The organism is Sphaerochaeta sp., from assembly GCA_022482495.1.
In the GTDB taxonomy this organism is placed as follows: domain Bacteria; phylum Spirochaetota; class Spirochaetia; order Sphaerochaetales; family Sphaerochaetaceae; genus RUG023.
Genome location: JAKVPA010000008.1, coordinates 57,672 through 113,768, shown reverse-complemented (window position 1 = coordinate 113,768; position 56,097 = coordinate 57,672). Strand labels below are relative to the sequence as shown.

Annotated in this window: 57 protein-coding genes, 1 tRNA gene and 1 pseudogene (2 of these 59 running past the window's edge); 28 read left to right on the top strand and 31 right to left on the bottom strand. The window is 58.2% G+C overall.

What is annotated here, in order from left to right; translation table 11 throughout:
* The 6 genes in view from LKE28_09585 to LKE28_09560 are tightly spaced (at most 49 nt apart) and all read left to right on the top strand, a layout consistent with a single transcriptional unit that may run on beyond the window.
* Positions 1-119 carry the 3' portion of a carbohydrate kinase family protein gene (locus LKE28_09585; GenBank protein MCH3908464.1) on the top strand. 904 nt of this gene lie to the left of the window's left edge, so the window shows 119 of its 1,023 coding nt (coding positions 905-1,023); the start codon falls outside the window, past its left edge; it ends in the stop codon at positions 117-119.
* Between the two features lie 49 nt (positions 120-168).
* A complete protein-coding gene (locus LKE28_09580; GenBank protein MCH3908463.1) occupies positions 169-1,332 on the top strand; it encodes a helix-hairpin-helix domain-containing protein in 1,164 nt (387 codons plus the stop codon).
* A 33-nt stretch (positions 1,333-1,365) separates the two neighbouring features.
* Positions 1,366-2,511, top strand: coding sequence for an MFS transporter (locus LKE28_09575; protein ID MCH3908462.1), 1,146 nt, complete (start codon positions 1,366-1,368; stop codon positions 2,509-2,511).
* Positions 2,512-2,545: 34 nt separating this feature from the next.
* Complete coding sequence (locus tag LKE28_09570) at positions 2,546-5,212, top strand: hypothetical protein (protein ID MCH3908461.1); 2,667 nt, start codon at positions 2,546-2,548, stop codon at positions 5,210-5,212.
* Positions 5,209-5,988 (top strand): inositol monophosphatase, encoded by a 780-nt coding sequence (locus LKE28_09565; protein MCH3908460.1) that lies wholly within the window; start codon positions 5,209-5,211, stop codon positions 5,986-5,988. Before LKE28_09570 ends, LKE28_09565 begins: the two co-directional genes overlap by 4 nt.
* Positions 5,970-6,626 carry an HAD hydrolase-like protein gene (locus LKE28_09560; protein ID MCH3908459.1) on the top strand — a complete coding sequence of 219 codons (657 nt, stop codon included), beginning with the start codon at positions 5,970-5,972 and terminating at the stop codon, positions 6,624-6,626. The genes LKE28_09565 and LKE28_09560 overlap by 19 nt, the downstream gene beginning before the upstream one ends.
* Here LKE28_09560 and LKE28_09555 read toward each other — a convergent pair.
* The 4 genes from LKE28_09555 to LKE28_09540 are packed head-to-tail and all read right to left on the bottom strand — an operon-like array spanning position 6,610 to position 8,906.
* A complete protein-coding gene (locus LKE28_09555) occupies positions 6,610-7,152 on the bottom strand; it encodes a flavodoxin family protein (GenBank protein ID MCH3908458.1) in 543 nt (180 codons plus the stop codon). The two genes, LKE28_09560 and LKE28_09555, sit on opposite strands and share 17 nt — an antisense overlap.
* 14 nt (positions 7,153-7,166) lie before the next feature.
* Entirely contained in the window at positions 7,167-7,616 is a 450-nt protein-coding gene (gene ispF, locus LKE28_09550) for a 2-C-methyl-D-erythritol 2,4-cyclodiphosphate synthase (protein ID MCH3908457.1), read from the bottom strand.
* Positions 7,613-8,404, bottom strand: a complete 792-nt coding sequence (locus LKE28_09545) for a 2-C-methyl-D-erythritol 4-phosphate cytidylyltransferase (GenBank protein ID MCH3908456.1) — start codon at positions 8,402-8,404, stop codon at positions 7,613-7,615. The genes ispF and LKE28_09545 overlap by 4 nt, the downstream gene beginning before the upstream one ends.
* Position 8,405: 1 nt before the next feature.
* Positions 8,406-8,906: a CarD family transcriptional regulator gene (locus LKE28_09540; protein ID MCH3908455.1), complete on the bottom strand. Its 501-nt coding sequence runs from the start codon at positions 8,904-8,906 to the stop codon at positions 8,406-8,408.
* 94 nt (positions 8,907-9,000) lie between these two features.
* On the opposite strand from LKE28_09540, the gene malQ reads away from it, so the two are divergent.
* From malQ to thyX, 3 genes are read left to right on the top strand one after another with little or no spacing between them, the layout of a single operon-like run.
* Positions 9,001-10,536 (top strand): 4-alpha-glucanotransferase, encoded by a 1,536-nt coding sequence (gene malQ / locus LKE28_09535; protein MCH3908454.1) that lies wholly within the window; start codon positions 9,001-9,003, stop codon positions 10,534-10,536.
* Between the two features lie 6 nt (positions 10,537-10,542).
* On the top strand, positions 10,543-11,259 hold the full coding sequence (locus LKE28_09530; GenBank protein ID MCH3908453.1) for an RsmE family RNA methyltransferase: 717 nt from the start codon (positions 10,543-10,545) through the stop codon (positions 11,257-11,259).
* Positions 11,260-11,281: 22 nt separating this feature from the next.
* A complete protein-coding gene (thyX, locus tag LKE28_09525) occupies positions 11,282-12,103 on the top strand; it encodes an FAD-dependent thymidylate synthase (protein ID MCH3908452.1) in 822 nt (273 codons plus the stop codon).
* Position 12,104: 1 nt separating this feature from the next.
* Here the strand turns inward: thyX and LKE28_09520 are convergent, their stop codons facing one another.
* Together LKE28_09520 and LKE28_09515 are read right to left on the bottom strand one after the other, a co-directional pair.
* A complete protein-coding gene (locus LKE28_09520; GenBank protein MCH3908451.1) occupies positions 12,105-13,016 on the bottom strand; it encodes a 2-oxo acid dehydrogenase subunit E2 in 912 nt (303 codons plus the stop codon).
* A 61-nt stretch (positions 13,017-13,077) separates the two neighbouring features.
* Complete coding sequence (locus LKE28_09515) at positions 13,078-14,271, bottom strand: DNA photolyase (protein MCH3908450.1); 1,194 nt, start codon at positions 14,269-14,271, stop codon at positions 13,078-13,080.
* Between the two features lie 60 nt (positions 14,272-14,331).
* On the opposite strand from LKE28_09515, the gene uvrC reads away from it, so the two are divergent.
* Entirely contained in the window at positions 14,332-16,155 is a 1,824-nt protein-coding gene (gene uvrC, locus LKE28_09510) for an excinuclease ABC subunit UvrC (GenBank protein ID MCH3908449.1), read from the top strand.
* Here the strand turns inward: uvrC and holA are convergent.
* From holA to LKE28_09480, 6 genes are read right to left on the bottom strand one after another with little or no spacing between them, the layout of a single operon-like run.
* Positions 16,145-17,176 (bottom strand): DNA polymerase III subunit delta, encoded by a 1,032-nt coding sequence (holA, locus tag LKE28_09505; protein MCH3908448.1) that lies wholly within the window; start codon positions 17,174-17,176, stop codon positions 16,145-16,147. The genes uvrC and holA overlap by 11 nt on opposite strands.
* A complete protein-coding gene (gene lexA / locus LKE28_09500; protein ID MCH3908447.1) occupies positions 17,176-17,799 on the bottom strand; it encodes a transcriptional repressor LexA in 624 nt (207 codons plus the stop codon). The genes holA and lexA overlap by 1 nt, the downstream gene beginning before the upstream one ends.
* A 3-nt stretch (positions 17,800-17,802) precedes the next feature.
* Positions 17,803-18,066 (bottom strand): HPr family phosphocarrier protein, encoded by a 264-nt coding sequence (locus tag LKE28_09495; GenBank protein ID MCH3908446.1) that lies wholly within the window; start codon positions 18,064-18,066, stop codon positions 17,803-17,805.
* Positions 18,066-19,046 (bottom strand): HPr(Ser) kinase/phosphatase, encoded by a 981-nt coding sequence (gene hprK / locus LKE28_09490; GenBank protein MCH3908445.1) that lies wholly within the window; start codon positions 19,044-19,046, stop codon positions 18,066-18,068. Before hprK ends, LKE28_09495 begins: the two co-directional genes overlap by 1 nt.
* Positions 19,047-19,103: 57 nt before the next feature.
* Positions 19,104-19,469 carry a hypothetical protein gene (locus LKE28_09485; GenBank protein ID MCH3908444.1) on the bottom strand — a complete coding sequence of 122 codons (366 nt, stop codon included), beginning with the start codon at positions 19,467-19,469 and terminating at the stop codon, positions 19,104-19,106.
* A 32-nt stretch (positions 19,470-19,501) separates the two neighbouring features.
* Positions 19,502-20,437 carry a hypothetical protein gene (locus LKE28_09480; GenBank protein MCH3908443.1) on the bottom strand — a complete coding sequence of 312 codons (936 nt, stop codon included), beginning with the start codon at positions 20,435-20,437 and terminating at the stop codon, positions 19,502-19,504.
* Positions 20,438-20,520: 83 nt separating this feature from the next.
* On the opposite strand from LKE28_09480, the gene LKE28_09475 reads away from it, so the two are divergent.
* Together LKE28_09475 and ygiD are read left to right on the top strand one after the other, a co-directional pair.
* Positions 20,521-20,817 carry an HPF/RaiA family ribosome-associated protein gene (locus tag LKE28_09475; GenBank protein ID MCH3908442.1) on the top strand — a complete coding sequence of 99 codons (297 nt, stop codon included), beginning with the start codon at positions 20,521-20,523 and terminating at the stop codon, positions 20,815-20,817.
* A 94-nt stretch (positions 20,818-20,911) separates the two neighbouring features.
* Entirely contained in the window at positions 20,912-21,691 is a 780-nt protein-coding gene (ygiD, locus tag LKE28_09470) for a 4,5-DOPA dioxygenase extradiol (protein MCH3908441.1), read from the top strand.
* Here ygiD and rpoN read toward each other — a convergent pair.
* The 6 genes from rpoN to LKE28_09440 are packed head-to-tail and all read right to left on the bottom strand — an operon-like array spanning position 21,678 to position 26,161.
* On the bottom strand, positions 21,678-23,024 hold the full coding sequence (gene rpoN / locus LKE28_09465) for an RNA polymerase factor sigma-54 (protein MCH3908440.1): 1,347 nt from the start codon (positions 23,022-23,024) through the stop codon (positions 21,678-21,680). The two genes, ygiD and rpoN, sit on opposite strands and share 14 nt — an antisense overlap.
* Before the next feature lies 1 nt (position 23,025).
* A complete protein-coding gene (lptB, locus tag LKE28_09460; GenBank protein MCH3908439.1) occupies positions 23,026-23,757 on the bottom strand; it encodes an LPS export ABC transporter ATP-binding protein in 732 nt (243 codons plus the stop codon).
* Positions 23,750-24,370 (bottom strand): hypothetical protein, encoded by a 621-nt coding sequence (locus tag LKE28_09455; protein MCH3908438.1) that lies wholly within the window; start codon positions 24,368-24,370, stop codon positions 23,750-23,752. The genes lptB and LKE28_09455 overlap by 8 nt, the downstream gene beginning before the upstream one ends.
* A complete protein-coding gene (gene lptC / locus LKE28_09450) occupies positions 24,367-24,906 on the bottom strand; it encodes an LPS export ABC transporter periplasmic protein LptC (protein MCH3908437.1) in 540 nt (179 codons plus the stop codon). The genes LKE28_09455 and lptC overlap by 4 nt, the downstream gene beginning before the upstream one ends.
* Before the next feature lie 44 nt (positions 24,907-24,950).
* The gene (locus tag LKE28_09445; GenBank protein ID MCH3908436.1) at positions 24,951-25,352 is read right to left on the bottom strand and encodes a SoxR reducing system RseC family protein; all 402 of its coding nucleotides are present in this window, start codon (positions 25,350-25,352) and stop codon (positions 24,951-24,953) included.
* Positions 25,349-26,161 carry a YmdB family metallophosphoesterase gene (locus LKE28_09440; GenBank protein MCH3908435.1) on the bottom strand — a complete coding sequence of 271 codons (813 nt, stop codon included), beginning with the start codon at positions 26,159-26,161 and terminating at the stop codon, positions 25,349-25,351. The genes LKE28_09445 and LKE28_09440 overlap by 4 nt, the downstream gene beginning before the upstream one ends.
* Before the next feature lie 68 nt (positions 26,162-26,229).
* Here LKE28_09440 and LKE28_09435 point away from each other — a divergent pair, with 68 nt between their 5' ends.
* The 4 genes from LKE28_09435 (at position 26,230) to LKE28_09420 (ending at position 29,027) form a co-directional block, all read left to right on the top strand.
* Complete coding sequence (locus LKE28_09435; protein ID MCH3908434.1) at positions 26,230-26,637, top strand: transcriptional repressor; 408 nt, start codon at positions 26,230-26,232, stop codon at positions 26,635-26,637.
* Between the two features lie 62 nt (positions 26,638-26,699).
* A complete protein-coding gene (locus tag LKE28_09430; protein ID MCH3908433.1) occupies positions 26,700-27,554 on the top strand; it encodes a zinc ABC transporter substrate-binding protein in 855 nt (284 codons plus the stop codon).
* The gene (locus tag LKE28_09425; protein ID MCH3908432.1) at positions 27,551-28,198 is read left to right on the top strand and encodes an ABC transporter ATP-binding protein; all 648 of its coding nucleotides are present in this window, start codon (positions 27,551-27,553) and stop codon (positions 28,196-28,198) included. The genes LKE28_09430 and LKE28_09425 overlap by 4 nt, the downstream gene beginning before the upstream one ends.
* Positions 28,191-29,027 carry a metal ABC transporter permease gene (locus LKE28_09420; protein MCH3908431.1) on the top strand — a complete coding sequence of 279 codons (837 nt, stop codon included), beginning with the start codon at positions 28,191-28,193 and terminating at the stop codon, positions 29,025-29,027. Before LKE28_09425 ends, LKE28_09420 begins: the two co-directional genes overlap by 8 nt.
* Here the strand turns inward: LKE28_09420 and LKE28_09415 are convergent.
* Positions 28,978-29,772: a phosphatase PAP2 family protein gene (locus LKE28_09415; GenBank protein ID MCH3908430.1), complete on the bottom strand. Its 795-nt coding sequence runs from the start codon at positions 29,770-29,772 to the stop codon at positions 28,978-28,980. The two genes, LKE28_09420 and LKE28_09415, sit on opposite strands and share 50 nt — an antisense overlap.
* Positions 29,773-29,820: 48 nt before the next feature.
* Between LKE28_09415 and LKE28_09410 the strand changes: the two genes are divergently transcribed.
* The gene (locus tag LKE28_09410) at positions 29,821-30,732 is read left to right on the top strand and encodes a pectinesterase family protein (protein MCH3908429.1); all 912 of its coding nucleotides are present in this window, start codon (positions 29,821-29,823) and stop codon (positions 30,730-30,732) included.
* Between the two features lie 34 nt (positions 30,733-30,766).
* On the opposite strand, the gene LKE28_09405 is transcribed toward LKE28_09410, so the two are convergent.
* Positions 30,767-30,841 (bottom strand) — tRNA-Arg (locus LKE28_09405).
* A gap of 158 nt (positions 30,842-30,999) precedes the next feature.
* Here LKE28_09405 and LKE28_09400 point away from each other — a divergent pair.
* The 7 genes and pseudogenes from LKE28_09400 to LKE28_09370 all read left to right on the top strand — a co-directional run bounded on the left by LKE28_09400 (position 31,000) and on the right by LKE28_09370 (position 40,486).
* Positions 31,000-33,075, top strand: a complete 2,076-nt coding sequence (locus LKE28_09400) for a substrate-binding domain-containing protein (protein MCH3908428.1) — start codon at positions 31,000-31,002, stop codon at positions 33,073-33,075.
* Positions 33,076-33,084: 9 nt separating this feature from the next.
* On the top strand, positions 33,085-33,720 hold the full coding sequence (locus LKE28_09395) for a response regulator transcription factor (protein ID MCH3908427.1): 636 nt from the start codon (positions 33,085-33,087) through the stop codon (positions 33,718-33,720).
* A 132-nt stretch (positions 33,721-33,852) separates the two neighbouring features.
* A pseudogene (locus LKE28_09390) lies at positions 33,853-35,921 on the top strand (glycoside hydrolase family 52 protein).
* 32 nt (positions 35,922-35,953) lie between these two features.
* Entirely contained in the window at positions 35,954-37,228 is a 1,275-nt protein-coding gene (locus tag LKE28_09385) for an extracellular solute-binding protein (GenBank protein MCH3908426.1), read from the top strand.
* 95 nt (positions 37,229-37,323) lie between these two features.
* Complete coding sequence (locus LKE28_09380) at positions 37,324-38,229, top strand: sugar ABC transporter permease (GenBank protein MCH3908425.1); 906 nt, start codon at positions 37,324-37,326, stop codon at positions 38,227-38,229.
* Positions 38,229-39,068 (top strand): carbohydrate ABC transporter permease, encoded by an 840-nt coding sequence (locus tag LKE28_09375; protein ID MCH3908424.1) that lies wholly within the window; start codon positions 38,229-38,231, stop codon positions 39,066-39,068. The genes LKE28_09380 and LKE28_09375 overlap by 1 nt, the downstream gene beginning before the upstream one ends.
* Before the next feature lie 2 nt (positions 39,069-39,070).
* Positions 39,071-40,486 carry a glycoside hydrolase family 43 protein gene (locus LKE28_09370; GenBank protein ID MCH3908423.1) on the top strand — a complete coding sequence of 472 codons (1,416 nt, stop codon included), beginning with the start codon at positions 39,071-39,073 and terminating at the stop codon, positions 40,484-40,486.
* On the opposite strand, the gene LKE28_09365 is transcribed toward LKE28_09370, so the two are convergent.
* Complete coding sequence (locus LKE28_09365; GenBank protein MCH3908422.1) at positions 40,477-40,749, bottom strand: hypothetical protein; 273 nt, start codon at positions 40,747-40,749, stop codon at positions 40,477-40,479. The two genes, LKE28_09370 and LKE28_09365, sit on opposite strands and share 10 nt — an antisense overlap.
* Positions 40,750-40,825: 76 nt before the next feature.
* Here LKE28_09365 and LKE28_09360 point away from each other — a divergent pair, with 76 nt between their 5' ends.
* A complete protein-coding gene (locus tag LKE28_09360) occupies positions 40,826-41,734 on the top strand; it encodes a hypothetical protein (protein ID MCH3908421.1) in 909 nt (302 codons plus the stop codon).
* Here LKE28_09360 and LKE28_09355 read toward each other — a convergent pair.
* Together LKE28_09355 and LKE28_09350 are read right to left on the bottom strand one after the other, a co-directional pair.
* Complete coding sequence (locus LKE28_09355) at positions 41,682-42,644, bottom strand: YitT family protein (GenBank protein MCH3908420.1); 963 nt, start codon at positions 42,642-42,644, stop codon at positions 41,682-41,684. The two genes, LKE28_09360 and LKE28_09355, sit on opposite strands and share 53 nt — an antisense overlap.
* Complete coding sequence (locus tag LKE28_09350; GenBank protein MCH3908419.1) at positions 42,641-43,222, bottom strand: TIGR00730 family Rossman fold protein; 582 nt, start codon at positions 43,220-43,222, stop codon at positions 42,641-42,643. Before LKE28_09350 ends, LKE28_09355 begins: the two co-directional genes overlap by 4 nt.
* 131 nt (positions 43,223-43,353) lie before the next feature.
* On the opposite strand from LKE28_09350, the gene LKE28_09345 reads away from it, so the two are divergent.
* Positions 43,354-44,457 (top strand): hypothetical protein, encoded by a 1,104-nt coding sequence (locus LKE28_09345; GenBank protein MCH3908418.1) that lies wholly within the window; start codon positions 43,354-43,356, stop codon positions 44,455-44,457.
* Between the two features lie 106 nt (positions 44,458-44,563).
* Positions 44,564-45,313: a Fic family protein gene (locus LKE28_09340; GenBank protein ID MCH3908417.1), complete on the top strand. Its 750-nt coding sequence runs from the start codon at positions 44,564-44,566 to the stop codon at positions 45,311-45,313.
* Here LKE28_09340 and LKE28_09335 read toward each other — a convergent pair whose 3' ends face one another.
* From LKE28_09335 to ftsH, 4 genes are all read right to left on the bottom strand, one after another.
* Positions 45,314-45,919, bottom strand: a complete 606-nt coding sequence (locus LKE28_09335; GenBank protein MCH3908416.1) for a CpXC domain-containing protein — start codon at positions 45,917-45,919, stop codon at positions 45,314-45,316. It lies immediately after the preceding gene.
* Positions 45,903-48,155, bottom strand: coding sequence for a bifunctional 23S rRNA (guanine(2069)-N(7))-methyltransferase RlmK/23S rRNA (guanine(2445)-N(2))-methyltransferase RlmL (rlmKL, locus tag LKE28_09330; protein ID MCH3908415.1), 2,253 nt, complete (start codon positions 48,153-48,155; stop codon positions 45,903-45,905). The genes LKE28_09335 and rlmKL overlap by 17 nt, the downstream gene beginning before the upstream one ends.
* Positions 48,155-49,102, bottom strand: coding sequence for an Hsp33 family molecular chaperone HslO (locus tag LKE28_09325; protein ID MCH3908414.1), 948 nt, complete (start codon positions 49,100-49,102; stop codon positions 48,155-48,157). Before LKE28_09325 ends, rlmKL begins: the two co-directional genes overlap by 1 nt.
* Before the next feature lie 69 nt (positions 49,103-49,171).
* Positions 49,172-51,136, bottom strand: a complete 1,965-nt coding sequence (ftsH, locus tag LKE28_09320; GenBank protein MCH3908413.1) for an ATP-dependent zinc metalloprotease FtsH — start codon at positions 51,134-51,136, stop codon at positions 49,172-49,174.
* A gap of 84 nt (positions 51,137-51,220) precedes the next feature.
* On the opposite strand from ftsH, the gene LKE28_09315 reads away from it, so the two are divergent.
* Positions 51,221-51,937, top strand: coding sequence for an SDR family oxidoreductase (locus tag LKE28_09315; protein MCH3908412.1), 717 nt, complete (start codon positions 51,221-51,223; stop codon positions 51,935-51,937).
* Here LKE28_09315 and LKE28_09310 read toward each other — a convergent pair whose 3' ends face one another.
* The 4 genes in view from LKE28_09310 to LKE28_09295 are tightly spaced (at most 20 nt apart) and all read right to left on the bottom strand, a layout consistent with a single transcriptional unit that may run on beyond the window.
* The gene (locus LKE28_09310) at positions 51,938-53,122 is read right to left on the bottom strand and encodes an ABC transporter permease (GenBank protein ID MCH3908411.1); all 1,185 of its coding nucleotides are present in this window, start codon (positions 53,120-53,122) and stop codon (positions 51,938-51,940) included. It abuts the gene before it with no gap.
* A complete protein-coding gene (locus tag LKE28_09305) occupies positions 53,112-53,810 on the bottom strand; it encodes an ABC transporter ATP-binding protein (GenBank protein MCH3908410.1) in 699 nt (232 codons plus the stop codon). The genes LKE28_09310 and LKE28_09305 overlap by 11 nt, the downstream gene beginning before the upstream one ends.
* Positions 53,807-54,940: an efflux RND transporter periplasmic adaptor subunit gene (locus LKE28_09300; protein MCH3908409.1), complete on the bottom strand. Its 1,134-nt coding sequence runs from the start codon at positions 54,938-54,940 to the stop codon at positions 53,807-53,809. Before LKE28_09300 ends, LKE28_09305 begins: the two co-directional genes overlap by 4 nt.
* Before the next feature lie 20 nt (positions 54,941-54,960).
* Positions 54,961-56,097, bottom strand: the 3' portion of a protein-coding gene (locus LKE28_09295; GenBank protein ID MCH3908408.1) for a hypothetical protein. Its footprint extends 339 nt past the window's final position; the window shows 1,137 of its 1,476 coding nt (coding positions 340-1,476); its start codon lies off the right edge, out of view; it ends in the stop codon at positions 54,961-54,963.

Genomic DNA, 56,097 nt, shown 5'->3' with positions numbered 1-56,097 from the left:
TCGCCGCGTCTTCCAGTTCGTTGGCCGGGGTGAACGGAACGGATACCGTGTTGCCGTATACGAAGTTACCGGGCCTGCTTTCCCGATTCGGGGGACAACCCAAAGCGACTTCATTTTGACGGCAAAAAATCTTGCAGAACACCTATACAAATGATAGTATCCATTTGTATGGATACCCAAGCGAAGCTGGACATCCTTTCCCGGGATGCCCAATATGATCTTTCCTGTGCATGCGGGACGAAGGACCCGCGGGAACACCGTGTCCGGAACCAGACGGGGGAAGGGTGGCTGTACCCGATGACCACCGCCAGTGGCGGGGCGGGCATCATCCTGAAGACCCTCTTGGGAAACCGGTGCGTCAATGACTGCAAATACTGCCCGCTTCGCCGGCAGAATGATTTCCGGCCGGTTGCCGTCTCTCCGGTTGAGATGGCTTCTTTTTTCTATCAGTTCCAATTGCACCGCCCGTTGTTGGGGCTGTTTCTTTCCTCGGCGGTGATGGGGGATGGGGAAAAGACGATGCAGATGCTGGTCGATACGGCGCGGATTCTCCGGGCCAAATACCAGTACAAAGGGTACATCCATCTGAAGGTGATCCCCGGGGCGTCTCCCGCAAGCATTGATGCCGCGCTCCGGTACGCTTCTGCCGTCTCGCTGAACATTGAGACGCCCGGTGCATCCCATTTTCGTCTGCTCACCGAGCGAAAGGATTACCACAAGGACATCATTGAACCGCTGAAATACATCGCTTCCCACACCGGCAGGGGAACCGCCCATCCCCGGGTGAAGACGACCAGCCAGTTCATCGTCGGGGCAGGGGACGAATCGGATCGGGAGATCGTCTCGTACTGTGGCGCAATGTACCAGGACCTTCACATGGAGCGGTTGTACTTTTCCGCCTACCAGCGGGGGTTGGGGGATGCGGATCTTCCCGGAGAGCGCCAGGCTCCGGTAGTGGTGCGCAAGGATGGAGAGCTGTTCGGGACGGATGTCTCCGCACAGGCGTCCCTTCTTCGGGAACATCGGTTGTACCAGACGGATTTCCTGCTTCGCAAGTACCATTTCTCCAGTGACGAGATCCTGTTCGGACCGGATGGCAACCTGTCATTGGACAAGGATCCTAAACTGGTCTGGGCCGAGGCGCATCCTGAGTTTTATCCCGTTTCCGTACGCACGGCGAGTTTGGACCAATTGCTCCGTGTCCCGGGCATCGGTCCGCAGTACGCCAAGCGGATCGTGAACCTGCGGAAATCCTGCTCGTTCGGTTCGTTGGACGCCCTTCCGCTTCCCCAATTCGCAAAAGCGCGCAGCAAAGGCTTCCTGATCCTGTAGCATCAAATGCCGCTTCCCGATACCATAGGGGGCATGGTCTCCCAGAGTGTTTCGTTTTTCCTCCTGCAGGCGGTCTTCACCATCACCAACATGTACCTGCAGGTGGTATTGAAGAACCAAGGGTTCTCCTATGCGATGATCGGGGTGATGTTCGCCGTCTTCGAGCTCTCCGGGATGGGCGGGCAGGTTGCCACCGGTTGGTTTGTCGACCGGACGGGAAAAATGCGGCTGACCCAACTGGTGTGCATGGCCGTCACCGTCGGCGCCATGGCGCTTCTCATCCGGACGGGAGCATTCCTTCCGGGATTGTTGCTGCTTGTCCTGCTGGGGTTTTTCCTCAATTCGTCCCTCACGTTGCAGGACGCGTCGGCGAACCAGTTCGGCAAGGGACAGCCGGATGTCTACAGCATCATCCGTTCCGCCGGAACCATCGGCTGTACCTTTTTCAGCTTGGTGTACGCACTGATGGCTCGTCCGGTGGCGTCGGACAACCAGGATATCTTCCGTTTTCTTGCCTTCGGTTCCCTGCTGTACATCCCCACGTTGCTGGTCATGGGCCGGGACACGCCTCGGGTGAAACCGAAGGACGCACCCCGCTCTCGGGACAGGTGGTTTGACACGTCGTTCGTCCTTGCCATCGGATGCATTTTCCTCTCCCGTTTTTCCCTGGCCACCGTCCGGTTCCTTCCCCTGTACGCCATCGAGGAGTTGGGCTATGACCGGGTGACGATGCTGCAGGTCGCTTCCACCGCCTCGGAATTCGTCGCCATGCTTGCCGCAGGGTATCTGATGCAGAAGAAATCCGTACAGCCGGTTACGTTGCTGTTCCTTGCTTCGGTGGGATGCATCGTCCGGCAGATCTGCTACGCCCTGATCCCTTCCGTCGCCGGCGTGATGATCGGGCAATGCTTCCACAGCCTCTGCTTCGGGTTCTTCCAGCCTGCCATGGTTCGGTTCGTCACGCTTCACGTCCACAAGGATCATACCGCCCAGGGGCTCTCCCTGTGCCAGTCGTTGGGGAGCGGACTGGGAGGAATGGTCGGGGAGTTCGCCTGCGGTCTGTTGATCCAGGCGGTCGGATACCGCGCAATGTTCCTGTGGTACGCTCTTCCCGCGGCGCTTTCCGCCGTTTTGTTCGTTGTGCTGAAAGCACGACTGCAAACGGTTGAGGAAACGTGAAAGGTGATGATACTATACAAGTAGGTGGCAGGCGGTGAAAAGCAGTCAGAATTGGGATTTCAGCAATGTCGGGGATATTCCCACCGACAAGATCCAACGGAACATCCGAGAAGTGACGGTGTATCTGGACAACGACATCCGTCAGATGGTGGCGATCCTCAGCCGATACGCCCCGTTGGAAATGCTCAAACTTGCCTGTTGGGAGGAGCATCGGGTACTCTCCTCGGGGAGTGATGAAGAGATCCGCCTGGCAAGCGCCTTGGTGCGGTTCCTGCAGAACGCCTACTGTCTTGCCGGGATGGGGCCAGCTACGGACCGCAATATCCCTCCCAAAGAGTATCGGCGGTTGACTGAACTTTTTGAGGATCTGTTCCGCAGATGTTGCCGGTACATCGACAACACCTGTTTGGCGGCGCGGAACGCCGCGGGTGGCGTCAAAGGAAGCGTGTTGTCCGCCTACCAGGATTCCGTCATGGAGTTCTGTTTCCCCACCCCGATGGAATTGGATGAGATCCCCCGGCATGTGCGCTCGTTGCGGCTCTCCCTGCAGCCGTTCAACGATGCCATTTCCCAGACGTTCACCGGAGGTCTGGATGGGTTGCTCACCGCGTTCTCCGCGTTGGTCACCCAGGGCAGGACGGGACTGGACACCTTGGAAGCGGACAGTCGTGTCTACAAGAAGGACATGGAGCAGAAGCTGAAGGAACTCCGTGCGCTCACGGACACCTATGCCGAGGAGAAGGAGCTGGTCGACCAAGTGGTGCGTCGTGAGCATTGGGAGGAGCGGGTGCGGTCCCTGTTGGGTCGCCGTGACGGATACGACCTGTACGAAGTGACACGGTACGCATCCTTGGCCCCGGAAGACCTTGCGTTGCTCTCCGTGCCGTTGTGTTCCGATGAGAGCGACGCCAGCCTGTATCCGATGGATGACCGGGTCTCGGCAAGTCGGCCGTTCCTTGAAGCAGCCGGCCACTTCTTCTGTTTTGACACCAACCATCTGCTGGATGACCTTCCCCGGATCGTCAAGGAACAGGTGCTCGCCAAAGGGGTGCTCTCCGCAGAAGAATGGGAGAAGATTGAACGGGAACAGCAGGTGATGCAGCCGGTGACGATGATCCACGCGTTGTTCGGCTCCACCGGATTCGTGCGGAATACGTCAGGGTTTGACGCCCTGTTTGATTTCTCCGATACCCAGGTAGGACTGAACGTCCTGCCTCCGCTTCCTGTCGATCCTCTGCTGGATGGCCGCGCATCGCTCCTTGCCTTCTCCCAGGGAAGACAGACCATCGCGCGGGCGAAGACACAGCGCACCCCGGTGATCATCGTGGATGAGAACCATGTGGATGACTATCCCACCGACTTGGTGGACAACGTGCTGTTCCTTTCGTTCCCCCAACTCGCAGGGCTTTCCCAGGATCCCGATACGCTGCGTGCCTGCAAAGAGGCGTTGGGGCTGGTTCCGCCCCGGCAGGAAGATGACGACGAACTGGATACGGCGGAATCGATTCTCCGGGATGAATCGGAACCCGACGAGGATGTGCCGGTGGAGGACGAAGGGGAGCCTGATGAACCAGACGAACCGGATGATCCTGATTTCTCCATCCTGAACGGAGAGACGGTGGATGAAGACCAGGTGGAGGAAAAGCATACGGATGACGAGTTGGACGAGGACGACACCAAAGAGATGATCGATCCCCATGACGACGACGAGTTGCCGCCTCAGGAGAAACACGAGGAGACCAACAAGCCGTATTCGTTCTTCACGTTGCTCTCCGAGATTGCCGGAGGAAGGGAGGAGAAGCCGGAGAAGCCGGAGAATCCGCCCCAGGAGGGAAATCATCCCGATTGGCCGGCGAAACCTGCGACCGAAGACATCCAACCTGATCTCTTCCAAGGCAGGGAGGATATTCTGGAAGCGGCCGCGGAAACCGTGGAGGACAAGACGGAAGCGGACGTCACACCTCCAACGGAACCAGAAGAGGAACAACCCGTTCCAGCCGCCCAGGCCGAAGCAACGGGAGAACCTACGCAAGAGGTTTCTGTGGAGAAAATACCGGGTACGGAAGCTGTACCGGAAGCAAAAGAGGAATCTCCTGTGGCGCCTCCGGTCGGTCATGATGTGATTCCATCCGAGGTGCCCGTACAGGAAACTCCTGCCACTTCTTCAGAAGAAACAATTCCATCCGACCATCCTGCACCCGCACCGGAAACCCTGGTGGAAGAGACACCCAAGGAACCGGAAGTGGTGGATGCACTGTTGGATGGCAAGCAGATTCCCTCCCGTCTTCGGGACGCGCTGGTGATGCTGAAGACCCATGAGGGGCGCTTTTTCACGTGGTGCAAGGAAGGAGACCCTTCGCTGCTTTCCGCGTCCGCTTCGTTGATCGACAAGGCGCTGGATGCCCAGCGGATGGATGGGAAGGACAAGATGTTCACCATCAGTCCGTTCGGACTCACCGTGATCCTTTCCGCCGGCAGGGATGACCAGGTCAGTACGTTTGACCGCAGGGCCAACATCGGAGCCATCATGTACGCCGACAAGAAGGATGACTGGGGATGCGTCACGTTGGAGTATGACCGGGAAGGGCATCTGATCAAAGCGTCTGAGGAAGAAATCAAGCGGCAGAGCTATTCCGCAGGGGATTGGAAGTACGTCTCCACCATCGGGGAGCGGCTTCTGGCCAAAAGGAAGAAAGCATGAGCGAGGTGCTTCAGGCACACCTTGCCGTGGCGGTGGATGCCGCCCGCAAGGCCGGCGCTTTGGCCGTATCCCTGGCGGAGAAGGGGAATCTTCTGATCTCGGAGAAGCACGTCAATGATTTTGTCACCAACGCCGACAAGGCGTGTGAGGATCTGATCATCCGGGCGATCAAAGAAACGTTTCCCGATGAGGAGATTTTCGGGGAGGAGAGCGGAACCCACCATGGAACTTTGGCAGGCCGGTGGGTGATCGATCCGATCGACGGGACGACCAACTACATGCATGGGATTCCCGACTGGACGATCAGCATCGCATGGGAAACCGAACCGTTCGACCCGCTCATTGGTGTGGTGTATGTTGTCCGTCAGGATGAGCTGTTCACCGCGGTACGGGGGGAGGGGGCACATCTGAATGGCAAACCGATCTCCGTCTCCCGGACGGTTGATCCTTCCAAGTCCGTCATCGTCTGCGTGCCGCCACACCGCTATCATGAAGCGGCGGATGCGTACTTCCATGCGGAGCAGCGGATCTTCTCCGCCTGCAGTGATATCCGTTCGTTCGGCTCCTGCGCGCTGGAGCTGGCCTACATCGCCGCCGGACGTCTGGATGGCTATTTTGAACGGTTCCTCTGCTACTATGACCTTGCCGCCGGTTGGGCGATCCTCCGTGAAGCGGGGGGAGTGCTCCAGTTTCTTGGAGAGCGGGAAGCGTTGCGGTGTGACCTGGTGGCGTCCAACGGGAAGATCCAGGAGTGGCTTTGGGAGACGGCACAGTGAAGCCCCGCTTGGTAATTTTCGATCTGGACGGGACGTTGCTGGACACTTCCCCGGGGATCTTCGCCACGGCGAAGTACACGATGCGTCGTCTGGGGCTTTCCCCGGATGTTCCCGAGGAACAGATGCGCAAGTTCATCGGGCCTCCCATCGCCCAGTGCTTCAAGGTGGTCTATGATCTTCCCGACCAGTATTTGGATGACGCGTTGGCCATCTACAAGAAGCGGTATGTTTCCGATGGCCAGTACCAGGCGTTGGTCTATCCCGGGATGCAGATGGTGCTGAAGACGTTGAAGGAGCGGGGATATCTTCTTGCCGTCGGGACGCTGAAGAACGAATCCACTGCGGTGAACATGATGCGCCATTACGCGCTGGCGCCGTATTTCGTTTCGATCCACGGGGACTTCTCCACCCTCGCTGGGGGGAGGACCAAGGCGGATGTACTCCGTCTGGTACTCTCAGACACCCATGTGAAGCCGGAGGAAGCAGTGTTGGTCGGGGATACCACCCACGACCAGAACGGCGCGAACGTCGCCGGGGTGGGGTTCGTCCCGGTCACCTACGGATTCGGGTTTTCCCGAATCTCCGCGCCCCAGGGAAGCGTCGCTTCCCCCCAGGAGTTGCTTACTCGATTCCCTTGAACAGGCGCTTTGCCTGTTCCATCGCTTCCATGTTGTCCGCCGCAAGGTGGTCGTCATCGGCGCTGACGGGAAGGAAGCCGTCGTACGACATGCCGGTGTAGGTTGCGATCTCCTTGAACTGCCGGTCGATCAACGAATACTGGATGCCGTTCACCGCGTCCTCTCCGACGGCGATGACGTACAGGTGCTTGCCGGTGAACGCTGCTTTCGGTAACAGATACAGACGATCAATGAACAGCTTGGTCTGTGCGGTGATGCCCCACCAGTAGACGCTGGTGGCGAAGCAGACGGCATCCGCCGCGGCGAAATCCTTGGCAAGGGGAATCATGTCGTCATCCCAGATGCAGGAACCCTCTTCCTCCTTGCAGTGGTCGCATCCCTGGCAGGGATGGATGACCGCAGCGTTCAGCTTGACTTTCTTCACGTGACAGCTGTGGGACGCCGCCACGGCGAACGCGTCAGCAAGGGTGGCGGAATTGCCAAATGTACGGGGAGAACCGTAGTAGATGATCATGGTGGGTTGCATAAGACACCTCGATGTCAGTCGAGCAACAGGACCGCTTGGGCGGTGATGACCGCCGGTGCGGTGCGCTCGCTTGTTTTTGCTTTGATGGAGAGTTGGTCGGGATCGATCTGCAGAGCTTCTGCCAGATGGGTCCGGATCGTATCGATGTATGGCCGGAGTTTGGGTTCGTCCAGCACGATGGTGCAGTCAATGTTGCTGATGGTGTGTTCCCCCAGATGGGTCAGGGCGTCCTTCAGCAACGTGATGCTGGAGATGTCCTGGTAGCGGGGGTCGGAATCGGGGTAGTGGCTGCCGATGTCCCCGTCGCAGATGGCGCCGAACAGCGCGTCAATGATGGCGTGGACCAGTACGTCCCCGTCACTGTGCGCTTCTTCACCGAATGGAGAGGGGATCGTCACGCCTCCCAGGACGAGGGCTCGTCCCGGGCTCAGGCGATGCAGGTCCCAACCGGAGCCGATCCTCATGACTGCTTGGCCTCCTGGATGGCGGTGCGGAGCGCTTTGTCCGCTTTCTCCAGACGTTCTCCTTCCTTGCGGGCGGCAAGGTAGGCGTCGATCTGCTGCTGGGCGTCAGGAATCTCTTCCATGTAGGTGATCTTCCGGTTCTTCCGGTCCCCCGGACAGACTCCTGCTTCTTTTCCTGCCGCTACCCAGATTTCCGTGTCGTCCGTGTAGGTTTTCCCGTCATCCGCCACTGCCTGGTGGGCAAGGTAGATGTCCGGCCAGCGGAAGATCTGCGGGGTCTGCACCGCCACCGTTCCGTGGCGGGGGATGCTTGCGGTGATCACGCCGTCATCGGTGATCGTCTTCAGCGAATCGGTGACGGGAAGGGCGGGCGCGGCACCACCATACATCGTGGCGGTGGCAAGCGTCTGGATGATCAGATCGGTGGTGATGAAGCATCGTGCCCCATCGTGGATGGCGACGTACTGGACGGGTACTCCGAGGTGCTTCAGGAGCGTCAGGGCGTTCCGGACGCTTTCCTTCCTGCTCTCGCCTCCGTCGCAGAGAATGACCGGTACGCTCTGGTGTTCATACAGGTCGCCCAGCGCGACGCCACATTCGTTCTCTTCCCCTTTGGGGCAGGTGACGATGACCAGCTGGCAATTGGGTACGGACAGGAACGGGGCGGTGGCCCGTTGCAGGACGGTCTGCCCGTCGATGGACAGATACTCTTTTTTCACCCCCTGGGACGAGAAGCGTTCGCTTTTGCCCGCAGCGGTGATGATGGTGGCAAAGGTAGGAATCTGCATGCTACTCCAGTTTTGAGAAGATCAACTTTTTGATCTCCGACGGATCCTTTTTCAATGCGTAGGAGGATTCATCGATCAGCAGGTTCAACGCGTTGTCGTACAGTTTGCGTTCCTGGACGGGGAGTTCCTTCACCTTGCTGCGGTGGTACAGTGACTGGACCACTTTGGCGAAGGACGCGATGGATCCCTGCTTGAGCAACTCGACATTCATCCGGTACCGGTCTTTCCAATCCACAGGCATCTGCTCGAATTTCTCCGAGATGGAGTTGATCGCCGCCAACGCTTCCTCAGGCGGGACGATGGGACGCACCCCGATCTCCTTGGATTTGTCTACCGGAACCATGACCGTCATGTCGGATGAATTCAGATAAATGACATAGTATGTGGTGGGGGTACCATTGAAGGTTCGCTCCTCGATACGTTTGACGACACCGACGCCTTGCAATGGGTAGACGATGTGTTCGCCAACCTGGAACTCAATGGACTTTTTCTCTGAACTCATACCGTCATTATACACGATAAAACGGAGAAAAACAATGAATTGCGGAAATGGGGAAACTATGCAAATATCTCCTTCTGCGATATGATGAGACATCATGAAAAAGACACAGAGAAGGTGCGGTATTTTGCTGCATCCCACATCCTTGCCCTCGTCGTTGGGTATCGGTACGCTGGGGGATGAGGCGAAGCGGTTCGTCGACCTGCTTGCCTCGGCCCATATCTCGTTATGGCAGATGCTGCCCCTCGGCCCGACCGGCTATGGGGACAGCCCGTACGCCGCTCGTTCCACGTTTGCCGGCAACGAATTGCTGGTTGACCTGAAAACGCTTGCCTATGATGGGTACCTGGAGATCACCGATGTCCTCAATCCGCCTTCGTTTGATTCCTATCGGATCGATTACGGCGTGGTGCGCGCGTTCAAGATGCCGTTGTTGTACAAGGCGGCCGATACGTTCCTCGCCACGGCAAGTGCTGCGGACAAGGCAAAGTACCAGCAGTTCTGCTCCGCGGAAGGATACTGGCTGGATGATTACGCCCTGTACGTCGCCTTGTGCGACGCCTACGGCGATTCCCGCTGGTTCAGCCAGTGGCCGGAAGAACTGAAGATGCGTCATCCTCAGGCGGTGGAGAAGGCGACGAAGCAGTATAGGAAGGAGATCGAACGGACCAAGGTGATTCAGTTCTTTTTCGCCAGCCAGCTGGCTTCCTTGATCTCCTACGCCCATGCCAACGGCGTCTCCCTGGTGGGGGACATTCCGATCTTCGTCGCAGGGGATTCGGTGGATGTATGGACCAACCGTTCGTTGTTCAAGCTGGATGCGGAGGGAAACCAGACGGCGTCCAGCGGTGTTCCGCCGGATGCGTTCTCCGCTGATGGACAGCTGTGGGGCAACCCGCTGTACGATTGGCCGGAGCATGAGAAGACCCATTTCGCTTGGTGGACGGCCCGGTTGAAGCATGTGCTTTCCACCTGTGATATCGTCCGGATCGATCATTTCCGCGGGTTCTCCGCCTATTGGGAGGTCCCTGCCGGAGAGAAGACGGCGATCCACGGGAGTTGGGTTGCCGCTCCAGGACAAAAGCTGTTCGACCACCTCCACAAGGTGTTCGGCGCCCAGATGCCGGTCATCGCCGAGGACCTGGGGGTCATCACTCCGGATGTGGAGGAACTGAGGGACGGCAATGGCTTCCCTGGCATGAAAGTGCTGCAGTTTGCATTTGGCCTTGATGGCCAGGGCCGACTGGACTCCACCAATGCGTATCTTCCCCACAATTGTACGGAAAGAAGCGTCATCTACACCGGCACCCACGACAACAACACCACCCAAGGGTGGTACGATACGTTGGATGGCGCGGTGAAGGACAAAGTGCGACGGTATCTGGAATGCCCGGACGACCAGGTGGTCTGGCAGATGGTCCGAGCCGCCCTGATGTCCGTTTGTCAGGACGCAATCTTCCCCATGCAGGATTGGCTCGGGCTGGGGGCGGACGCCCGGATGAACGTGCCTGCCACCTGTGGGACGAGCAACTGGTCCTGGCGTCTGGACAGCTTGGATGTTCCTTCCTGGAGGGTCGATCGTTTGCGCGACATGGTGGACCTGTACGGTCGCCAGCCGGCAACCCGCTCGTGAGGACGTATGAACATCATCCTGTTTGAGCGGATGCCCGAGGGGAATCTGATCCCCAAGGACGATTACCGCTACCAGCACATCACCGAGATCCTCCACCTGGGGGTGGGGGACGCGTTCCAGATGGGAGTGGTGGGCGGCGCCAAAGGGAAGGCGGTCATCACGGATGTGGATCCGTCAGGCATCCGGTTCACGTTCACCGTGACGGATCCCACCTCGGGAACGTTGTATCCGGTGACCTTGCTGGTCGGCCAGGTGCGGCCCATCTGCATGCGGAGGATCCTCCGTGAAGCGGTTGACCTGGGGGTGGAAACCATAGTACTGTCCGGGTGCGAACTGACGGAAAAGTCGTACCTGGAAGCCAAGTTGTACACCAGCGGCGAGTACCGTTCCATTCTGTTGGATGGGGCGATGCAGAGCGGTGAGACCGGAGTCAGTGAAGTGCGGTTCGCCCCCAGCGTGGCGGATGCGCTTCGCATGGTGCCTTCCGGCGCCCAGAAGCTGCTTCTGGACAATGTGATCGGCAAGGAGCGTCTGGCTTCGGTGTCCATCACGGGAAAGCGGGTCGTCATGGCCATCGGACCGGAACGGGGGTTCACCGATCATGAACGCCAATTGTTTCTGGATGATGGTTATCAGCCGTTGCTTTTGGGCCGCCGGATACTCCGGACGGAGACGGCATGCAGCGCGGCTACGGCCATGCTGTTGGGAAGAATGGGTTTGTAATTGATTGAAGGAGAGGTTTGCCATGGCACATTGTGTGGTTCCGGAAGCGGAAGCGGTATTGGATAAGGAATTTCCCGTGCTTGATCACGGATTCGTACGATTGGTCGATTATCTGGGCAGTGACCAGCGGATCGTCCAGAGCGCCCGTGTCTCCTATGGAGAAGGCACCAAGACGTATCGTGAGGACAAAGGGTTGATCAACTACCTGATGAGGAACGATCATACCTCGCCGTTCGAGCAGGTGAACTTCACGTTCCACGTCAAGATGCCGATCTTCGTGGCGCGGCAGTGGATCCGTCACCGGACCGGACGGGTCAATGAGATCAGCGGCAGGTATTCCATCATGAAGGATGAGATGTATCAGCCCGATCCCGCCCACATCAACATGCAGAGCGAGGTCAACCGGCAGGGACGGGCCGATGAACCGGTTTCCGATGAGGTGGCAAAACAGGTGCTTGCCATCATGGATGAGGACCAGAAGCGGGCCTATGAGAACTACCGCAAGCTGGTGGACATGGGTATCGCACGTGAGGTCTCACGGATCGACCTGCCTCTTTCCCTGTACACGGAATGGTACTGGAACATGGATCTCCATAACCTGTTCCACTTCCTGCAGCTTCGTCTGGATCCCCACGCCCAGTGGGAGATCCGGGTGTACGCCCAGCAGATTCTTGAACTGGTCAGGCTGGTCTGCCCCATCGCCACCGAGGCGTTTGAGAACCATCGGAAAAACGGGGTGACCTTCAGCGGCAGTGAAATGGTCGCCCTGAAGGCCATGCTGGCCGGTATGGAGAATCCGCTGAAAGGACGGAGCAAAGAGCTGTTTGAGGCGAAGCTGAAGTAGGTCAGCTTCGCTTGGCCGCTTTGGCCTGTTTGCGCTCCGCCCGGAGTTTCGCCTGATACTGTTTCTTGGACAGGAGCGGCGGGGGAAGCTTCGCCGGCTGGAGCAGCAGTTCCGGCTCCTGCAGGTATTTTTCGAACACTCTGAGGCTCTGGGTGAAGTACCAACCGTCGGTGATGCGCTCATCGACGGTAAAGCCGAATTCCATGGATGCTCTCCATGTGCCGTCAGGAAGCTTGGTGCGCTTCATCATTCCCATCGTCATGAAAATGCTGGTCGTGCCCCACTCGTACAGGTGATGGTGGGGGCTGGTTCCGTCCAGTCCGATGGAACCCATGTTGCTGACGAACGCGGAGGTGTGCAGACCGTCGGCGTCACGGAGCGCCTTCGGGGCGATCCCATGGCGGTCCATCCATCCGGCGATCCCCACCACCATGCTGATGAACCAGGTGGGGAAGTGGAGGAAGAACCCGATGGCCCGGTCGGTGTAGCCTTCGCTGTGGGGCGTCTGGCCGGCGATGATGGTATCCTCGATCTTGCACGCCACTTCGTCAAAACTCATCTCCGGGGTGAAGTACAGCGGGGTGCTGTGTTCCGGAGCGTCGTCCGCCAGGTTTTCCTTGACGACGAAGTTGACGGAAATCTCATTCCGCTGCCAATACCGTTTTCCGGCGATGAAACGGTTCAGTTCGGGACGTTCGGCCATCAGGCGCACCATCGCCCCGAGCACCACCTCGAACATCCGGTACTTCTTGCCTTGTGATGAGGTGTGATCCTTGATGAACGTCAGGATGTTGGTGACATCGATGGTGACCGTCTGGAACACCATGCTGTCACAGCGGCGTTTCATCATGAATGGATAAATCTGGATCAGGGTCGGGATGTCCCATACCCGTTTTGCGTCGTTTCTTCCCATAGGTTGTCCTCTTCGCTGGGGACAAGTATATCCCAGCGCATGGATTTGTTCCAATACCTTCTCATCGGCGGTGGATGGCCGAAAGATAGCTCTTTTTCATTGCTGCTTCGAACTCCTCGTTGGAAGCATAGCTGTGGCCGAAGACCGGCTGCCACAGGGTGGGATCTTCGAAGCACAGGTAGAAGAACGGGGAGCCGGTCTTCCAGCTGGCGGGAAACGCGTTCCAGACGTTGCAAAACAGATCTCGTTTGGTCTCCCAGGGATAGGAGAATTTACCGGCGAACGGTACCAGATCCATGTCCAGGATCCGGGATGGCCGGCCTGCCTCACGGAGCGTCTTCAGCACCGATTTGGTGAACGTCAGCGTGCCGAAAGAGACAAGGGCGACTTCTTCCGGACGGAAACTGGAAGTGACCATCTCCACCACTTGGCGGTATCCTTCCTGCCAACCGTCGAACCACACCATCGGATGGAAGTGGAAGCCCACCAGAATGTGATGGTCGGCGGCGATCCGTGCCGCTTTGATGCGCTCAGCGATGGATGCGGTGAAATGTTCTTCCGCCTGCTGGATGACCGGGGCGTTCAGCGACCAGGTGGCGATGATGTTTCGGGGCCAGTCGTCGGTGATCCAGTCGGTGCGGGCGGATTTTGTCTTCAGTTCGATCACCTTCTCCGGATAGCGGCGGGCCAGAATCCTCAACGCGGCAAGCGTGCCGTGGTCATCCCCCCAGGCCAGCGAGTCGCTGGATTGCCCGGTGCCGATGTGCCACACTTCTTCGGGAAGCCGGATGTCGGAAAGCCGCTGGGCCAGGTTGTCCACGAACCGCACTTCGCCTTGCTGGTAGAATGACTGGACGGCGCAGTAGGCGCAGTCAAACATGCACCCTTGGACGGCGTCCAGCGTCCGGAGGTTGCAGCACCGTGTCTGTTTGCCATCGGTGGGGCAGGGACAGCGTCCCCACAGGACATCTTCGCTGACAAACGAATCTTTTGTCTTTGCCGGAGGGTTCCAGAGGGGGCGGAAACCGGTGTAGTCGGTGGGTTTCCTCCGTTCCGCCTCCATACCCTGGCGTACCTGTTCCAGGATTCGTTTGCCCTGCTGTCCACTGCTCAGCCGGGAGACGTCATTCAAGTCGATGAACCGGGTGACGTGCCCCATCCCCCACATGGAGAGGTCCGCTTCCGCCTGTTCCAACAACAGCCGTTCTTGCCGGGTGAAATGATAGGTCCGTTCCAATTCCTCAAGACTGTCCATACCCGCTATCCTAGGTCGTCGGCGTTGCCTTTGCAACCGTCTGTTCGTATGATGGTAGGTATGGAATACCAAGGGGATGTGGAGGATCTGGGGCTGGAGGTACATGACGACCTGACGCCGGCCCAGCAGGCCAAGGCGCTGCCGCACAACAGCGGCGTCTACCTGATGCGTGACCAGTCGGGCACGATCATCTACGTAGGGAAGGCGAAAGACCTGCGTCGCAGGGTTACCAGCTATTTCCTCTCCGGACGGAACGCCAAGACGGCTGCTCTTGTCCGGAAGATCCATCACATCGACCACATCATCACCGGCAACGAGTACGAAGCGTTGGTGCTTGAGAACAATCTGATCAAGAAGTACAACCCCCACTACAACATCTCGCTGAAGGATGGCAAGAGCTATCCGGTGATCCGCATCACAGCCGAGCCGTTCCCCAAGGTGTTCAAGACCCGGAGGTTGATCAACGACGGGTCGTTGTACTTCGGCCCGTATCCGGATGCCGGAAAGCTGGATCTGTTCCTCGATCTGATCCAGAAGCTGTTCCCCTTGCGACGGTGTGGCATTCCATTGAAAAAGCTGCAGAAGCCCTGCCTGTACTACCACATCGGCTTGTGCTCTGGTCCTTGCGCCGGCTTGGTCTCCGAAGAGACCTACCAGGGGTACATCGAAGAGGTGAAGAAGTTTCTCAACGGTTCCAGCCAGGGGCTGGAGGAACGGCTCCGCAAAGAGATGCTCCAGGCATCCAAGGACCTGAAGTTCGAGGAAGCGGCGAAAAAGCGTGATCTGCTGCAGGCCGTCCAGTCGGTGGAGAAGGAACAGGAGGTGCAGGACTTCGTCCAGGAGGCGAGGGATTACGCCGCCATTGAGATGCGCGCCTCACTGTGCACCATCAGTCTGATGCAGATGCGGGACGGCCGGCTGATCGGTCGGGCGCTGTACCGCGCCGAGACATTCGGTGATGAGACGGAAACGCTGTTGGGGTTCCTGGTGCAGTACTATGCCGACGGTAAGAAACTTCCTCACTACCTGTACCTTTCCCATGAGATTGATGTCAGCCTGATCCAGCGGTTCTTCTCCGAGCAGCTGCATGGCCAGCTGGAGGTCACCGTACCGACGGACGGCAAGCATTACCGGATCCTCCGCATGGCGATGGAGAACGCCCGCAGTGATGTGGAGAAACGGTTGAAGAACCGGGACAATACGGCGGCGTTGGCCACCCTGCAGAAGGAATTGGGGCTCACCGCTCCTCCGTCGTTGATCGAAGGGTATGATATCGCCCAGCTGTCCGGCAAATACACTGTCGCGTCGTTGATCTCCTTCCGGGACGGGAACCCTGACCGTTCCCATTACCGACGGTTCAACATCCGGAGCCTGGATGGGAAGATCGATGATTTCGAGAGCATGCGGGAAGTGGCCGCCCGGCGGTACACCCGGGTGCTCAATGAAAATCTGGAGCGCCCCGGACTGGTGATGGTGGATGGCGGCAAGGGACAGGTCAATGCCGTACGGGAAATCTTGGACAGTCTTTCATTAAACGATATTCCGGTGGTCGGCTTGGCAAAGGATGTGGAAGAGATCGTCTTCGATGATGACCGTCCGCCGCTCCTTTTGGATCCGTCCGACGAGGGGCTTCGGATCCTGATCGCCATCCGGGACGAATGCCACCGGTTCGCCACCAGCGCCAACCAGGCGATGCGTTCCCAGGACGCGACGTTCAAAGTACTCCAGTCCATCGATGGCGTGGGCGAGAAACGGGCCCAGCGGCTGTTGGAACACTATGGCAGTCTGGAAGAGGTGATGCACCACGATGCCGCCCAGATCGCCAAGGATGTCCACATCCCCGAAATCGTGGCGGAGCGGATCCTCCGTACCCTTACACTGTAAGAAACGTTGGTTGCTCAGGTTGCTTTCCGCTTTGCGTGATGAGGGAGAACAACAGGCGTTCCCATTCCAGCCGGGTCATGTCCCCGGCGGATTTGATCGGGATGTCGGCGTCTTCCAAGGCCATCAGGGCGGAAGTCACCTCCGCTTCCGTGTAGGCTCGGATGCCTGCGCGGTAGGAGTTTTTTTCCCGGAGGCTCCGGATGGGGTATGGGGTGCCCAAAATCGAGGCTTGGGCGAACGCCGTCGCTTCGTTGTGGGTTTCCTGCCAGACCCGGATGACGGAGCGGAGCCGTCGGAACTGCCAGAGAAGCTGGCTGTGCAGGCTGAAGCTGGTGCCGCTGTCCCCGGCGTCCAGAATGGCGCCGAGGATCCGCAGGGCCTGTTTCAGATCCCGGCTTGCGATGGCGGGAAACAGCGTGTATCCGTTCTCGTTCTTGGTGTGGGCCACATAGGTTTCCACTGCGTCGGAGTCAATGGCGCCTTTCTTTTTGCCCGTCTGCCAGAACAGGGCGAGCTGGCTGCAGACTGTCCGCATTTCCGCCGTGTCGTTGTCGATCAACTCAAGGAGGGTGGAGATGGCGTCGCTCGTGATGGTGACGCCTTGGTTACGGAAGAAATTCCGTACCCAATCCTCCTTTTGGTTGTCGAACAGTTCCCAGAAGATGATGGTCGCGTCCTTGGGGATGTGCTTGGTGATCTGAGGCAGTTTGACGAACGTATTGTCGCTTTCCATCACCAGGGTGGTTTGGTCGGAAGGATGCTCCAGGTATTTCCCGATGACCGCCGCCATGGAGGAGGAGATGACATCGATGTCGCTGATGATCACCAGACGATGGTCGCTGAAGAACGAATTGTTGTCCAGCGTGGTGTACAACGTGTCTCCGTCCAGATCGGAGGCATGGAACCGGTATGTTTCCGGTTGGCTGCCTACCGTTCGTTTGAGGTTATCGGTGATCTGCTGGAGTCGTTCCTGCTTGGCTCCGTTTTCCGGACCGAGCAGAAGGTATGCCGGGGTAGCCATCACAGGTACGAGCGGATGATCAACTGGAGGATGCCGTGGATGTGGCATGCCCGGGTGATGATCGGTCCCATGGTGGAGTTGGCCGGCCTGAGTTCCACGTGATCCGAGGAGGGGTAGAACTTCTTCAGCGTGATGCCGCCCATATCGTCATCTTCCACCGATGCGGCGACAATCTCGCCCCGTTCCGCCGTCTTGCATGATTTCAGCACGGCGATGTCCCCATCGTTGATCCCCGCCTCGATCATCGACTCTCCGCGGACCCGAAGGGCGAAGTAGGTGTTCCGCGCTCCGGCAAGCATCGTCACGGGAATGGTCAGGTTGGTCTCGATGTTCTCTTCGGAGAGGATCGGCTTGCCGGCGGCGATGGTGCCAAGGAGCGGCACCTGGATGGTCTCCGACTTCTGGCTGTAGGATTCATCCAGCAGTTCGATGGAACGGGAAATACCCCGTGCCGTGCGGATGATCTCCTTCTTCTCCAATGCCCGAAGGTGATCATGCGCCGCTTTCACCGAGAAGCCGAAATGATCAGCGATGTCCCGTACCGAAGGGGCGTATCCGTTCTCGGTGATGAACAGCGAAATGTATTCGGCGACTTCTTTTTGTCTGTCCGTAATTCCTTTCATACCTCACTCCTCAAATCTGTTCTCGAACAGATGCTGGATCGCATCAGCCAATTCCACTTCATCCGGGCCTTCGGTCCGCATCAGGACTTTGGTCTGATACGGCGCCCCCAGCGTGATGATCCCCATGATCGACTTGCCGTTGACCTCCATCGTATCCTTGATGAACGTCAGTTCACTTTTGTATCCATTGGCCACCTTGACGATGGACGCCGCCGGTCGGGCATGAATCCCCGCCCGGTTCAGGATGGTCAGTTCCCGTTCCACCATCACACGTTCTCCTCATCGATGTAGTACGTCCGGCGTGCCGTCTCGCTCTCCAGCCACTTCAGCACGTTCTGGTCAAATTCCTTGGCGCTGTAGAAGCCCAGCTTTTTCAGCCGCTCGTTGCGCGCCGCCGTCTCGATGATCACCGGGACGTTCCGGCCTGGTTTGACGGGAATGACCACCTTGGGGATGGATATCCCCAGGTAGGTGTCCGTCATGTCACCGCCGATACGATCATAGTTTTTTGTCGAATCCCATTCTTCCAGATGGACGGAAAGCTGTACCTGCTTGCGGTCACGGATGGCTCCGACGCCGAACAGGTTGGCCAGGTTGATGATCCCCAACCCCCGGATCTCCATGTGGTGGGCAAGCATCGGGTTCTCCCCCATGCCGACCAAAAACGAATCGTTGATGTTCTTCAGCCGCACCGTGTCGTCGCTGATCAACCGGTGTCCCCGTTCGATCAGTTCCAGCGCCGTCTCGCTCTTGCCCACGCCGCTTTCTCCGGTGATCAACACGCCGATGCCGTATACCTCGACGAATACGCCGTGGATGGTCTGGGTGGGTGCGAACACCTCGTCCAGCGTCTGGTACAGGCGCCGGGAAAAGTCCGAGCTGATCAACGGCGTGGTCAGAATGGCGGTGCTGTTCGCCTCGGCGAGTTCAATGAAGCTGGCGGTGGGTTTCCCCCCGTCGCAGAAGACGCAGCAGGGGACGTGGTAGGAGAGGAGTTTCTGTACGTTTGCGTAGTTCTTGTCTTTCTCCAGCAACAACAGGTATTCCTGTTCGCCGCGGCCAAAGACCTGGATGCTGGTGGCGCTGAATTCGACGAAGAAGCCGGACAATGGCAGCCCTGGCCGGGATATCTTGCTGGTTTTGATCTTCTGGGACAATCCACTCCTGCCCGCAATGCAGCTCAAACCCAGAATATTGTGCTCTTTCAGGTCAAGATCCAGCAAATCAAGCACTGAGATATCCGCCATACGTCGCTCCTCGACGTGAGTATAGCAGATAATCTTTACCTACACAAATGTAAATTCCTACCTGTGATGCATTTTTCGGGACGAACGACGTTTGTGATGGGTGGTGTCGATGACGCCAAGCGCATCCATCTTCACCCTGCACCAGGAAACCGTGGCGCTGAAGGAGACGGGACAAGCGTCCTTCACCGGGCATTCCTCACAGGCTCCGCCGTCGTGTGCCGAACGGCCGTTCTCCCAACGTTGTTTCTTGTCCCGCTTGTACTGCTGGTAATGGATGAAGCGCTGGCAATCCACCGCGTCAGGACAAATCGAACTGCCATCCGCTTTGCGGCAAAGCAGGCACGGATTGGAAGGGAGGTCGACGTTGCTGGCCAACATAAAGATGAATTCTTCACTGAGCAGGTCAAATGTCTGGTCACTCATTTCCTTTGTCCTACCATGTTTTGGAGGTTTGCTCAACGGTTCGGGGGGAGAAACGAGATCGGTTTTCCCGTTTTTGCCGCTTCCTGGATGGCCTGTCCGACAAGCGCGTCAATGATGCCGTTCCTCAGGGAGTAACCGTGGCCGAAGCGGCGAAGGCATTCCGCGATGCCTTCCTCGTCGTCCTTGTTTTCCTCCAGCGACCGGATGATGGTTTGGTTGGCGTCATCCAGATAGCGTGCCGTCCGGTCAAAGATTTCCCCACGCTCCCCCCTCAGGGCGAAGTGGCCGGAAAGGATCGTGCTGTGGTATTCCTCCCCAGTGAACGCGTACCACCCCGTCTTCCCATCGGGAAAGCGCAGGACAGCAACGGTTCGGGTGATCTCTTTCGTCGTTCCGTCGGCATGGTAGCCGTACCGGCTTCCCGTCTGTGCAATGCGACGGATGGCTGTCTGGGCGGAGATGGTGCAAGCGGCCTCTTCTTCTTCCAGGAAGTGCCTGGTCAAGGCTGCGGCATGGTGGAAATGACAGGATGCCACGGTGCATTCCCAGATCTTCCCCAACCGGGGCTGCAGGTCGGAAACCTGCTGGTAGTAGGGGAGCAACGGGTACTGTTCGGCGACCTCCACCGTTTTCCCTTGGCAACGGACAAGGATATCCTTCAATGATGCCTCGTTTTGCCGGAGAAACGAAGTCTCGGTGAGCACCGGTTCCCCGCGTTCGGCCAGGGTGACGAGCAGGTCATGCTGCAACGTGTCCGGCACGCAGAGAACGACCAGATCATGGGGACGTTCCAGCACCTCGTCCAAGGCATGCGAGGTGAAAGTATGGTATTCCTGGGCGTAGGCGATCCGTTTCGCGGGATCGTGGACCATCCAGCCGGTCAGACGGAATTCATGGGGGAACCGTACGGAAAGACGGGCGTAGAACAACGACCGCCAACCGCTTCCCAACAGAACGAAATCAATCATAGCTTAAGGTTAGCATGTTTTTTGGGGAAGACAACAGGGAAAAGGTGCGTTACCATAGAAGTATCAAAGACTGAGGAGGATCTATGAATCTCACTGTCAGAGGTGTGCATTACAATCCAAGTGATGAGACAAGGGCGTTTCTCGACAAGAAACTGGCGAAACTGTCATTTGCGGAGGACTACCTGCATGATCTGGAAATTGTCATTACCAGACAGACGCTGGGCCAAGGGTACCACATCGACGCAAAATTACATTTTTCCTGGGGAACGGTCAAAGTGGTCAGCTATGACTGCATCGAGCTGTTCGAAGGGATTGAGTTGATCGCCGACAAGATCGAATCAGCCGCTCGCAAGGAAAAGGAAAAGGTGAAGGAGCACTGAACAACGGGAATCTTCGGGAGGGCGGCTTCGGCCGCCCTTTTTTGCTTTGTGGGGGTGAGATGACGTTTTGTTCGTTTGCATGTATCTTTGGAACATGACAAACCAAACGATGCCCGTGCTGTTCGTCGGCCACGGTTCTCCGATGAACGCCATGGAAGACAACCAGTTCTCCGCCGGATGGACGGAGATTTCGAAGAAGATCCCCACTCCAAAGGCGATCCTCTGTATCTCGGCCCACTGGTTCACCCATGGGCTACGGGTGAACAACAGCCCCAAACCCAAACAGATCTATGACATGTACGGCTTTCCGGAAGAGCTGTACCAGATCACCTGGCCTGCTCCGGGAGATCCCGAGCTGGCTGGCCGCGTCGCCAAGATGACCGGCGCCAAGGTGGATGACAGCTGGGGATGCGACCACGGCGCATGGAGCGTGCTCCGCCGGATGTATCCGAAGGCGGATATCCCGTTCTTCCAATTGTCCGTCAACCGGGACGCGCCGCCCGAGAAGCATTTCGCCTTGGGCAGGACGCTGGCCTCCCTTCGGGATGAAGGCGTGTTGATCGTCGGTAGCGGGGACGTGGTGCACAATCTTTCCCTGGTGGACTGGGATAATCCCGGCGGGTTCCCTTGGGCGGAGGAGTTTGACGGATACGTCCATGACGCCATCCTTCGGGGAGACTACCAGGCGGTGGTCGATTACCGCAAGGCGGGGGAGTGCGCCGAATACGCGTTCTTCACCCCGGATCATTTCCTGCCGATCCTGCCGGTGCTGGGCGCCGCCCAGCCGGGAGAGAAGGTGACGGTGTTCAATCGCCAGTGCGTGATGGGCGCGCTCTCCATGACCAGCTATCTGATCGGAATCACGAACCCCTGACGAACGACGAGTCGATGTTCAGTTCCTTGCGGTATTTCGCCACGGTGCGGCGGGCCACATTGATTCCTTTTCCCACAAGGAGATCGGTGATTTTTTGATCAGACAACGCTTTTTCGCCCTGATGTTCCTGGATGATCTCCCGGATGATCTCCTTGACGGAGTTCTTTGACTGGTTCCCGTCCCCGACGGCGTTGGAGAACAGGTTCTTGATCGGGATGATCCCCCAGTCGGTGTCCACGTATTTGGCGTTGGCGATCCTGCTGACCGTCGTCTCATGCACCCCGATTTTCTCCGCCACTTCTTTCTGGGTCAGTGGCTTGAGGAATTTCGGTCCTTTGAGGAAGAACTCGCTCTGCTCGGCAAGCACCACTTGGGCGACTTTCCTCAGGGTGTCGTTGCGCATGTCGATCTGGGTGATCAACTGGTTTGCCTGGGATATTTGTTCCTTGATGTACTGCTTGGTCTTCTTGTCGTCGATCTGCTCGGCCATCTGCTGGTATTCCGGACTGATGGTCAGTGTCGGGATGGCGTCGCTGTTCATCTGCATCACCAGCTTTCCGTCCTTCTGGTGGATGGAGAGATCCGGGATGACGAACTGGTCCGGACCGGAGGCGAACCCTTGGCCGGGGTACGGCGTCAACGTCTTGAGGAACGCGTACAACGCCTCGACTTCTTCCGAGTCAACTCCGAGGTTCTTTGCCACTTGATCGGTTTTTCCCGCGCGTATCGACTCCAGTTCATGATCCACCATCGCGGTGAACACCGTGAACTCTTCCGGTTTGAGCCCTTTCTGTTTGGCCTGGAGGATCACCGATTCCTTCCAGTCCCGCACGCCGACGCCGGAAGGATCGAACCCTTGGATGATGGCCACCAGCTTGTCCTTGAACGGAAGCTGGTTCGGCTTGAGGAAGACGGCGGGATCATCCCGGAAGAATCCGTTGTCGTCCATGTTGGAGATCAAGGCTTCGCCGGTCTGGTATTCCTCGTCGGTCAGGGAAACGCATCCCAACTGACCCAAGAGGTGTTCCTGCAGCGTCTCCTTTTCCGTCAAGGTGTTCTCCATGAACTGCTGGGCCCGGTCGCTCGCCTCGCTGTCGTATCCTTGGCCTCCCTCGTCGTAGTCGCTCTGGTCCTTCTTTCCGTCGTAATCCGGAACGGAGTCCAGCGAATACTCCTTGGCGTCGGGAATCTCCAGCGTCGGGTTGGTTTCAATGGCCGCCTGGATTTTCGCCTGGAGTTCCGTCAGGGGGAGGGCCATCAGTTCAAAGCTCTGGATCAATTGAGGGCTGAGTTTGAGTTGTTGTTTCTGTTCAAGGATTAGGGAAAGACCCATCTCAATCCTCCCCGAACTCGTCACCGAAGTAGATGTCCCGTGCCGCCTTGTTGGCGATGAGTTCTTCCTTGGTGCCGGAGACCAGAATGGTGCCTTCGTTGATCAGATAGGAACGGTCGGTGATGGCAAGTGTGTCGCGGACGTTGTGGTCGGTGAGGAGCACGCCGATTCCTTTGGCGGCAAGCTGTTTGATCAACTGTTTGATCTCATACACCGCCTTGGGGTCGATGCCGGCGAACGGTTCGTCCAGGAGCAGAAACTTCGGTGCGGTGCCCAACGCCCGGGCGATCTCCGTCCGCCGGCGCTCGCCGCCGGAGAGCGTGTATCCCCGCTGGTTCCGAAGCGCCGTCAGCCCGAATTCATCCATCAGTTTCTCCGTCTCCTGCTGTTGGGCGTTTTTGTCCAGGTCGCGCCGTGTCTGGACGACCAGGCGGATGTTGTCCTGTACGGAGAGTTTGCGGAAAACGGATGGCTCCTGGGGAAGATAGGAGAGGCCAAGGCGGGAGCGCTGGTACATCGGCAGCCGGGTGACATCCCTGCCGTCCAGAATGATTCTTCCCCCGTTTCCGTGGATGAAGCCGACGATCATGTAAAACGTGGTGGTTTTTCCCGCCCCGTTGGGACCGAGGAGTCCGACGATCTCCCCTGCATCCATGGCGAAGGAGATGTCCTTGACCACCTGTTTCTTGCCGTACGTTTTGGCAAGATGAAGCATTTCCAATCTGCTAGCCATGGACCGTCCCCTTGATGGATCCTTCCAGCTGGATCTCCTCACTGTCCAGGTCCACCGTGATGACGTGCGCCTGGTAGACGTCCCCGTTCCAGGTGATGACGGCGTCACCCGCCAACTGGAGCCGTTTGTGGTCCCGGTCGTATGTCAACGTGTCGCTGGTGCAACGCATGATGCCTTTGCTTGCCGCCCTGAGGAGCCGTACCTGTCCTTCCAATTGCATCAGCCCGGTCTGCCGGTTGAACGAAAGGCTTCCCGCCGAAGCGGAAATCTCGTTGGTGGTGTCGTCGATCTCCACCCAGCTTTGGACGGACAGGACTCCGGTGGAACGGACGTATCCGACGGCCGGGCTCTGCATCGTCAGGCCTTGCTCGGTGTCGACGACCGTCACATCACCGGAAAGGGAAATGCGGTCATAATCATCCCCGCTCAGCGTGATCGTCTTTGCGGAGAGGGACAACGAGCCGGTCTGTACCTGTGCGCCGCCGCTGAGCACGATTTCCTTTTTCCCGTCCTGCATCCGGACCTTGGTGTATCCCCCTTTGAACGAGATGGCTTCGGCAGAAAGGGGAAGGGTGAGAAGGAGGATGGACAGAAAAAGAGAAACACGTTTCATTGCTGCACCACCCCTTGTACCAGTTGGACGAATTCGAAGGTGTTGGTCTTCAGGTCTCCGGAGAATCCCCGGCCGGTGATGGCGTCCCCTTCATGAAAACAAATATCCGCCAGATCCTGCTCCCCAGTGGACAGAAGTTGCTCTGCGTCATTCCAGCGGAGATTCGGCGCATGGATTGCAAACTGGTCTGTTTCCTTGTGGACCACCACGTCTCCGCTGAGGGTCGCATCATGGGTCTGGGTATTGACGGTGGCCGTTTTTGCGCTGCCCCACAGGTCGGTTTTCCCCTCTCCGTCGGTGCGGGAGAACGAGAAATCCTGGATGACCGCTTCGTTGGTCTTGTCGTCCAGCGTGATGGTGGATGCCGTGATGGTCAAGGGTTCTCCTGCATCCCACGAGGTGACGTAGGTGACATCCCGGAGGATCATGGAAGGCTGTTCCACCGCGTCCTTCGTCTCCTGGGCTTCAGGCGTAGTGCCTGAGGAACAGGAGAGGAGAAGCAACAGGGGAAGGAATGCCAGGATGCACCGTTTCATGGCTACCAGTATAGTGGCGAACGGAAAGGTGCGTCCAGCAAAATTCAGTCCTCTGCCGGGGTGACGGACGGCAGGTACTTGTCATGGGCTGAGCGGAAGTACGCCCAGACGATCAGAAAGCCGAGTCCGATGCCTCCCAGACCCCCAAACAGGGAGACCATCTCCGAAGCCCCCACCTTGCTGAGGATGAAGAACACCACAGGGAAGAACAAGAGCGGGATGATCAGGGTGATGAAGGAGCTGGCGATGGTCCTGCCGGTCTTCAGATGCACATCCACCGGATCACCCGGCTTGAGGTTCATGAAAAGAGGTTTTGACGCCTCAAAACTCCGTCCTTTGTTGGTGCAGAACATCTCACCTTTGCATCCCACACAGGCCGTGGTGGAGCACACCACCGTCACACGGGTGGGGGAAAGCACTTTTTCCACAATGACATGTTCGTTCATACGCTTTGTTTTTCCTCCTCGGTCTCCGTTACCGGATACCGGATCGTTTCCACACTTGTCGCCTTGCCGTCATCGCCGATGGAAACCAGTGCTCCTTGGATCTCCAGACCGTCCCAATTTTCATGGGATCGCTCGGGAATGCCGGTCATGTATTTGCGCAGTTCCACGTCGTTTGCGAATCCGCCGATGGAAAGGGTGGAACCGCAACGGCCGTTGTCCGTAAGGTACGCCGTACCAGCGGGAAGCAGATGGGGGTCGGCGGACAGCACCTTGGAATGGGTGCCGATCACCGCGGCCACCTTGCCGTCAAGCAGGTAACCCATCGTCTGTTTCTCGGCGCTCGTCGCCGCGTGGAACTGGACGAGGATGATCGGATCCTTCGTTTCGGCACGCGCTTTGTCCACCAGCACGTTGGCAAGACCAAACGGGTTGTTCAGGTGCACCTTGGAAAAGCCGCTGGTCCCCAACAGGTTGATGATGACCACCGTCTTCCCTCCGATCTCCATCGTGCGGATTCCCCTTCCCGGGTCTCCCAACGGATAGTTTGCCGGGCGGAGGATCCAGGACGCCTTGGCCAGGAAGTCCACCATATCCAGCTTGTAGTAGATCTTTTCTCCCCCGGTCAGGATGTCCACGCCCAGTTTGGAAAGCTGCATGGCGTGGGCCTTGCCCAGACCGAAGCCATTGGTCGTTCCTTCGGCGTTGGCGATGACCAGATCGATGGCCTTCTCCTGCCTGAGTTGCTTCAAGTGCTTGATGGTGAAGATTCCCGGTTTGCCGACGATCTCACCCAAAAACAACACGTTCATACTCTTAGAGTAAAGAAAAAGCGGCGTGACGGCAAGACAGCTGAAACGGAACGTGGTACAGTAGGGCTATGGCAAAGGGTGAATACCAGACCAAAACACGGATGCGGATGATGGATTTCCTCAAGGAGAGCTCCCGGGCAGTGACGGTGGATGAAATCCACGCGGCGCTTTCCGACATCGATCTTTCCACCATCTACCGCAACGTCGAGCGGATGGTTGAGGAGGGAACGCTGTTGCAGTTCGCCGGTACCGGTGGCGGCAAACCGAGCTACCAGCTTCCCTTGGAAGAAGGGTGCCACCACCATCTCCATCTGAAGTGCACCGTCTGCGGCAAGGTGATCCACCTTGATTGCGCCCAGATGCAGGAATTCACCGACCATATCAAGACCAAGCATGGTTTCACGCTTTCCTATGACGATACCGTGCTGTACGGAATCTGCAAGGATTGCATGAAGAAACAGCACACAAGCCATTGACTTTCCCACAGGCGTGATGCTATATTCCAATTTGCAAATAATTTGCAAATTAAAGGAATGATATGAAACGATTCCCGCAAGGATTGGTCCTGATCGCGTGTCTGTTGTGCACGCTTCCTGTCATGGCGGCAGGAACAAACGAAACGAAAACGGATGGGAAACCGGTCATCTCCGTATCCATCGTTCCCGAAGAGACCTTCGTCAAGGCGGTCTGTGGAGACGCGTTTGACGTGCTTCTGATGATCCCTCCCGGCGCGAGCCCGGAAACCTATGAGCCTACGGTGAAGCAGAAAGCTGCCTTGGAAAAGGCTGACCTCTACCTGGCCATCGGGGTTCCTGCGGAGAACGCCGTGTTACCGTCGGTGACCATTCCGGTGGTCAAGCTGCAGGACAAGGTGCGGGAGCAGTATCCGGACCTCAAGCTGGGGGGGGAGCGGGATCCCCACATCTGGTTGTCCGTCCGTCGGGTGAAGGTGATGGTCGATGCCATCCAGGCGGAGGCGTCCCGCCTGATGCCACAGAAGGCAGCGGAGTTCCAGAAAAACGCTGAAGCCTTCACGCAACAGCTCTCTGATGCCGACGCGGAAATCCGTGCAAGTCTCTCCGGCATGCAGGGAAAAAGCTTCATCGTGTTCCATCCCGCCTTCGGGTACTTCGCCGATGAATACGGCTTGACCCAGTACGCCTTGGAGGAAGAGGGAAAGGAAGCGACCCCGAAACACATGCGGGAAATGGTTGATCTCGCCCGGAAGGATGGGGCCAAGGTGATCTTCTACCAGGCGGAAGTGGACAATCGCCAGAGCGTCGCGTTCGCCGAGGAGATCGGAGGGGTGACGGTCAAACTGGAACCGCTTGCCGCGGATTATCTGGATAACTTGCACAGGATGGCTGAGGCCTTCCGGGACGCGGCCACATGAACGCGCTGGAAGTGAAGGACCTCTGTGTCCGCTACGAGGAAGTGGAGGCGCTCCGAGGCGTCTCCCTTTCCGTTGCTCAGGGGGAGCTGGTGGGAATCGTCGGGCCGAACGGGGGTGGGAAATCCACCCTTCTGAAGGCGGTGCTCGGGCTGTGCCCGGCTTCCAGCGGTACGGTTTCCGTCTTCGGAAAGCCGTATGATCCCCGCACCCGGTTGGTGGGATACGTCCCCCAGTACGGGACGATGGAGCGGTCTTTCCCCATCACCGTGACGGAAGTTGCGGAAAGCGGTGCCGATGGTGGGGGCCTGCATCCGTTTCACCGTCACCGGAGGACGGACATCGCACGGCGCATGATGGAACTGGTCGGAATCTCCGACCTGGGGGCTCGCCTGGTGGGGGAGTTGTCCGGCGGGCAGTTCCAGCGGCTTCTCATCGCCCGGTGCCTGGCCGTCCAGCCGAAGATGCTGCTGTTGGATGAGCCGACGGCAAGCATTGATCCGGAGAGCCGGGAGCACGTCTATCGCGTGTTGGAAGGACTTCATCGGGAAGGGATGACCATCGTGCTGGTTACCCATGATGTGGAGGGGATCCAGGGAAAGGTCGATCACATCGTTCGTCTGGACGGGAGGGTGCTGGATGTTTGAGGCGTTGGTTTCCTATCAGTTTCTCCGGCACGCCGTGCTTGCCAGCCTGATGGCTTCCGTCGTCTGTGGCGTCATCGGCGTGATCATCGTGGAGAAGAAATTAGTGATGATGAGCGGTGGTATCGCCCATACGGCCTACGGCGGCGTGGGGCTGGGATACCTCTGTGGTTTCTCCCCGATGCTGGGCGCAGCGCTGTTCTCCGTAACGGCGGCGGTGGGCATCGGATACGTCCGCAGAAGCGGAAAGATGAAGAGCGACGTGGCCATCGCGCTGTTCTGGTCGCTGGGCATGGCGTTGGGCGTGCTGTTCGTCTCCTTGATGCCTGGCTATCCCCCCGACCTGAGTTCGTATCTGTTCGGGAACATCCTCTCTGTCGTCACCGCTGACTTGTATCTGATGCTGGTACTTTCCATCGTTGTGCTGGCGACCGTTTTCCTGTTGTTCCAGGATTGGAAAACATATCTGTTCGATGAAGAGTTCGCCTACGTCTCCGGGCTGAATACCCGGTTCCTGGAATACGCGCTGCAGATTCTCATCGCCCTGTCCGTCGTCGTGTTGATCAGGCTGGTTGGCATCATCATGGTCATCGCCCTGCTCTCCGCGCCCGCCGCAACCGCCGCGTTGTTCACCCGGAGACTTGCCAGCCGCATGCTGGCCGCCATGGGCTTCTGTCTTGCCTACTGCTTCGCGGGGCTTGCGTTGAGTTACACGCTGGATCTTTCCAGCGGCGCGACGATTGTCATCGTGGCTGTAGTCTGCTACTTCGTGCTTTCCCTGTTCAGAAATCGCATCGTACCCAGAATCCGTCAGGCACAAGGGACGCGGTAAGGTAGAACTGTTTGGGAATCGGTTTCTCCGATTCCTTCGGCTGGGGAAACGTCCGGTGAAGGAACGGCACAAGGAATCCGGAGAGCGAGCCGACGGCCGCTCCGACCAGGACATCAGAGAGGAAGTGTGAGCCGCTGGCGATCCTGCTGGCGGCCGTCGCCGTGGCAAGGGCGTAGCTTGCCGCGATGACGGGAATCTTCCATGGGGAATCGGGGAAATAGGCGCTGAACACGTAGCTGGTGAAGGTCGCTCCGGTGAACGCCAGCGTGGTGTGGCCGGAGAAGAAACTGCTGTCTTGGTCATCCGCCTCTGGTGCGGAATCAAAGTACCGGTATGGCCGCGCCCGGGTGATCGTCGCCTTGGCGATGTTCTTCAGTCCGTTGGAGAGTAGCACACTCTCAGCGTACATCACGGCGATGGTGCCCCACTGTCCGCTGTCCGTGGCCGAGAGCGCGGCGACCGTCCCCAGGCTTGCCACTTCCAGCGCCGTTCCCACATGGTCCAGCGTTTCGTTGTACGAATAGACCAGCATCCGGTCAAACGGATTGACTGAATCCAGCGAGAGTGTACCTGCTACAGGTTTTGTGTAGGTGGTTTCCAACAGCCATGCCGTGCCGTTTGCCGTAAGAGCGGAGCCGGTAAAGATGCCGTCTGTCAGCGGAGAGAGCCGAAACGGCTGGGCGGTGAGGGAGGAGGTGCCGAGCACCAGGCAAAGCAACAACAACGGAATATGATGTGCGCGCATACTGGAAGCATAGCGGAGAAACGGGGTATGCTCAAGGCGGAGGGAGACATGGTGGAACTGACCGTGGGAAAAGGAGGGGACTACTCCTCCATCCAGGAGGCGCTTGACGCCATTCCGTACCGGATTCCGGCGAGGGTGGTGGTGAAGAAGGGTGAATACCACGAAAAGCTGTTCTGTGACAAACATGACCTGACGCTGGTCGGGGAGGATGGCGCCGTGGTCAGCTGGGACGATGGGGCGTGGGAAACGGTCTCTGATGGATACAAACGGGGGACGTTCCGCTCCTCCACAGCGTTCTTTTCCGGTGAGCGCCTGCGCTTGGTGAACCTGACCATCCGCAACACGGCGGGGAAAGGAAGCGAGGTGGGGCAGGCGGTGGCATTGTATCTGGACGTCCGGCATGCCAGATTGGAAAAGATGGCACTGGAAGGGTGGCAGGATACGTTGTTCCTTGCTCCCCTTCCCCAGAAGGAGAGGGAACCGCGTGGGTTCTTTGGCCCTCGGGTGTTCGCCCCCCGGTTGAAAAGCGAGGTGGTGGTCGTCGATTCGGTGATCACCGGGGACATTGACTTCATTTTTGGCGGGGCGGACGCATTGTTCTCCCATTGTGACATCATCTCCCGGGGGCCGGGGTATGTCGCCGCCCCTTCGGGAAATCGGAGAGACAGGGGCTTTGTCTTTGCTGATTGCCGTTTTCTGTCTGACGGCGCGCCGGATGGTTCGGTCTATCTGATGCGCCCATGGCGTCCCGAAGGAAAGGTGACCTGCATCCGTTGCACGTATGGCGCCCAGATCCATCCGGATGGGTTCCATGGCTGGCAGGGGCGGGAGGCGGAGAAGCGGTTCGGCTTCGCAGAGTATCATTGCAGCGGTGTACAGCCGATGCGGCGTCTTCCTCCTGCGAGGGAGCTGACGGAAGCGGAAGCCGCAACGTTGGTCACGTCGTTTGGGATGCCGTAAAACAAACAGGCCGCAGTTTTCTGCGGCCTGTGGTTGACTCTAGTGCGATTCGAACGCACGACCTTCTCCTCCGGAGGGAGACGCTCTAATCCAATTGAGCTATAGAGCCATCAATTTGGGACAACAGACACTCTAACGGTTTGCTCCCAGTTTTTCAAGGGTTCTTGCAGAATTCTTCCTGTGTTGCGTATTCCCAATTTTGGAGCGTTGACTGTTTCCTTGCGTCAGCGGGAAATGGGTGTATACTGAGCCCGAAGGAGGGACGGTATGCGCAGTGAACGGTTGCGGATTGGATTTCTCGCCACGCAGTTTGAAGAGTCATACCAGCATGCCGTCTTCCAGGGCGCCGTGGAGGAAGGGGCCCGTTCATCGTTCCAGTTGGTATTCTTTGAGGGCAGCAACGCCGAGACACAGCGGCGGGCCGGGGCGTTGGATGAGACGGCGTTCTCCCTTGCCGCATTGGCTCGTCTGGATGGGTTGATCATCATGACCAACACGATGGGATCGTCGTACGACACCCAGCGGATCGCAGGGTATCTGGCGCGGTTTTCCGGCATTCCGATGGTCTCCCTGGGGGTGGAATTCCCCGGTGTGGCGTTTCTCAAGGCCAATACCAAAGGGGGGATCCGGTCAGAAGTCGCCCATTTGATCAAAGTGCATGATCGGCATAGCTTCGTGTTCTTGGCCGGGCCCCGCAACCACCCGGAAAGCGAGCAACGGGAAGCGGAATTCAAGGAAATGATCGAAGAGCTCGCTCCGGGAGCCAAGGCGGAGATCCGCTATGGGGATTTTCTGGAGGAGCGGGCATACCATGAAGTGATGGCGTTGATCGCTTCCGGGTGGGGCTTCGACGCCGTGGTGGCGGCCAACGACCAGATGGCCATGGGTGCCATCCGGGCACTCTCCGAGCATGGTATTCCCGTTCCCGAGGCGGTCTCCGTCACCGGTTTTGACGATATTCCGGACAGTCTGCAGTCTCTGCCGCCGCTGACCACCATCCACCAGCCGATGGCCGAGTTGGGACGGCAGGCGGTGCGCTACCTTGCCATGCGGTTTCGTTCCGGCAGGCCGGAAGACGAAGTCTCCGACCTTTCCTCGGCGTTCGTGGTGCGGGAATCCTGCGGGTGCGTCGGGGCATTGGACGCCCTTTCCCTTCAAGTGCTGGAGCAGCGGCTTCGGGAGGAGGTTTCCAAGCGGGTTGCCGCTGAGGAGCGGACGGCGCTCCTTCGGCGCATCGAGTCGGCGATGGTCCGCTCGTTCTCCCTGGAGGATATTCTTCGGGAGCTTGCCGAAGGCGTCCGGGATCTTGCCATCTCCTGTTGCGCCGTCGTGTTGTTTGACACCAAATCCTCCTCGCCGGAATGGTCCGACCTGTTGATGCTCTCCCATGACGGGGACATTCGGATCCTCACGCCGTACGGGGTACGGTTCCCCACCTCACTGCTGCTTCCCAGCGGGCTTTCCCCACAGACCCTTGCCTACGTGTGCGAACCGCTTCAGTTCGGACAGGAGCAGATCGGCTACCTGCTCTGCTCCGCCGATTCCGCCGACCGCCATGTGTACGCCACCCTCCGGGACATCTTGTCCACCAGTTTGAAAGGGGCGTCGGTGATGACGCTGGAAAAGCATCGGGAGACGGCGTTGGAGGAACAGGTCAAACGCCGGACGGTGGAGCTGTCCATGGCCAACCGCCATCTGAAGGAAGAGATATCACGGAGAAAAGTGCTGGAACGGGAACTGTTGGACAACTCCAACGACATCATGACGCGCATCGGGCAGGACATCCACGACGACCTGTGCCAGGATATCGCCGGCATCGGCATGCTGGCCGCAGCGTTGGAGAACAGTCTGCCGGAGGAGCACAGCGACGCGAAAAAGATGGCGGGGGAACTTTCCCACGCAGCACTTTCGACGGCGTACAAGGCGAAGCAGATCTCCCGCAACCTGTATCCGGCCGATCTGGAGGAGAACGGCATCGTCGATGCGGTGCGCCAGTTGATCGCCCGGGAGGAGGGGAACGTTCCCATCCAGCTGACCGTCCAGGAAGGATTCTCCGTGCAGAACCGGGAGAAGGCGTTCCAGCTGTACCGGATCATCCAGGAATCGTTGAACAACGCCGTGCGGCATTCCAAGGCCAGAGCGATCCACGTAGGGATGTTTTTGGATCATGGGATGGTCACGGTGGAGGTTTCGGACAACGGAAGCGGGTTTGACGCGGAGCGGAGCCGGGGGCGTGGCATGGGACTGAGGATCCTTTCGTACCGCGCCAATCTCATCGAAGGGAAACTTGGCATCCGGTCATCTCCTGCAGGGACCACCGTCACCTGCAGGGTGGCCCAATAGGAGCGTGGTATGCGCGGGACGTTTTTGTTGTTGGATGACCACCCTCTATATCGGATGGGCATCCGGACGTTGATCCATCAGGAACTGGGTCTGGACTGTTTCGGGGAGGCTTCCACCGTCGCCGAGGCAAGGGCGCTCCTGTCCAAGGGAAAACCGAACATCGCCATTGTGGACATCTCCCTGCAGGATGAAGATGGATTGTCGTTCGTCAAGGAATGCAGGACGCTCTGCCCCGGCATGGGGGTGCTGGTCGTCTCGATGCACGACGAGAACCTGTATGGGGAACGGGCCGTCAAAGCGGGGGCTCGGGGGTACGTGATGAAACACGAAGAGCCCAATGTGTTGATCGGCGCCATCCGCACCATTCTCTCCGGAGGGCTGGGGGTCAGTGACAACCTCCGGGAACGGCTTGCCGAGCGTTGCGCTTCCGGTCTTTCCGTCGATCCCGCGGCGGCCTTGACGGAACGGGAGTTCGAGATCTTCACCTTGCTGGGCAAGGGGTATGGGGCCAGTGACATCGCCGAGCGCCTCCACCTGTCCGTCAAGACGGTGCACACCCACCAGGAACGCATCAAGGGAAAGCTGGGGTTGTCCAGCGCCGGGGAGCTCAGGCGGTTCGCCGCTACGTGGAACAGCAGGAAGTAGGAACTTTTGCCTACAGAAAAATGGACGATACTTCCGATGTTCCCCTGGGAAAAGCCGGGCTATCATGTCAATCGAGGGACTGGCATGAACGAAACACCGAACGGTTGGAACGATTACTACACCCAGCATGGCATGTGGGGCGCGTACGCTTCCCTGGTGCTGGGAAAACGGAATGAAGGCGCGGGATTCGTCCTTGGGGACGTCAAACCGCCACAGACCGGTATGTACGTCGGTTATCGTGTCGCATCCTGTCCACCCTGTCTCTTTCCGTTTCTCGGCACCGAACAGGCCGGTCTCGGCAGTTCGGCGTACACCGGAAAGGATGACACGCCGGCTCCCGCTCCGTATACCGTATTTTCTCAGGAAGAGATCACCCGGGTCACGTCGTTGGGCAGTGAGACGTGGAAGGCCGGTCTGATGACCCTGCAGATCGCATCGTTCTTCGGGGACAAGCAGGATCCTTCCCATACCAGCACGGATCTGCTCCGGGACGCGTACTGTCCGTCGGTGGTGCTCTCCCTTACATTTGACAATACCGGTTCCGCCGAACCGCTTTCCGGCTTCTTTTTGATGCAGGGGGTGCGGCGGCCATTCTCTGACGCGACGGGGGGAAGGTTGTTGGGAATGGCGTCGTGGAACCCGGTATGGGCTTCGCCGCGTTCGCCCAGGATGGCGTTGATGAGGTGCTGGACTGGAATCCGTTGGCCACGATGTTCGAGGGAACACCGGTGCTCAGGCGGCTTTCTTCGGAAGGTGGGCTTCGGTTCACCATCCCTGCGGGGGTCAAACGGACGTTCGTCGTCGCCGCCGGGGTGTTCGAAAGCGGAGTAGTCACCGCGGTCGAGCCGATGCAACGGTACTATGCCTCCTTGTTCCGCAATCTTGAGGATGTCCTGGAATTCACGTTGGAGAAGGCGCAGGAAAAGATCAAACAGGCGGATGAGCAGGATCGGTTTGCCGAAAATCTGCCGGTTTCGCCCGCACAACGGCTCCTGTTCTGCGGTGCGGTGCATTCCTATCTTGCCAACTCGGAACTGCTTCTGGACACCCAGGGACGACCGGTGTTCGTTGTCAACGAGGGTGAGTACCAGATGATGAACACATTGGATCTGACCGTCGACCAGGCATTCTGGGAACTTGCGTACTCCCCATGGACGGTGGAGAACGAACTGGATTTCTTCCTTGCCCGGTCCCGGTATCGTGACGCGTATGGCGTCGCGTTCTGCCATGACCAGGGCGTGGCCGATGGGTTCACCCCGGATGGGAACTCTTCGTATGAGTTGACCGACCTCTCCGATTGCTTCAGCTTCATGAGTTACGAGGAGACGCTGAACTTCCTGCTCCTTGCCTGTCTGTACTGCCACAACGCGAAGGATGGGGATGATTGGGCGAAGCGTAACCTGGATGTGATGCAGGAAGGGTTGTCCTCCATCATCGCCCGGGACGCAAACAAGGATGGGGTGATGGACGTGGATTCCGACCGGTGCGGCCGGGGCGCGGAGATCACCACGTATGATTCGCTGGATGTCAGTCTGGGACAGGCCAGGAACAACCTGTACCTGGCGATGAAAGCCTGGGGGGCGTTCGTCTCCCTCTCTGCGTTCTTCGCCAAGGACAAGCGGGATCCTTCCAGCGCCCGCAAGGCATCCCAGATGGCCGATCGCATTTCCGCCACGGTGCAAAGCAGGTTCCTTCCCGACGAGGGGTACATCCCCGCCGTGTTCGAGCGAGGAAACCGTTCGATGATCATTCCGGCCATCGAAGGGCTGGTGTATCCCTATTTCTGCGGAGCGCCAGAGGCGCTTTCCGCCCATGGCCCGAACCGCGATCTTCTGCTGATGCTTCGGCGGCATCTGCTGACGGTGCTCAAACCGGGGCGGTGCATTGACGCCACGTCGGGAGGATGGAAGCTTTCCTCCACCAGCAGAAACACCTGGTTGAGCAAGATTTTCCTCAACCAGTTCGTCGCCGAGCGGATCCTCGGGGTGGATCCCGTGCTGGTCCGTCGGGATGACGTCCATGCCTCGTGGTTGTTCGGAGGGACATCCCGCTTCTCCATGACGGACCAGGTGGACGCGTCCGACGGGAAGGATCTGGGAAGCCGGCTGTATCCACGGTTGGTGACATCCATCCTCACCGTGCTTCCTTATCACAGCTATGATTCCTTACGCCTGCCGCAGGAGCGGTGGGACGGGGATTGAGATACGGGTACGACCCAAAAGGAGGGGTTTTCATGAAGAAACATCTGTTGGTGTTGGTGGTGCTGGCACTGTTGCCGGCGTTCCTGTTCGCCCAGGGAGGGAAGGAAGCGACTGCGTCCAGCGGGCCGGTCACGTTGACCATCTGGGGACGGGATATCGCGGATACGTCATCCGACCATATCTACATGCATGACCTTCTGGAGAATTTCCAGAAGCAGAATCCGGACATCAAACTGGATTACATCGCATTGGGTGATCCCGGTCTTGCCGACAAGACGAAGATCACCATGGCAAGCGGTGTGGACCAGCTTCCGGAGATCATCCAGAGCTGGGGCGGCTCGGTGATGGGCGGATACGCCGATGCCGGTCGTCTGTTGGACATGACCAAGGAACTGGGGAGCATTCCCGGCAGCAAAGCCGCCCAGGATGCCATGTCGTGGAAGGGCAAGATTTACGGCGTCGCGCCGTTCTTCGCCGTGGCCGGCATCTTCCTCAACGAAGAGATTTTCGCCAAGTACGGGCTGACGCCGCCGACGACCATCGCCGAGATGGAGAAGGTGTGTGACACGTTGCTGGCCAAGGGCGTGCAGCCGTTTGCCTGCGGCGCCAAGGATAAATGGCCTCCGCTTGCCATGTACATGTACCTGGTCAACCGGTACGGCGGGGACGCGTTTGGTTCCGCCCAGGCCCGGAAGATCGGGTTCAACGATCCGACGTTCATCAAGGCGGCGCAGAAGTACCAGCAGTGGGTGACCAAAGGATACTTTGGCTCCAAGCCGCTGGGCGATGCCTATGGAGATGCACAGCAGCAGATGGCCAGCGGCAAAGCCGCGATGATGGTCACCGGTTCCTGGATGTGCGCGCAGTTCTCCGATCCTACGTTCACCGACCAGAAGCTGGGATTCTACGCGTTCCCGGTGCTGGAAGGCGGAGTGGGCAAGGTGACCGATGTGATGGGCCAGACGGACATCGGATTCATCGTCACCAAGAAGGCTGAGGCGAAGAAAGACGCCGTGGTGCGGTTCCTCACCTATGCGATGAGCGTTGAGGCGTGCGGTGCCGATCCTGGACGGATCTGCTCTGTTCCGGGCGTCCCGGCGAAGAACAACCTGACCGGTATGGCCAGTGAGCTCTTCTCCCAGTCCAAGACGGTGCAGTTCTGGTGGGACCAGGATCTACCTCCGGCAGTCACTTCCCCGCTGAACGATACCATCCAGAACTTCTTCCTGCCTGGCAGCGATGTCGCTGCGGCGATGAACCAGTTCGAGGCATTGGTCGCGGATGAAGTGGGACCGGTGAAGAAATAATGGTTATTCCGGCGATGCCTCCGTTGGGGGGGGGCGTCGCCAATGGTTTTGTGGAAGAGGAGGAACGAACCATGCAGGCGGGAGAACTATCGGCCATGTCACGGCAGATTCGGAAGAAGGCGGAAAGGGACCGGAGGCGGTTCATCTTTTTCTGCATCCTTCCGGCGTTTCTGTTTTTGGCCGTATTCATGTATTATCCGATCGCAGAGACGTTCCGCCTGTCGTTCATGAAGTCCTCCGGGCTTGGAGCGGACCGGTTCATCGGATGGGAGAACTATAAAAAGCTGTTCGCCAGCGAGGAATTCCAGCAAGGTCTGCTCCATGTGTTTCTCTGGGCGTTCTGGAGCATCATCATCCAGTTGCCCTTGGCGTTTTTCATCGCCTTTTCCCTGACGTTCTACATCAACCGGTTCACCCGGCCGATGCGGGCGATCTTCTACCTGGCCAACGTTCTGCCCTCGGCCATTACGGCGATGTTGGGCAAGTTCGTCTTCTCCCCGACCAACGGGATCCTGAACAGCATCGGGGCGAATGCCGGGTGGAAATGGCTTGAAGACATTGATTTCCTTGGGGACGTGCACATCGCCTTCTGGTCGGTGTTCGCCGTGGCGACCTGGGCGTATACCGGCTTCCCCATCATCTTTCTGATGTCCAAGATCGAACAGATGCCCAAGGACATGAAGGAAGCGGCGGAGATTGACGGGGTGACCGGGTGGAAGTACGCCTGGTACATCGTTCTGCCCAATCTGAAAGGAGCCTTCCGGATCCTGGCGGTGCTGTGCACCATCGGCAGCCTGAAATTGTTTGATCTTCCCTACATGATGACTACCGGAGGACCAGGATACGCGACGATTACCCTGGGCATCAGCCTGTACCGGCAGGGATTCATCAACTGGCAGTACGGACGGGCCTCGGCCATCGGTGTGGTGATTCTGATCCTTTCGTTGGTGTTCACCGTGCTGGAGTTCGCCGGTCACGGCGGGGATGAAGGAGGCAAGTGATGGGCAGACACGTCAGATACGGAGTTCCTGAGGTGATCATCACGATCATCCTGATTTTGCTTTCGTTGACCATTTTGCTTCCCATGCTGCTTCCCTGGATGTTCGTCTTCAAGACGCAACTGGAATACGCCTACGACCCTTGGGCTTGGCCGAAACAGTTCCTGTGGTCCAACTTCCAGGATGCCTGGGAAGCGATCCAGATCGGACAGGGATTGCTCAATACGTTGATCGTCAGTCTGGGGGCGATTCTGGTCACCGTCCCGTCTTCCGCCCTGGCCGGATATGTGTTCGCAAAATATCGTTCCAAAACAACGGAAATCCTGTTCTACGCCATTTTGATCGGCTATTTCATCCCGATCCAGATGGGGTTGATCCCCCTGTACAAGCTGAACATCAAGCTCGGCCTGTCCAACACGTTGATCGGCCTGATCCTTCCGATGTCGGCGTTCCTCATTCCGTTCTGGACGTTGATCTACCGCTCGTTCTTCGCCGCGCTTCCCAACGAACTCTCCGATGCGGCGCGCATCGATGGCGCGGGACACTGGGCCACCTTGTCGCGCATCATGTTGCCGCTGGCAAATCCTGCGACGGTGCTTGCCTTGCTCCTGGTGTTCATTTCCGCCTGGAGCGATTACTTCCTGTCGTTGATCATGCTGAATGACCAGAAACTGTTCACCATGCAGCTCCGTGTCTCCCAGTTCCTCAACGCCTACGGTACTGACCGAATGCCCCGGTATGCCGCCGCGGTGATCATCTCCATGGCGCCGACGATCATCATGTACCTGTTCGGCCATCGGTGGATCCTCCAGGGGACACTGGCAGGGGCCATCAAGGAGTGAACGTGCGTCCGATCCTCCGTGGGTTCCATCCTGATCCCAGCATCTGCCGGGGAGAGGATGCCTGGTATTTGGTAAATTCCACCTTCGAGTTTTTTCCGGGACTGCCGGTCTCCCGCAGTGAGGACCTTGTCCATTGGGAGTGTGTGGGACACGTAGCCGAACGCCCAGAGCAATTGGGCTGGATGGCGATGCGCGCCTCCCGCGGCCTGTTCGCCGCGACGATTCGCACCCACCAAGGGAAATGGTACGTCACCGTCACCGACGTGACACGGCTGGGAAACTGCCTGTTCGTCGCCGACCATCCCCAAGGCCCGTGGTCCGACCCCATTCCCCTCGCCATGCCTGGGATCGATCCCTCGCTGTTCTTTGATGGGGATGGGAAGGCGTATCTGCTGACCAACGGCGCAGGCATCATCATGGCGCCGGTCGACCTTGATACGGGAACCGTGCTTGCGTCCCCACGACTCCTCACCTCCGGTTCCGGCGGCCGCTATCCGGAAGGACCGCATCTGTATGTGATGAATGGGTGGTATTACCTGATGCTCGCCGAAGGGGGAACGGAGTACGGCCATATGGAGACGCTGTTCCGTTCCTCAGCGCTCTGGGGACCGTACCAGCCCTGTCCATACAATCCGATCCTCTCTTCCCGGGACAGGCCGGAGGAGCCGGTGCAGTGCCTGGGCCATGCTGATCTCACCCCGGATGGAGAAGGGCGGTGGAAGGCGGTGTTTCTGGGTGTTCGTCCGCTTCCCGGTTTGTTGTTGCATGCTCTGGGACGGGAAACATTTCTGGGGACGGTGGTGTTTGACGTGGATGGATGGTTCCATATCCAGCCGGATGAAGGAACGTTCAAAGAGAGCGTCCAGAATATCGTTCTGACCGATCGCGAGGAGTATCTTTCCCCACGAGTGCCGCAGTGGATGCCGATCTGGAAGGATGGAGCCATGCGGCTGAGGGGAAATGGGTCGGAGCTTTCCTCGCCAATGGGGAATCCGTCGTTCTTTGGCATCCGGCAACAGGAGTTCGGGTGCAGGATGCGGACGCTGGTTCATGATTGGACGTCCTCCGCAGTCTTTGGCGTTGCCGCCTATCTTTCCAACGACACGTTCCTCGCCATCCGTGTTGATACGGGGGCAAACCGGGTGTCACTCTGGCAATGCTTGCACGGAATGACGGTTCCCGTCTCCTCGGTGTGGATGCCGGACGGACTTCCGGATTCGTTGGTGCTGGAGATTGTGTCAGACCCTCGTTCGTATCAGTTCCGGTGGGGAAACAACCCGGAACATCTGCGGTTGTTGGGGTCTCTGAGTGTGGCGGGCCTCTGCGCCGAAGGGACCCGTACGATGACGTTCACCGGAGTCTTGGTGGGACCGTATGCAGAGTGTGGGGAGGTTTCCTTCCGTTCGCTTCAGGCGTGATCCAGATCATGCATCAGATAGTCCTCGTCGTCTTCCTGGACGATCTCGTCCATCATTGACTCGATCTCCTCGCCGGGCACGGATTGTCCCTGATGGGGTTGCCCAAGCCAATCAGAAAGCAAAGCAAGGTTTTCCTTGCTGGAGAAGCAGGGAAGCGTACCGTCGATTTTGGTGTCGTTGACCAGATGGTACGGACAGTGCTGGCAGGTGTCGTTCTGCCGGCAGAAACGGATCACATCGGAATACCATGTGCAATTGTCCATATCACCCATCATAGGACGGTTGGGGGAGATTGCCAATCTCCCGCCGAACGGATTATGCTCTGCGTTGGAGGGTGCTATGAAACCGACAGTAGTGGTGCTTGCGGCTGGCATGGGGAGCCGTTATGGCGGAGTGAAGCAGATCGACTCCGTGGGAATGCATGGAGAGACGTTGCTTGACTTTGGCATTTATGACGCGAAATTGAGTGGATTTGACAAAGTGGTGTTCATCATCCGCAAGGATATCGAGCATGATTTCCGCGAACGGTTGTTCGACCGGATCGCCCGGAACATGGACGCGTCCTATGTGTTTCAGAACATCGACAGCCTGCTCACCCCGGAGCAATTCGCCCAGCAGAAGCGGCAGAAACCGTGGGGGACGATCCAGGCGCTCCTCTGCGCGGAGCCTGAGGTCCATACGCCGTTCCTCGTGCTGAACAGTGATGATTACTACGGCAGGAAGGCGTTCCAGACGATCGTCAAACCGCTTTCCACCGAGAAGAATGAGAGTACGGAGCACTGCATGGTCGGCTATGTGCTGGAAAACACCATGTCGCTGCAGGGTTCGGTGAGCCGGGGCCTCTGCACGGTGGATGCCGACGGATATCTGCAGAAGATGGTGGAGAACACCCAGATCGAATTCGTCGACGGCAAACCGGTCACCCACTTTGGGGGAAAAGACATCCCGCTTACCGGCAAGGAATGGGTGTCGATGAACTTCTTCGGGTTCACCCCCAAGGCGTTCGAGCATTTCCATGGGTACTGGGAGCGGTTCCTGGCAGACAACCTCACGTCCCCCAAGGCGGAATGCCTGCTTCCCAACGGCGCCAGTGAGATCGTCACCAGTGGGGAAGGACGCATCAAGATGTACACCACCGATGAGAAGTGGTTCGGCATGACCTACAGCGCAGACCGGGAGATTGTCCGGACGGAGCTCAGGAAGAAGATCGAGGCGAAGTACTATCCTTCCCAGCTTTGGGAGCGATAGGTTTCTGCGTCACATCGTGTTCATCATCCCAGGTGGCTTCCTCGATGGGGGTGAATCCCTCACCGAGGACTTCAAAGGCGTCCTGGATGATCATAAAGGCTTTGGGGTCTTCCTGATGGACGATCTTCGTCAGGCTGGCCACTTCATGGTTGGTGATGACGCTCATGATCACCGGGCGTTCCGTCTTGGTGTACATGCCACGGGCGGTGAAGATCGTGCCCCCGTGACCCAGTTTCTCCATGATGGCCGCCTCGATGCCTTCGGGGTGCTGGCTGATGATGAACGCGGTCTTTTCCTTGTTGGTTCCCAGACTGAGGATGATCTTGTCAATCATCAGTGTGCTGATGTAGGCGCACAGCACGCCGTACAACGCTGATTCCAATCCAAAATATACGGCACTGAAGGCGATGATGATGCCGTCGACGACGAACATGGCCAAGCCTTGGGTGAGGAAGGTGAACCGGGCCAGGATCTGGGCAATGATGTCCGTTCCTCCGGTGTTTGAGCCTCCACGGATCACCAGTCCGATGCCCACACCCTGCAAGGCTGCGCCGAACAGCGCGGAGAGCAGGTAGTTGGAGTTCTTGCTCAGGTCCAATGCGCTCTGGTATCCGGAAATACGGTCAAACAGCGAAATGAATCCGGAAAGCAGAAGGGTGCCGATCAACGAGCGGATACCGTAGGTGTTTCCGAACACCTTCATGCCCAAAAAGAACAATGGGATGTTGATGGCCAGCGTGACCAGTCCGATGTCCCATCCTTTCAGGTGGAACAGGATGGTGGCGATGCCGCTCGCCCCTCCTCCGACGATCTTCGCCGGAGCGGTGAACAGGGCAATCCCCAGCGCGGTGAGCGCCGAACCAATGATGATGGAGCTGTACTCCACCAGGCGGTACTGTCGTTTTGTCATGGTGCCAACTTGTCCGGCAGATTGGTGCCGGACGCCTCCATTTTGATGAGGAGCCGTTCGGGATCATCATCGACGCACAGCGCATCCAGGCATTCCTTTCCCAGAAATCCTTCATGTTCGCTGTGCTTGAGAAAGTCCACCAGATGTCCGTAGTAATCGTTCGTGTTGAGCAGACCGATCGGCTTGTGGTGGTACCCCAATTGCAGCCAGGTGTAGATTTCCATCAGCTCTTCCAGCGTGCCGATGCCTCCGGGGAGTGCGACGAACCCGTCTCCCAGACGGTACATCGTATCTTTGCGTTGGTGCATCCCATCCGTGATGATCAACGCGCTTTCCGCCGCATGGGTCCGTACGGAAGGCTTGTTCATCGCCCGTGGCAGCACACCGGTCACTTCTCTCCCTGCCTGACGGAGCGTGTCGGCCAGCACCCCCATCAATCCTCGGGTTCCGCCTCCGTACACCAGATCAATGCCATGCTGGGCCATCATCGTCCCAAAGGCGACGACGGCGGTACGGTATGAGGGGTTGTTTCCTAAGGAGCTCGCGCAGAAAACGGTCAATCGATGGAACATCTGCATGGGTACAGCATATCCTGAAACAGGGAAGAAGAAAATGGGAAACGTAGCCGCTTTTTCGATTACTTGTTATTCTTCAAAGAGAGATGTACTATTATTCAGGTTAATTGTATATTCCCAGAAGGAGAAATCAGATGAACAGACGCATTATGAGTATCATGTTGTTGCTGCTTTTTGCAACCACTACGCTGTTTGCCGTTCCTGTCGCCATCACATGGGAGTGGTCTGTGGATGATCCTCAGGTTACCACATTTCGGTACCAGATCGGTGGGGAAGACCCGGACAAATGGATCGTCGTGAACGCAGATCAGACGACGTATACCGTCGAAGGTTTGGATGGTTCGCAAAGCTATACCCTGTATCTTCAGCAATCGTATGATGGCGTGAATTTCAGCACCAGCGCCACCGCCACGGCGGAGCCGTTGGAGAGCGCTGCTGCAGAAGAGGCTCCCGCTGGAGCGGATGCCACGGAAGCGGCAGTACCTGAAGCACAGCAAGAGGTGGCTGCTGAGCCGGCACCGGTGGAAAGTGCAGCCACGGAACCTGCTTCCAGTGAAGCGGCATCCGCACCGACCGAAGAAGCCCCGGAAGAGGTAGCTACGGAACCTGCTTCCGAAGAGCCTGCGCCTGTGACGGAAACTCCTGAGGCTGTCACGGAACCTGCTTCCGAAGAACCGGCGCCTGTGGCGGAAACCGAACCTGTCCAGACAAAAGAAAAAGCCCCGGGTAAGTTCTCCTTTTCCATGGGCCTGATGGGTGGCGCTTCGTATGGCTTGTCAGATACGTTGATCAACCAACAACAGTGGAACGTTTCCGCTGGTTTGGATCTTTCCTTCTCCCATATCGTGAGTTTTGGAAAGTCCAGCGGCATCGGCTTTACCCTGCAAGGGTTGTATGAACCGTACTCGACGCAGAGTTACAGCCAGGTGTTTGATCCTGTATTCTGGCAGAACATTCATCACGATGTCGCGGTGAACGGCTATCTGGATTACGACCTTACGGCTGGCAAGTTCCTGCTTCGCTTGGGTGGCGGTGGCTTCGCTTCCTCCTCCGTGGAATCGGCGATTGATTGGAACCAGTTGACCTATGGCGTGGGTGGACACCTCAGCATGGCGTATCTGTACTCCAAGCATGCCTACGTGGGAGTGGATGTCGCGTACCGGTATTATCTTGCACCCGCTACGGTGAAAGATGCCCAGACCGTTTCCGGTTCCCTGCTGTGGGGGTTGCAGTTCTAAACATGTCTCGTGAATGCAAAGAGGGAGCGTCGGCTCCCTCTTTTTTGGGTCCGCTCCTTGCCATGTTTTCGTGTATCCTCTACTATGAAGCGCAACAGGTTTGGGTATGAGAGAGAAGCTATCCGAAGGGTTCATCCGTTTCAGTCATCAGTCCGAAGGGTTCTCGTTCCTCGATGAGGAGATGGACGCTGTCCGGGACATCCTTGACGGCAAGCTCAGTGCCGATGGGGTGATCCAGGACTATATCGAACGGCACGGTCTTTCCACGGATTACACACCGGTGGAAGAGAGCGCGTACTATCCGGATACCCATTGTCTGGTCAATTACTTTTCTCTGCGGAACCGACAAAAACTGAAGGAGATTGAATCACTGTTCAGTTGCTACCGTATGGCGGAGATTCTTTCGGAGGATCATCAACCACCGTTTGAATTTGATTCCCTGCTTGACCTGCACGCCCGCCTGTTCGGGGATGTGTATCCCTCCGCGGGACAGCTCAGGACGGTGGACATCAAGCGGAGGACGGTCTTCTGCGATCCCCGCTACCTGCGTCAGGAAGGGGAGAACCTGTTCCTTCGCATCCAGACGGCCCATTATCTCAAAGGATTGGAAAAAGAAGAATTCGTCAATGAACTGGCCTATTTCATGGGAGAGATGGAAGCGCTCCATCCGTTCAATGACGGCAACGGCAGGGTGGAACGGCTGTTCTTTTATCTGATGGCGCTGTACGCCGGCTATGAGACGGACTGGGGCTCTGCTGATCCCGATCGTCTTCTGGAAGCGGACATCTGCGCCATCGACGGCGATTACCAGCTGTTGATCTCCGTCCTGACGGAAATCGTCACTCCGGTGGAGTGATCACTGGCCGATCCGGTCAAGCGCCCAGAGTGCGTCCAGCGGGGTGAACACCCCATCGTCCACTTCAAATCCCTTTGCCTTGGGAAGCACCATGGTGTACAGGCTGTCCGGCACCTGGATGGCATCCACCAACGTATCGTTGGCGTCAAACCAGGAGAATTTCAGATTCCCGTCCCGGTGTTCGGTGAACAAATAATACCCATCCTGTCTGGCTTCCTGAAGGGAAAGGTACAGTTTGCACAGTTCCACGGCACGATCGTCCATCAAGGCCTGGAAGATCATCACCTTTTCCTTCAACTGGTTGATCGTCGGTACTACCCGTTTGATATATCCCTTCAGGGAATCCGGCGCCTTTGGCTCGCCCCGTTGGTAATCCGGGGCAAGCAGTATGGCGAACGGAACCTCCGCATTGGTGACGAGCAGTTCGTTGGTCACGGTGAACGATGCGCCACAGTGGGTGCAGGTGTGGGTGAACACGCTGTCGGTGAGGATCCCAAGTTCCAGCTTGGGATCCGTGGACAGGTCGATAGCCGTGTAGGCTTTCACCTTCTGTTCGGTGTGACAATTGGGGCAGGCGAGGGTGATTACGTCATGACTTGTCGGCATGTTGTTTCAGCACCACCTTGCGTACGACCGTCGGTTTGACCACCTGTGCCTCTTCCTTCTTCCGGATCAGATAGCAGAAGTGGATCTTCGGATCTCTGGCGAAATCATCCCCGATGGTCTCGGGAGTGATGTCCTGGATGTCCCAGTCGTCGTACAGGAACGGCGCCATCTTGAATCTGCGGAAGTTGGTGGAGAAGATCAAAATCCCACCGGGATCCAGATGCATCATGCACGCTTTGATCAGATCGACATGGTCACGCTGGACGTCGAAGCTTCCCCGGCTCTTGCTGTTGGAGTAGGTGGGGGGATCGCAGAAGATCAGGTCATACCGGTCCCACGTATCGTACAGGAACTGCATGCAGTCGGAGCGATAGTAGAAGTGGTTCATCGTCGTGTATCCGTTCAGCCGCATGTTCTGCTGGGCCCAATCCAGATAGGTGGACGAGCTGTCCACGCTGACGGTGGAAAGCGCTCCGCCTTTGGCCGCCTGCACCGTAGCGCTGCCGGTGTAGCAGAACAGGTTGCAGAACCGTTTTCCGTTGGCCATCTGGGCGATTCTCGCCCGGATGGGACGATGGTCCAAAAACAGTCCGGTATCCAGGTAGTCGGTGAAGTTGACCAGGTACTTGGCGCCATTCTCGTTGACGATGTAGTACTTGCTGGTGTCGGCGAACCTGATGTACTGCTTCTTGCCGCTCTGGATGGACCTTCGCTTGATGTAGATCTTCTCCCGGTCGATGCCGGTGGCGCGCTCCGTGGCGTCGATCAATTCATCCAGACGTCGTGCGGCGTCCTCTTCCGGGATGCTGACCGGCGCTTCGTACTCCTGCAGGGATATCCAGGTGTTCTCGTACAGGTCGATGGCTGCGCTGTACTCCGGCATGTCGGCGTCATAGATCCGGTAGCAGGTGACCCCTTGCTGTTGCATCAGCGGGGTGATGGCCTCCAGGTTCTTCTTCAGACGGTTGTACGCCATCTGGGCACCTTCGGAAAGCGGTTGGGAAAGCCGTTCCTCCCTGCGTTTCTGTGCTTTGGCGATCAATTCAGCCTTTTCTTCGGCGGTGAAGACATAGTAGTGGGCCAGCTGGCAGGGAATGCCGCCGTTGATGAAACTGTTGGTCCGGTTGGGCTTCATGTCGATGTTGGAGAGGAGGCGCTGGTCACCGCACAGGATAGACAAGTGCCAGCCAAGGAACAGCTGGGAGAAGATGTCCCCCATCTTCTGGTACAGCAGGGGAAGGGCGGAAGGATTGTCGTCCAGACGCACGCCGTAGGGCGGGTCGGTGACTACGTATCCCAGAGGTGCAGGGACATCCTCTGCCAGCGTGTCGGTGAAATCCTGCACCCCGAAGGTGATGAACGAATCCATGCCGGCCGCTGCGGCGTTCTCCTTGGCGATCCTGATGGCGTTCTTGTCCACATCCCAGGCAAAGATCTTCACCGGGCGTTTCTTCCCTTCTTCCGATTTTGCGATGGCTTCCTGTTTGCAGCCCTCCCACAGCGCGGCGTCATGGAACGGCAGTTTCTCAAAGGCGAACGTGCGGTTCGGATTGATGATCCCTGGCGCCGTGTCGGTGGCGTACAACGCCGCTTCGATGGGAAGCGTGCCGCTGCCGCAGAACGGATCGAACAGCACCGGGACGGTGCCTTCGGCGCGCATCGCCTTGAACCAGTCGCTGCGGTACAACACGGCGCTGGCAAGGTATTCGGACAGGACGGCTTCCGTCTCATCCCGACGATAGCCTCGCTTGTACATCGCACGGCCGGAGAAATCGACGTACCACTGGACGTGGTCTCCGTCCAGATGGACGTGGAAGACCACATCCGGGTTGTCCGTATCCACCTGGGGCCGTTGGTCGTTGAACTGGGACCGGATACGGTCGACGATGGCGTCCTTCAGACGGATGGCGGCGAAGTGGGAATTGCGCAGCCAGTCGACGTGTTTGACCGTTTCGGTGATGGCGAACGTCTTCTCTGGAGAAAGCCACTGTTCCCAGGGAAGGACGACGGATGCCGCGTACAGGTCATCGGAACATTCCACGCCATCTTCTTCGTACAGACCAAGCAGCACACGGGTGGCGGCGTGACTTTGCAGGCAGAACGTATAGGCCGCCTTCAGGTCTCCGCTGAATTCCACGCCGCCGGAGATCGGATTGATGTCCGTTCCCCCCGCCTTGGCGATCTCCTCGCTGATGATGTCATTGACGTATTGTGCCGACGTGACGAAAAAAACCATTACTGTTTCTCCTTGGCCGCTGGATCATTCAGCAACCCTTCAAGTTCATCTTTGGTGAACGTATACACGCTCCCGCAGTTGACGCAGACCAATTCCAACGGGAACGGCCCGTGTTGCAGGATATCTTCCCGTTGGGAAGAAGGCAAGTGCTTCAGATACCCGGCGAACCCGTTGCGGTCGCAGGGGCAGGAGAAGCCGACGATTCCTCCACCCACCTTTTCCGGTTTCAGGTCGGAAAGGAATTCCTGTACGTAATCCTCCATGGATTTTCCCGTCTCCAGGTAGGCACCCAGCGGCTTGAGGGTGGAGACCACCTTTTCCAGCTGGTCGAGCACCTCCGGTTTGCATCCGGGGAGCACCTGGAAGAACAGGGCTCCGGCTCCGCTGACGTGGCCTGCCGGGTCGAACTGGACGGACAGGTCGAACACCGATGGGGTCTGTTCGCTCTGCTGGTAGTACAACGCCAAGTCTTTGGCAAGGTTGCCGTACTCCAGCATCACTTGCCCGGTGTAGGGTTGTTTGTCTCCTTCCAAAATCTTGCTGACAGAGAGGAACCCTGGTCCGTACAGCAGGGAAAGATTGCTGTTCTGAAGCGGTTTGTCCAACGGGATGGGGTTGTGCTTCAGGTATCCGCGCACCGCTCCGCAGGCCCACGCTTCGACGAAGTAGCCGCCCAGCGGCCCTCCGCATTCCACGCTGAGCTGGATGCGGTCGTTGCCTTTGACGGTGGAGGCGAGCAGGGCTCCGGCCAGGTACGCCTTGCCCAACACGTAGGTCTCCAGCGTACCGGTATGGAAGTTCGCCTGCATTTCGTTGAGCATCAACGTGCCGCTCAGAGCGGTCAGGCGGACTTGTCCGTCGCAGAGAATATAAAAATAGCGGTCGTCTTTGGCCACATGAGAAAGATGATCCAGCAAAGCCGGGTCGGTGATTCGTTGTTTGATCATGTCCCTACTGTAGTTGGAGGGAGGCCTGTTTGGCAAGAGAACGCCCTCCGCGGGGGAGGGCGTCATTCGTTACGCCAATACCACTTCTTTCTTGGCGATTTCTTCGAACTGGTTGCCTTCCACCACCTCCTGCTTCAGAAGCAGTTCGGCGATGTCGGACAGTGCCTTCTTGTTCTTTTCCAGGTGGTCCTTCACCACGGCGTACCGTTCGTTGATGATCCTGGCCGTCTCGTTGTCGATGTACTTCTGCGTGTCCTCGGAGTACTCACGGCTGCCGCCGACGCCTTGGATGCCGCTGTCCGTCTTGGGAAGCGTGATGTTGCGGAACTTCTCGCTCATGCCGAACTCGGTGATCATCCGGCGGGCAAGATCGGAAGCACGGGAAATATCGTTGCTCGCTCCGGTGGAGATCTCATGGAAGGTCACTTCCTCCGCCGCACGGCCGCCGAGCATCGTATCGATGCTGCCCAACAGTTCGCTCTGGCTGAGCAGGAACCGGTCTTCCGTCGGATACTGCAGCGTGTAGCCCAGCGCTCCCATCCCACGGGGAACGATGGAGATCTTGGATACCGGTTCTGCGCCTTTGGTCATGAACGCCGTCAAGGCGTGCCCCGTTTCGTGGTAGGCGACCCGTTTGCGCTCCTCGGGATTCATCACCCGGCTCTTCCGCTCCAGTCCCGCCACCGATTTCTCAATGGCTTCCTCGAAGTCCACCTGGGCGATCTGCTCACGCTTTTCACGGACGGCCATCAGAGCCGCTTCGTTGGCGATGTTGGCAAGGTCAGCTCCGGAAAGCCCGACGGATGCCTGGGCGATCTTGTGCAGGTCGACATCCGGCCCCAGCTTCATGCCCCTGGTGTGGATCTGAAGGATCTGGAAACGGCCTTCCAGATCCGGCTTGTCCACCAGCACCTGCCGGTCGAACCGGCCCGGTCTGAGCAGGGCGGGGTCAAGGATCTCCGGCCGGTTGGTGGCGGCCAGAATGATGACGCCGGTACGGGAATCGAACCCGTCCATTTCGACGAGCAACTGGTTCAGCGTCTGTTCCCGCTCGTCGTTGCCACCGATGGACGCGGCGCTCCGCTGTCTGCCGATGGCGTCGATTTCATCGATGAAGATGATGCACGGGCTGTTCTCCCTGGCCTGTTTGAACAGGTCCCGCACCCGCGCCGCGCCGACACCGACGAACATCTCGACGAAGTCCGCGCCGCTCATCTTGAAGAACGGGACACCGGCTTCTCCGGCTACCGCCTTGGCAAGAAGCGTCTTGCCGGTTCCCGGAGGACCGACCAGCAACACGCCCTTGGGTATCTTCGCCCCCATGGCGGTGTACCGCTGGGGGTTCTTCAGGAAGTCAACCACTTCCTCCAGCTCCTGCTTGCTCTCATCCACGCCGGCCACATCGGAGAACCGTACTCCGGTATCCCCCTCGGCGACGATCTTCGCCTTGTTCTGGTTGAAGGAAAGCACTCCCTGTTCCGCTCCTCCCATCTTGGAGAAGATGATCCTCCAGATGATGATCAGGAAGATGAAGGGGAGCACATAGGAGAGGATGGTGGAGACAATTCCTGGTTTCTGTGGAGCCGTGGCGTAGTATTCCACGCCTTTGGAGTCCAACAATGGGATGAACGCGCTGTCGTTTTGCACGATGTACGTGCTGTAGGCGCGCGCGTCCTGGATGGATTCCGTATCCTTGGATTGCAGGGATGTCTGTGCCTGTTCCTTGGTGATGGTGTATCCGATGTACTGTTCGTCGGTGATTTCCACCCGCTTGATGGTCCCGCTCTCCACCAAAGACTTGAACTGGTTGTAGTCAATCTTGGTGATCGCGCGACGGGACGCATTCTGCAAAGCCATGCTGTTGATCAGATACAACAGCATCAGGAAAATGAAGAAATACCAGAACGAAAAGGTGAATTTCTTCCGTTTGTTGGGGTCCGGTCCACCGAGATGGATACCCGGCTCCTCTTTCGGTTGCTTGTGGTGCTGCTGATCTTTTTCGAATTCAGACAGGTTTTGCTGATTGTTTTCCATATCTTGTCCTTATGCATTCAATATATCCCGCATCAGGGGTGCCGGCAATCGAATCTTGGCCCAATCTGTGATAGAGTGGAACCAATGGATGCGAAAAAGAGCTATATGGTGACTGGAGGAGCCCATCGAGTTGGGCTCGCCATCAGTGAATCGCTGCTCACTGATGGGGCACGCGTCGTGGTGACGTGGCATACCGACAAAGGGGAAGCAGAGGCGCTTGCCTCCCGTTTTCCTGGCCAGGTTGGGATGGTGTACGCAGATTTTTCCCGTCCCCAGACGATGGATGAAGTGTTCTCCCAGGCGGTCGCCTGGTTCGGGGAATTGGATGGGATTGTGGTCAGCGCTTCTGAGTTCAGTCCGTGTCGCTTCGGGGAAATGACCGAAGCGGATATCCGGAGAATGCTGGATGTTCATGCTTCCAGTCCTGTATTGCTTTCCCAGGCGTTTTTTCACTGGTTGAAGGGACAGGGAAGAGAGGGTGTGGTGGTGAACATCACTGACACCCGGGCTGATGCCGGCTACAGCAGCAGGGTGCCGTACCTGCTGGGGAAAGCGTCCCTGGCCAAAGAAACGACGCTGTTGGCCAAGGCATCTGCTCCGCACCTTCGGGTCAACGCCGTCGCGCCGGGGTGCATCCTCCCTTCCGGGGATGAAGCGTACTTTGAAAAGATGCGCTCCGTGCTCCCTCTGGGACGCACCGGCTCCCCCCGGGACGTAGTGGGCGCCGTACGGTACCTGCTGGATGCCGGATACGTCACCGGGGAGACGATCCATGTCGACGGTGGCGAGCACCTTCTGTGATCATTCCCAGTTCAGCGCGTCGATCGGATTGAGCTTGGCCGCCTTCATCGCCGGATACCAGCCGAAGAAGATGCCGATGGCCATGGAAAAGCCCAGCGACACCAGATAGCCGGCAGGAGAGAAGGAGAGGGACCATCCGACGACATGGGTGATGACCACGCTGAGGATCGTGCCCAGCACGATGCCGAACAGGCCGCCCAACAGCGTCAGCGCCACCGCCTCGGTGAGGAACTGGCCGCGGATCACCCGGGGGGATGCCCCCAGCGCCTTGCGGATGCCGATCTCCCGTGTCCGTTCCGCCACGGAAACCAGCATGATGTTCATGATGCCGATGCCTCCGACGAGCAGTGAGATGGCGGCGATGGCCGCCAGGAACGAACTGAACGTCCCGGTGATCTCCTCGGACATCTGGGCGAGCGTCGCCGGGGAGAACAGCCGATAGCCGTCACTGCCGACGATGCTGTCCAGATACGCGGTGATCTGGTCACTGACTTCCAAGGTGTCGTAGCCGTCCGCCACGTTGATCAGATACTGGGTGACGACACGGGGGTTGCGCAGTCGTTGGACGAACGTGTTGTATGGAATGAAGACGCTGGTGTCGTAGGATGCGGTGGAACCGGCGTCCTTGGCGTCCATCACACCGACGACGGTGTAACTCCGTGTTTTGGACTGGTACAGGATGCTCACCGTCTCTCCGATGGCGTTCCCGTCGGGGAACAGGTCGTCCGCCACATCGGAGCCCAGCACGATGACCTGTTGCCGGTTCATGTTATCCAGATCGGTGAAGAACGCGCCTTCCCCTACGCTGTAGTTGTTCAGCGACGCGTAGGTGGAGGGAACTCCCATCACGGTGTACGAACCGCTTTCATGGCCGTTGCGGATTACGGCAGACGCCGTGTTGATGGGCAACACCGCTTCCAGACCGGCCACTTCCCGTTGCAGGGTCACGCCGAACGTGTCGGTGAACTCCTTGGTGGTCGCCTCCCCGCTGGTAGGATACAGTGTGATGGTGTTCAGGCCTCCGGAGGCGATGGACTGGGTGATGCTGCCCGACGCACTGTCCCCCAGCGTCAGGATGGTCACTACGGCAGCCACCCCGATCATCATGCCAAGAAGGGAGAGCAACGTCCTGAGTTTGTTGGACAGCATGGACGAAAAGGCAAGTTTGAGGTTTTCAAACAACATTGGATCCTCCTTCCAGGCGGCCGTCCTTGATGTGGATCTGCCGGGGACACCGCATGCCCAGGGTTTGGTCATGGGTGACCAGCACGACGGTGAGTCCTTCGGCGTTCAGGCCTTCGAACATCTCCATGATCTGCAGTCCGGTCTTGGAGTCCAGCGCTCCGGTTGGCTCGTCGGCCAGAAGCAGAGACGGTTCGGTCACCAGCGCACGGGCGATGGCAACCCGTTGCTTTTGTCCGCCGGACAGTTCGTTGGGCTTGTGGAGCATCCGCTCTTTCAGCCCGACGCGCTCCAACGCGGCCTCCGCCCGTTCCCGCCGTTCGGCCACCGGCATTCCCCGGTACAGGAGCGGCGTCATGACGTTTTCCACTGCGGAAAGCTTTCCCAACAGGTTGAACTGCTGGAAGACGAATCCAATCTTCCGGTTCCTCAGATCTGCCAGCTCTTCTTCATCCATGTCCGAGGTGGGTTCCCCGGTGATGGCGATCGTGCCGCTGGTCGGCGTATCCAGACAACCGATCAAATTCATCATCGTTGATTTGCCCGAACCGGACGGACCCATGATGGAGGTGAACTCCCCCTGCTGGATGGAGAGGGTGACACCATCCAGCGCCTTGACGACGAAGTCTCCCATGACGTAGTACTTCCGCACATCGGTCAGGCGGACGACGGGTATGATCTGCTCGTTCATCTTCCAGGCCCTCCACCGCCGGACGGGGGCGCGCCACCGCCGCCACCCGGGCCGCCACCACTCATGCCCATCAACGACGTGGTGGTCTTTGTTTCCGTCGTGGAGGAGGTGAGCAGTACGGTATCCCCGACGGCAAGATCGCCGCTGACCAGTTGGCTGACCCCTTCGCCCAGGTACTTCACCGAAACCTGCACGGTGGAGACTGTCCCGTCACTCTGCTTTTTCCGCACCGTCGTCACGCCCCGGGTGCTGGAGATGGCTGCCTGGGGGATCAAGACCAGCTGGACGGAGCCGTCCACCGAGATCGTTCCGTCGAACGTATATCCCGGAGAGAGTTCATCCGGAGGGTTGTCGATGGTCAGCTCGACGTCCTTGACGCCGATTCCCTCGTCGGTGTACGTGCCGACCATCGGGATGTAACTGACCGTCGCGGTGATCGTTTTGCCGGGAAGCGCGTCAAACGTCAGTTTGGCTTCCATGCCCAGCTTCACGTACTGCATGTCGATCTCATCGATCTGGACGGTGGCTTTCAGTTTGCTCCGGTCGATGATCGTCATCACCGAGGTGCCTGCCTCGAACCAATCGCCGGTATCGATGTCCACGCTGGCCACCACGCCGTCGAAGTTGGCGTACGCCTTGGTGTATTCCACCGTTTTCTCCGCAGCTTCATGCTGCAGGTTCAGCAGGGAGAGTTTTCGTTGGTTGCCGGAAAGTTTCGCTTCGTCAATGTCCGACTGGATGGAAGCCAGGGTGTACTGCTGGCTGGTGTCATCCACGGAGAACAGCAGATCCCCTTTCTTCACTTCCTGTCCCACCTTGACGTACACGCCGGTGACCGTCCCGTCGGTACGGACGTACACGGATTGGGTGTCGTTGGCCTCCAGATATCCGTCCACGTCGATGGAGACGTCGTACGTGCTGGTGTATACCTGGGCTTCCGTTGCCTGGGGCGTCGCGCTTTTGGACGTGGTTGCCTTCCGGCGAAGGAAGAAAAAGACTGCCGCCGCGGCGATGGCCAGGATGACCACAAGGACGATGATTTTTCTTCGCCGTGCCTTGGCTTTCGCCTTTTTTCTTCGGTTGAGAAGGTCCTGGGTGTCCCCGTCGGGGGAAATGATCGGATTATTCATGGGTTCTGCTCCTTTCTCGGTTACGATGCGAGGGTTGCGATGGACTGCTCAAGGATCAATCCGTTGAGCAATGAAATGGAAATATCGTAGGTTGCCAGGTTGACCTGGAGTTCTGCGTCTTTGATCTCTTCCTGGGTGGCCAGTCCTTCCTTGAACAAGGTTTGCTGGTACTCCAATGCTTGGTTCTCATAGTCCAGTTGCCTGATCAACCGCTGATGTTCCAGGTTCCAGTTGGTGATGTCGCCGGTCAGGCTTGCCGCCTTGCTCTGGTAGTCGGACAACGCCGTGGTGTATTCCCACTGGGCCAACAGGACGCTGTTCTGTAGCTGAAGGATTTCCAGCTGGGCACTCTCTTTGGTGGCGTTGTTGCTCCACGAGCCGCTGACGGTGACGAACGGCGTGGTGCCGGAAGAGGAGGTGATTCCCTTCAGGCCGGTGGACAGCCCGATGGAGTAGGTCTGCCGCTTCAGCGTCGCACCGACGGAGACGGAACCGGAGGACGACGTATTGGTGGAGCCGGTCGCACTGCTGACCGTCCAGGCGCTGCCACCGGACAGATCCAGCGTGGTGTTGGTGTCCTGGGCTTTGCGGATGTCCAGGTTCTCCTGGGCGATGGCCATCGCCTGCTGCTTCAGCTTGACGGTGCTGTTGCCATCCGGGGATGCGGTGAAGGAAAGGTCCGGCTCCCCGATGCCCGTCACTCCGTCGTATTCCAATCCCGTCAGGGTGGTGAACAACGCCACGGCGGCTGATCGTTTCGCCTTTGCGGATGCCAGCGTGTTCCGGGATGCCAAGATGGAGAGCTGTTGTTGTTTCGCCGAGACGGAGTCCTGGGTGATCGTCCCCAGAGTCAGCGCGTCATCCAATGTCTTCTGCGCTTTCTCGATGGTCCGGGTGGTTTCTGCGATGCTCCGTTCTTCCGTCAGGATCTCCACCAGATTGGACAGGATGCTGGTCTCGAAATCCTGTTCGCTGGAGGCATAAGTGGTGTCGGCCAACAGGTAGTTGTACTGGGCCAGCAGCGTTGTTCGCTCGTCGCTAGTCTTGCCGAAGGTGAACGTGTGTCCGACGGAGAGGGATGGGTTCATCACGCCGATCTGTGTCCCGTTGTTCAGGGAATACACGCCGGAATCATCCATCGAGAGGGAAATCGTGGT

Coding starts and splice junctions, on each gene's coding strand:
- LKE28_09440 (MCH3908435.1), bottom strand. CDS start 26,161: ATGAACGTGTTGTTTTTGGGTGAGATCGTCGGCAAACCGGGAATCTTC.
- LKE28_09530 (MCH3908453.1), top strand. CDS start 10,543: ATGAACATCATCCTGTTTGAGCGGATGCCCGAGGGGAATCTGATCCCC.
- rpoN (MCH3908440.1), bottom strand. CDS start 23,024: ATGGGTCTTTCCCTAATCCTTGAACAGAAACAACAACTCAAACTCAGC.
- LKE28_09425 (MCH3908432.1), top strand. CDS start 27,551: ATGAACGCGCTGGAAGTGAAGGACCTCTGTGTCCGCTACGAGGAAGTG.
- LKE28_09350 (MCH3908419.1), bottom strand. CDS start 43,222: ATGCAGATGTTCCATCGATTGACCGTTTTCTGCGCGAGCTCCTTAGGA.
- LKE28_09480 (MCH3908443.1), bottom strand. CDS start 20,437: ATGATTGATTTCGTTCTGTTGGGAAGCGGTTGGCGGTCGTTGTTCTAC.
- rlmKL (MCH3908415.1), bottom strand. CDS start 48,155: ATGGTTTTTTTCGTCACGTCGGCACAATACGTCAATGACATCATCAGC.
- ftsH (MCH3908413.1), bottom strand. CDS start 51,136: ATGGAAAACAATCAGCAAAACCTGTCTGAATTCGAAAAAGATCAGCAG.
- LKE28_09540 (MCH3908455.1), bottom strand. CDS start 8,906: ATGAGTTCAGAGAAAAAGTCCATTGAGTTCCAGGTTGGCGAACACATC.
- LKE28_09410 (MCH3908429.1), top strand. CDS start 29,821: ATGGTGGAACTGACCGTGGGAAAAGGAGGGGACTACTCCTCCATCCAG.
- LKE28_09520 (MCH3908451.1), bottom strand. CDS start 13,016: ATGGGAAGAAACGACGCAAAACGGGTATGGGACATCCCGACCCTGATC.
- LKE28_09360 (MCH3908421.1), top strand. CDS start 40,826: ATGAAACCGACAGTAGTGGTGCTTGCGGCTGGCATGGGGAGCCGTTAT.
- LKE28_09575 (MCH3908462.1), top strand. CDS start 1,366: ATGGTCTCCCAGAGTGTTTCGTTTTTCCTCCTGCAGGCGGTCTTCACC.
- LKE28_09355 (MCH3908420.1), bottom strand. CDS start 42,644: ATGACAAAACGACAGTACCGCCTGGTGGAGTACAGCTCCATCATCATT.
- lptB (MCH3908439.1), bottom strand. CDS start 23,757: ATGGCTAGCAGATTGGAAATGCTTCATCTTGCCAAAACGTACGGCAAG.
- holA (MCH3908448.1), bottom strand. CDS start 17,176: ATGGCTACCCCGGCATACCTTCTGCTCGGTCCGGAAAACGGAGCCAAG.
- LKE28_09305 (MCH3908410.1), bottom strand. CDS start 53,810: ATGAACGAGCAGATCATACCCGTCGTCCGCCTGACCGATGTGCGGAAG.
- LKE28_09385 (MCH3908426.1), top strand. CDS start 35,954: ATGAAGAAACATCTGTTGGTGTTGGTGGTGCTGGCACTGTTGCCGGCG.
- LKE28_09325 (MCH3908414.1), bottom strand. CDS start 49,102: ATGATCAAACAACGAATCACCGACCCGGCTTTGCTGGATCATCTTTCT.
- hprK (MCH3908445.1), bottom strand. CDS start 19,046: ATGGCGGATATCTCAGTGCTTGATTTGCTGGATCTTGACCTGAAAGAG.
- LKE28_09545 (MCH3908456.1), bottom strand. CDS start 8,404: ATGCAGATTCCTACCTTTGCCACCATCATCACCGCTGCGGGCAAAAGC.
- lptC (MCH3908437.1), bottom strand. CDS start 24,906: ATGAAACGGTGCATCCTGGCATTCCTTCCCCTGTTGCTTCTCCTCTCC.
- LKE28_09300 (MCH3908409.1), bottom strand. CDS start 54,940: ATGAATAATCCGATCATTTCCCCCGACGGGGACACCCAGGACCTTCTC.
- LKE28_09515 (MCH3908450.1), bottom strand. CDS start 14,271: ATGGACAGTCTTGAGGAATTGGAACGGACCTATCATTTCACCCGGCAA.
- LKE28_09495 (MCH3908446.1), bottom strand. CDS start 18,066: ATGGTGGAACGGGAACTGACCATCCTGAACCGGGCGGGGATTCATGCC.
- LKE28_09380 (MCH3908425.1), top strand. CDS start 37,324: ATGTCACGGCAGATTCGGAAGAAGGCGGAAAGGGACCGGAGGCGGTTC.
- LKE28_09335 (MCH3908416.1), bottom strand. CDS start 45,919: ATGCCGACAAGTCATGACGTAATCACCCTCGCCTGCCCCAATTGTCAC.
- malQ (MCH3908454.1), top strand. CDS start 9,001: ATGAAAAAGACACAGAGAAGGTGCGGTATTTTGCTGCATCCCACATCC.
- LKE28_09400 (MCH3908428.1), top strand. CDS start 31,000: ATGCGCAGTGAACGGTTGCGGATTGGATTTCTCGCCACGCAGTTTGAA.
- LKE28_09485 (MCH3908444.1), bottom strand. CDS start 19,469: ATGAGTGACCAGACATTTGACCTGCTCAGTGAAGAATTCATCTTTATG.
- LKE28_09345 (MCH3908418.1), top strand. CDS start 43,354: ATGAACAGACGCATTATGAGTATCATGTTGTTGCTGCTTTTTGCAACC.
- LKE28_09580 (MCH3908463.1), top strand. CDS start 169: ATGGATACCCAAGCGAAGCTGGACATCCTTTCCCGGGATGCCCAATAT.
- LKE28_09415 (MCH3908430.1), bottom strand. CDS start 29,772: ATGCGCGCACATCATATTCCGTTGTTGTTGCTTTGCCTGGTGCTCGGC.
- LKE28_09455 (MCH3908438.1), bottom strand. CDS start 24,370: ATGAAACGTGTTTCTCTTTTTCTGTCCATCCTCCTTCTCACCCTTCCC.
- LKE28_09310 (MCH3908411.1), bottom strand. CDS start 53,122: ATGTTGTTTGAAAACCTCAAACTTGCCTTTTCGTCCATGCTGTCCAAC.
- LKE28_09445 (MCH3908436.1), bottom strand. CDS start 25,352: ATGAACGAACATGTCATTGTGGAAAAAGTGCTTTCCCCCACCCGTGTG.
- LKE28_09420 (MCH3908431.1), top strand. CDS start 28,191: ATGTTTGAGGCGTTGGTTTCCTATCAGTTTCTCCGGCACGCCGTGCTT.
- LKE28_09340 (MCH3908417.1), top strand. CDS start 44,564: ATGAGAGAGAAGCTATCCGAAGGGTTCATCCGTTTCAGTCATCAGTCC.
- LKE28_09555 (MCH3908458.1), bottom strand. CDS start 7,152: ATGCAACCCACCATGATCATCTACTACGGTTCTCCCCGTACATTTGGC.
- LKE28_09435 (MCH3908434.1), top strand. CDS start 26,230: ATGGCAAAGGGTGAATACCAGACCAAAACACGGATGCGGATGATGGAT.
- thyX (MCH3908452.1), top strand. CDS start 11,282: ATGGCACATTGTGTGGTTCCGGAAGCGGAAGCGGTATTGGATAAGGAA.
- lexA (MCH3908447.1), bottom strand. CDS start 17,799: ATGAAAGGAATTACGGACAGACAAAAAGAAGTCGCCGAATACATTTCG.
- ygiD (MCH3908441.1), top strand. CDS start 20,912: ATGACAAACCAAACGATGCCCGTGCTGTTCGTCGGCCACGGTTCTCCG.
- LKE28_09365 (MCH3908422.1), bottom strand. CDS start 40,749: ATGGACAATTGCACATGGTATTCCGATGTGATCCGTTTCTGCCGGCAG.
- LKE28_09395 (MCH3908427.1), top strand. CDS start 33,085: ATGCGCGGGACGTTTTTGTTGTTGGATGACCACCCTCTATATCGGATG.
- LKE28_09315 (MCH3908412.1), top strand. CDS start 51,221: ATGGATGCGAAAAAGAGCTATATGGTGACTGGAGGAGCCCATCGAGTT.
- ispF (MCH3908457.1), bottom strand. CDS start 7,616: ATGAGGATCGGCTCCGGTTGGGACCTGCATCGCCTGAGCCCGGGACGA.
- LKE28_09565 (MCH3908460.1), top strand. CDS start 5,209: ATGAGCGAGGTGCTTCAGGCACACCTTGCCGTGGCGGTGGATGCCGCC.
- LKE28_09375 (MCH3908424.1), top strand. CDS start 38,229: ATGGGCAGACACGTCAGATACGGAGTTCCTGAGGTGATCATCACGATC.
- LKE28_09430 (MCH3908433.1), top strand. CDS start 26,700: ATGAAACGATTCCCGCAAGGATTGGTCCTGATCGCGTGTCTGTTGTGC.
- LKE28_09475 (MCH3908442.1), top strand. CDS start 20,521: ATGAATCTCACTGTCAGAGGTGTGCATTACAATCCAAGTGATGAGACA.
- uvrC (MCH3908449.1), top strand. CDS start 14,332: ATGGAATACCAAGGGGATGTGGAGGATCTGGGGCTGGAGGTACATGAC.